51 protein-coding genes and 1 riboswitch (1 of these 52 cut by a window edge) are annotated in these 55,984 nt (G+C 72.0%); of the genes, 24 read left to right on the forward strand and 27 right to left on the reverse strand.

The window, feature by feature from the left end; translation table 11 throughout:
- Positions 1-121: 121 nt before the first annotated feature.
- The 4 genes from ispG (at position 122) to AC0IW9_RS18775 (ending at position 2,137) form a co-directional block, all read left to right on the forward strand.
- Complete coding sequence (ispG, locus tag AC0IW9_RS18760) at positions 122-1,252, forward strand: flavodoxin-dependent (E)-4-hydroxy-3-methylbut-2-enyl-diphosphate synthase (RefSeq protein WP_471649814.1); 1,131 nt, start codon at positions 122-124, stop codon at positions 1,250-1,252.
- Position 1,253: 1 nt separating this feature from the next.
- The gene (locus AC0IW9_RS18765; protein ID WP_471649815.1) at positions 1,254-1,409 is read left to right on the forward strand and encodes a hypothetical protein; all 156 of its coding nucleotides are present in this window, start codon (positions 1,254-1,256) and stop codon (positions 1,407-1,409) included.
- A 61-nt stretch (positions 1,410-1,470) separates the two neighbouring features.
- Positions 1,471-1,728, forward strand: coding sequence for an AbrB/MazE/SpoVT family DNA-binding domain-containing protein (locus AC0IW9_RS18770; RefSeq protein WP_471649816.1), 258 nt, complete (start codon positions 1,471-1,473; stop codon positions 1,726-1,728).
- 10 nt (positions 1,729-1,738) lie between these two features.
- On the forward strand, positions 1,739-2,137 hold the full coding sequence (locus tag AC0IW9_RS18775; RefSeq protein ID WP_471649817.1) for a type II toxin-antitoxin system VapC family toxin: 399 nt from the start codon (positions 1,739-1,741) through the stop codon (positions 2,135-2,137).
- A gap of 108 nt (positions 2,138-2,245) precedes the next feature.
- On the opposite strand, the gene AC0IW9_RS18780 is transcribed toward AC0IW9_RS18775, so the two are convergent.
- A complete protein-coding gene (locus AC0IW9_RS18780) occupies positions 2,246-2,803 on the reverse strand; it encodes a DUF4142 domain-containing protein (protein WP_471649818.1) in 558 nt (185 codons plus the stop codon).
- 131 nt (positions 2,804-2,934) lie between these two features.
- Between AC0IW9_RS18780 and hisS the strand changes: the two genes are divergently transcribed.
- The 5 genes from hisS (at position 2,935) to thiC (ending at position 9,094) form a co-directional block, all read left to right on the forward strand.
- Entirely contained in the window at positions 2,935-4,263 is a 1,329-nt protein-coding gene (gene hisS / locus AC0IW9_RS18785) for a histidine--tRNA ligase (RefSeq protein WP_471649819.1), read from the forward strand.
- Positions 4,260-5,315 carry a peptide chain release factor 1 gene (gene prfA, locus AC0IW9_RS18790; RefSeq protein ID WP_471649820.1) on the forward strand — a complete coding sequence of 352 codons (1,056 nt, stop codon included), beginning with the start codon at positions 4,260-4,262 and terminating at the stop codon, positions 5,313-5,315. The genes hisS and prfA overlap by 4 nt, the downstream gene beginning before the upstream one ends.
- Positions 5,312-6,235 carry a peptide chain release factor N(5)-glutamine methyltransferase gene (prmC, locus tag AC0IW9_RS18795; RefSeq protein ID WP_471649821.1) on the forward strand — a complete coding sequence of 308 codons (924 nt, stop codon included), beginning with the start codon at positions 5,312-5,314 and terminating at the stop codon, positions 6,233-6,235. The genes prfA and prmC overlap by 4 nt, the downstream gene beginning before the upstream one ends.
- Before the next feature lie 316 nt (positions 6,236-6,551).
- Positions 6,552-7,043 carry a DUF4167 domain-containing protein gene (locus AC0IW9_RS18800; RefSeq protein WP_471649822.1) on the forward strand — a complete coding sequence of 164 codons (492 nt, stop codon included), beginning with the start codon at positions 6,552-6,554 and terminating at the stop codon, positions 7,041-7,043.
- 53 nt (positions 7,044-7,096) lie between these two features.
- Positions 7,097-7,205: riboswitch (TPP riboswitch) on the forward strand.
- A gap of 68 nt (positions 7,206-7,273) precedes the next feature.
- Positions 7,274-9,094: a phosphomethylpyrimidine synthase ThiC gene (gene thiC, locus AC0IW9_RS18805; protein ID WP_471649823.1), complete on the forward strand. Its 1,821-nt coding sequence runs from the start codon at positions 7,274-7,276 to the stop codon at positions 9,092-9,094.
- Between the two features lie 85 nt (positions 9,095-9,179).
- On the opposite strand, the gene map is transcribed toward thiC, so the two are convergent.
- The 5 genes from map to hpnA form a co-directional block, all read right to left on the reverse strand.
- Complete coding sequence (gene map, locus AC0IW9_RS18810) at positions 9,180-9,959, reverse strand: type I methionyl aminopeptidase (protein ID WP_471649824.1); 780 nt, start codon at positions 9,957-9,959, stop codon at positions 9,180-9,182.
- Positions 9,956-10,585 (reverse strand): TetR/AcrR family transcriptional regulator, encoded by a 630-nt coding sequence (locus AC0IW9_RS18815; protein ID WP_471649825.1) that lies wholly within the window; start codon positions 10,583-10,585, stop codon positions 9,956-9,958. The genes map and AC0IW9_RS18815 overlap by 4 nt, the downstream gene beginning before the upstream one ends.
- Before the next feature lie 198 nt (positions 10,586-10,783).
- The gene (gene shc, locus AC0IW9_RS18820; protein WP_471649826.1) at positions 10,784-12,808 is read right to left on the reverse strand and encodes a squalene--hopene cyclase; all 2,025 of its coding nucleotides are present in this window, start codon (positions 12,806-12,808) and stop codon (positions 10,784-10,786) included.
- A gap of 170 nt (positions 12,809-12,978) precedes the next feature.
- Positions 12,979-14,145, reverse strand: coding sequence for a glycosyltransferase (locus AC0IW9_RS18825; RefSeq protein ID WP_471649827.1), 1,167 nt, complete (start codon positions 14,143-14,145; stop codon positions 12,979-12,981).
- A complete protein-coding gene (gene hpnA / locus AC0IW9_RS18830) occupies positions 14,142-15,137 on the reverse strand; it encodes a hopanoid-associated sugar epimerase (protein ID WP_471649828.1) in 996 nt (331 codons plus the stop codon). The genes AC0IW9_RS18825 and hpnA overlap by 4 nt, the downstream gene beginning before the upstream one ends.
- Positions 15,138-15,244: 107 nt before the next feature.
- On the opposite strand from hpnA, the gene AC0IW9_RS18835 reads away from it, so the two are divergent.
- Positions 15,245-15,835: an ABC transporter substrate-binding protein gene (locus AC0IW9_RS18835; protein ID WP_471649829.1), complete on the forward strand. Its 591-nt coding sequence runs from the start codon at positions 15,245-15,247 to the stop codon at positions 15,833-15,835.
- 7 nt (positions 15,836-15,842) lie between these two features.
- On the opposite strand, the gene AC0IW9_RS18840 is transcribed toward AC0IW9_RS18835, so the two are convergent.
- The 3 genes from AC0IW9_RS18840 to AC0IW9_RS18850 are packed head-to-tail and all read right to left on the reverse strand — an operon-like array spanning position 15,843 to position 21,431.
- Positions 15,843-17,165, reverse strand: a complete 1,323-nt coding sequence (locus AC0IW9_RS18840; protein WP_471649830.1) for a TolC family protein — start codon at positions 17,163-17,165, stop codon at positions 15,843-15,845.
- Between the two features lie 5 nt (positions 17,166-17,170).
- Complete coding sequence (locus AC0IW9_RS18845; protein ID WP_471649831.1) at positions 17,171-20,350, reverse strand: efflux RND transporter permease subunit; 3,180 nt, start codon at positions 20,348-20,350, stop codon at positions 17,171-17,173.
- Positions 20,351-20,357: 7 nt separating this feature from the next.
- Positions 20,358-21,431 carry an efflux RND transporter periplasmic adaptor subunit gene (locus AC0IW9_RS18850; RefSeq protein WP_471649832.1) on the reverse strand — a complete coding sequence of 358 codons (1,074 nt, stop codon included), beginning with the start codon at positions 21,429-21,431 and terminating at the stop codon, positions 20,358-20,360.
- A gap of 291 nt (positions 21,432-21,722) precedes the next feature.
- Between AC0IW9_RS18850 and AC0IW9_RS18855 the strand changes: the two genes are divergently transcribed.
- Together AC0IW9_RS18855 and AC0IW9_RS18860 are read left to right on the forward strand one after the other, a co-directional pair.
- Positions 21,723-23,102, forward strand: coding sequence for a cytochrome P450 (locus AC0IW9_RS18855; RefSeq protein ID WP_471649833.1), 1,380 nt, complete (start codon positions 21,723-21,725; stop codon positions 23,100-23,102).
- A 228-nt stretch (positions 23,103-23,330) separates the two neighbouring features.
- Complete coding sequence (locus AC0IW9_RS18860; protein WP_471649834.1) at positions 23,331-24,326, forward strand: polysaccharide pyruvyl transferase family protein; 996 nt, start codon at positions 23,331-23,333, stop codon at positions 24,324-24,326.
- Here the strand turns inward: AC0IW9_RS18860 and AC0IW9_RS18865 are convergent.
- The 10 genes from AC0IW9_RS18865 to hrpB form a co-directional block, all read right to left on the reverse strand.
- Positions 24,323-25,351, reverse strand: coding sequence for a D-2-hydroxyacid dehydrogenase (locus AC0IW9_RS18865; RefSeq protein WP_471649835.1), 1,029 nt, complete (start codon positions 25,349-25,351; stop codon positions 24,323-24,325). The genes AC0IW9_RS18860 and AC0IW9_RS18865 overlap by 4 nt on opposite strands.
- A 24-nt stretch (positions 25,352-25,375) precedes the next feature.
- On the reverse strand, positions 25,376-26,161 hold the full coding sequence (locus AC0IW9_RS18870) for a class II aldolase/adducin family protein (protein WP_471649836.1): 786 nt from the start codon (positions 26,159-26,161) through the stop codon (positions 25,376-25,378).
- A gap of 79 nt (positions 26,162-26,240) precedes the next feature.
- Entirely contained in the window at positions 26,241-27,044 is an 804-nt protein-coding gene (locus tag AC0IW9_RS18875) for an enoyl-CoA hydratase/isomerase family protein (protein WP_471649837.1), read from the reverse strand.
- On the reverse strand, positions 27,025-28,131 hold the full coding sequence (locus tag AC0IW9_RS18880) for an acyl-CoA dehydrogenase family protein (protein WP_471649838.1): 1,107 nt from the start codon (positions 28,129-28,131) through the stop codon (positions 27,025-27,027). The genes AC0IW9_RS18875 and AC0IW9_RS18880 overlap by 20 nt, the downstream gene beginning before the upstream one ends.
- The gene (locus AC0IW9_RS18885) at positions 28,128-29,186 is read right to left on the reverse strand and encodes an acyl-CoA dehydrogenase family protein (RefSeq protein ID WP_471649839.1); all 1,059 of its coding nucleotides are present in this window, start codon (positions 29,184-29,186) and stop codon (positions 28,128-28,130) included. Before AC0IW9_RS18885 ends, AC0IW9_RS18880 begins: the two co-directional genes overlap by 4 nt.
- A 77-nt stretch (positions 29,187-29,263) precedes the next feature.
- Positions 29,264-29,524 carry a hypothetical protein gene (locus tag AC0IW9_RS18890; protein WP_471649840.1) on the reverse strand — a complete coding sequence of 87 codons (261 nt, stop codon included), beginning with the start codon at positions 29,522-29,524 and terminating at the stop codon, positions 29,264-29,266.
- 94 nt (positions 29,525-29,618) lie between these two features.
- Entirely contained in the window at positions 29,619-31,049 is a 1,431-nt protein-coding gene (locus AC0IW9_RS18895; protein WP_471649841.1) for a sensor histidine kinase, read from the reverse strand.
- Between the two features lie 26 nt (positions 31,050-31,075).
- Positions 31,076-31,756 carry a winged helix-turn-helix domain-containing protein gene (locus AC0IW9_RS18900; protein WP_471649842.1) on the reverse strand — a complete coding sequence of 227 codons (681 nt, stop codon included), beginning with the start codon at positions 31,754-31,756 and terminating at the stop codon, positions 31,076-31,078.
- Between the two features lie 135 nt (positions 31,757-31,891).
- Entirely contained in the window at positions 31,892-32,965 is a 1,074-nt protein-coding gene (locus AC0IW9_RS18905; protein WP_471649843.1) for a S1C family serine protease, read from the reverse strand.
- A 195-nt stretch (positions 32,966-33,160) separates the two neighbouring features.
- Positions 33,161-35,680: an ATP-dependent helicase HrpB gene (hrpB, locus tag AC0IW9_RS18910; protein WP_471649844.1), complete on the reverse strand. Its 2,520-nt coding sequence runs from the start codon at positions 35,678-35,680 to the stop codon at positions 33,161-33,163.
- Between the two features lie 190 nt (positions 35,681-35,870).
- Here hrpB and AC0IW9_RS18915 point away from each other — a divergent pair, with 190 nt between their 5' ends.
- The 12 genes from AC0IW9_RS18915 (at position 35,871) to AC0IW9_RS18970 (ending at position 48,459) form a co-directional block, all read left to right on the forward strand.
- Positions 35,871-36,098, forward strand: a complete 228-nt coding sequence (locus tag AC0IW9_RS18915; protein ID WP_471649845.1) for a hypothetical protein — start codon at positions 35,871-35,873, stop codon at positions 36,096-36,098.
- A gap of 60 nt (positions 36,099-36,158) precedes the next feature.
- Positions 36,159-36,539 (forward strand): hypothetical protein, encoded by a 381-nt coding sequence (locus AC0IW9_RS18920; RefSeq protein WP_471649846.1) that lies wholly within the window; start codon positions 36,159-36,161, stop codon positions 36,537-36,539.
- Between the two features lie 58 nt (positions 36,540-36,597).
- Positions 36,598-38,646: a protein-disulfide reductase DsbD family protein gene (locus AC0IW9_RS18925; protein WP_471649847.1), complete on the forward strand. Its 2,049-nt coding sequence runs from the start codon at positions 36,598-36,600 to the stop codon at positions 38,644-38,646.
- A 98-nt stretch (positions 38,647-38,744) separates the two neighbouring features.
- Positions 38,745-39,707 carry a lysophospholipid acyltransferase family protein gene (locus AC0IW9_RS18930; protein WP_471649848.1) on the forward strand — a complete coding sequence of 321 codons (963 nt, stop codon included), beginning with the start codon at positions 38,745-38,747 and terminating at the stop codon, positions 39,705-39,707.
- A gap of 174 nt (positions 39,708-39,881) precedes the next feature.
- Positions 39,882-41,336 carry a tRNA (N6-isopentenyl adenosine(37)-C2)-methylthiotransferase MiaB gene (gene miaB / locus AC0IW9_RS18935; RefSeq protein ID WP_471649849.1) on the forward strand — a complete coding sequence of 485 codons (1,455 nt, stop codon included), beginning with the start codon at positions 39,882-39,884 and terminating at the stop codon, positions 41,334-41,336.
- Complete coding sequence (locus AC0IW9_RS18940; RefSeq protein WP_471649850.1) at positions 41,333-42,421, forward strand: PhoH family protein; 1,089 nt, start codon at positions 41,333-41,335, stop codon at positions 42,419-42,421. The genes miaB and AC0IW9_RS18940 overlap by 4 nt, the downstream gene beginning before the upstream one ends.
- 64 nt (positions 42,422-42,485) lie before the next feature.
- A complete protein-coding gene (ybeY, locus tag AC0IW9_RS18945) occupies positions 42,486-42,965 on the forward strand; it encodes an rRNA maturation RNase YbeY (protein WP_471649851.1) in 480 nt (159 codons plus the stop codon).
- Positions 42,962-43,918, forward strand: a complete 957-nt coding sequence (locus AC0IW9_RS18950) for a hemolysin family protein (RefSeq protein ID WP_471649852.1) — start codon at positions 42,962-42,964, stop codon at positions 43,916-43,918. Before ybeY ends, AC0IW9_RS18950 begins: the two co-directional genes overlap by 4 nt.
- A 27-nt stretch (positions 43,919-43,945) precedes the next feature.
- Positions 43,946-44,365 (forward strand): hypothetical protein, encoded by a 420-nt coding sequence (locus AC0IW9_RS18955; RefSeq protein ID WP_471649853.1) that lies wholly within the window; start codon positions 43,946-43,948, stop codon positions 44,363-44,365.
- 217 nt (positions 44,366-44,582) lie between these two features.
- On the forward strand, positions 44,583-46,085 hold the full coding sequence (locus AC0IW9_RS18960) for an ATPase domain-containing protein (protein WP_471649854.1): 1,503 nt from the start codon (positions 44,583-44,585) through the stop codon (positions 46,083-46,085).
- Complete coding sequence (locus tag AC0IW9_RS18965; protein WP_471649855.1) at positions 46,066-47,745, forward strand: ATP-binding protein; 1,680 nt, start codon at positions 46,066-46,068, stop codon at positions 47,743-47,745. Before AC0IW9_RS18960 ends, AC0IW9_RS18965 begins: the two co-directional genes overlap by 20 nt.
- Before the next feature lie 30 nt (positions 47,746-47,775).
- Positions 47,776-48,459 carry an endonuclease III domain-containing protein gene (locus tag AC0IW9_RS18970; RefSeq protein WP_471649856.1) on the forward strand — a complete coding sequence of 228 codons (684 nt, stop codon included), beginning with the start codon at positions 47,776-47,778 and terminating at the stop codon, positions 48,457-48,459.
- Here the strand turns inward: AC0IW9_RS18970 and AC0IW9_RS18975 are convergent.
- The 8 genes from AC0IW9_RS18975 to radA all read right to left on the reverse strand — a co-directional run.
- Complete coding sequence (locus AC0IW9_RS18975; RefSeq protein WP_471649857.1) at positions 48,449-49,363, reverse strand: 5'-nucleotidase; 915 nt, start codon at positions 49,361-49,363, stop codon at positions 48,449-48,451. The two genes, AC0IW9_RS18970 and AC0IW9_RS18975, sit on opposite strands and share 11 nt — an antisense overlap.
- 24 nt (positions 49,364-49,387) lie before the next feature.
- Positions 49,388-50,359 (reverse strand): NAD(P)H-dependent glycerol-3-phosphate dehydrogenase, encoded by a 972-nt coding sequence (locus tag AC0IW9_RS18980; protein ID WP_471649858.1) that lies wholly within the window; start codon positions 50,357-50,359, stop codon positions 49,388-49,390.
- A gap of 2 nt (positions 50,360-50,361) precedes the next feature.
- On the reverse strand, positions 50,362-51,189 hold the full coding sequence (locus AC0IW9_RS18985; RefSeq protein ID WP_471649859.1) for a 23S rRNA (adenine(2030)-N(6))-methyltransferase RlmJ: 828 nt from the start codon (positions 51,187-51,189) through the stop codon (positions 50,362-50,364).
- Positions 51,186-51,911, reverse strand: coding sequence for an SDR family NAD(P)-dependent oxidoreductase (locus tag AC0IW9_RS18990; protein ID WP_471649860.1), 726 nt, complete (start codon positions 51,909-51,911; stop codon positions 51,186-51,188). Before AC0IW9_RS18990 ends, AC0IW9_RS18985 begins: the two co-directional genes overlap by 4 nt.
- A complete protein-coding gene (purF, locus tag AC0IW9_RS18995) occupies positions 51,911-53,401 on the reverse strand; it encodes an amidophosphoribosyltransferase (RefSeq protein WP_471649861.1) in 1,491 nt (496 codons plus the stop codon). Before purF ends, AC0IW9_RS18990 begins: the two co-directional genes overlap by 1 nt.
- A gap of 11 nt (positions 53,402-53,412) precedes the next feature.
- The gene (locus AC0IW9_RS19000; protein ID WP_471649862.1) at positions 53,413-53,973 is read right to left on the reverse strand and encodes a CvpA family protein; all 561 of its coding nucleotides are present in this window, start codon (positions 53,971-53,973) and stop codon (positions 53,413-53,415) included.
- A gap of 133 nt (positions 53,974-54,106) precedes the next feature.
- Positions 54,107-55,099 carry a Bug family tripartite tricarboxylate transporter substrate binding protein gene (locus AC0IW9_RS19005; protein ID WP_471649863.1) on the reverse strand — a complete coding sequence of 331 codons (993 nt, stop codon included), beginning with the start codon at positions 55,097-55,099 and terminating at the stop codon, positions 54,107-54,109.
- A 72-nt stretch (positions 55,100-55,171) separates the two neighbouring features.
- Positions 55,172-55,984 carry the 3' portion of a DNA repair protein RadA gene (gene radA, locus AC0IW9_RS19010; protein WP_471649864.1) on the reverse strand. The gene runs 630 nt beyond the window's last position, so only the last 813 of its 1,443 coding nucleotides appear in the window; its start codon lies off the right edge, out of view; it ends in the stop codon at positions 55,172-55,174.

The following is a 55,984-nucleotide window of genomic DNA, read 5'->3' on the forward strand; positions in this document are numbered from 1 at the left end:
GCCCCGCCCGCCACGCCACCCCGGCCGGTCCCGCAATGACCCGGCCCGCCGCCGGGGTGCTTTGGCAAAGCCCGGCGGGATGCCATATCCTCTCGCCACGACCCCTTGGGGAATCCTGCGCATGAGCTATCGCCCCTACCAGATGATCACCCGGCGCAAGTCGCGCCAGATCCGGGTGGGCAAGGTCCTTGTCGGCGGCGACGCGCCGATCACGGTCCAGACCATGACCAATACGCCGACCGAGGATGCGGCGGCGACCATCGCCCAGATCCGCAAGTCGGAGGTCGCCGGCGTCGACATCGTCCGCGTCTCCTGCCCCACGCCGGAATCGACCGCGGCGCTGGCCGAGATCGTGCGGGAGGTGAATGTCCCGATCGTCGCCGACATCCACTTCCACTACCGCCGCGCCATCGAGGCGGCCAAGGCCGGCGCCGCCTGCCTCCGCATCAACCCGGGCAACATCGGCAGCGCGGAACGCGTCAAGGAAGTGGTCAAGGCCGCCCGCGACTACGGCTGCTCCATCCGCATCGGCGTCAATGCCGGGTCGCTGGAGAAGCACCTGCTGGAGAAATACGGCGAGCCGAACCCGGAGGCGCTGGTCGAGAGCGCGCTCTGGCACGCCGCCCACCTGCAGGACAACGACTTCCACGAGTTCAAGATCAGCGTGAAGGCCTCGGACGTCTTCCTCGCCGCCGCCGCCTACCAGCAGCTCGCCGAGGTCTGCGACCACCCGCTGCACATCGGCATCACCGAGGCGGGGGGCAAGCGCACCGGCACGGTGAAGTCGGCGGTGGGCCTCGGCAGCCTGCTCTGGGCCGGCATCGGCGACACCATGCGGGTCTCGCTCTCGGCGGAACCGGAGGAGGAGGTCCATGTCGGCTGGGAGATCCTGAAGTCGCTGGGCATCCGCCATCGCGGCGTGAAGATCATCTCCTGCCCCTCCTGCGCCCGGCAGGGCTTCGACGTCATCCGCACGGTGGCGACGCTCGAAGACCGCCTCGCGCATATCGAGACGCCGGTGACGCTCTCCATCATCGGCTGCGTGGTCAACGGCCCGGGCGAGGCGCTGATGACCGACATCGGCCTCACCGGCGGCGGCGCCGGCCGGCACATGATCTATGCCGCGGGCAAGACCGACCACACCATCGACGAGGCCGCCATGGTCGACCACGTCGTCTCCCTGGTGGAGAAGAAGGTCGGCGAGATCCAGGCCTCCGAAGCCGCGGCCAAGGCGGCGCTGGCGGCCGAGTAGGATGGCCGGGCTCGCCGCCGCGGCCCTGCTGGTCGGGCGGCGGCGCCTGCCCGAGGGCGATGCGCCGCTACGACGGCTGGGCTGGATGCTGCTGGCCCAGGCGGTGCTCTCCAGCGGCCTGACCCTGGCGGTGCGCTTCCCTCACCTGTTCGGGTAAAGCTTGCAACCAGCGTCCTCCCCGCCTAGGTAATACCCGTCCTTCCTCAGGTATTACCGCCATGGGCATGCCCGTCACCGTCAAGGGCCAGGTCACCATCCCGAAGCCGCTGCGCGACCACCTGGGGCTCGCTCCGGGCAGCGAGGTGGATTTCGTCCTGGATGCCGAGGGCCGGGTGCTGCTGCAGCGCGCCGCCGCCGAGACCCCCGCCGCGCCCAGCCGCTTCGCCCGCGCCCGCAGCTTCGCCGCCGCCCGCAACGGCCTGAGCACCGAGGAGATCATGGCCCTCACCCGGGACGACGCGACGCCCCCCGGGTGACCCGACACCGGTGACCCTGGTCGATACCAACATCCTGCTGGACCTCACCGGCCGCGACCCCACCTGGGCCACTTGGTCGGAACGGGCGCTGGAAGCCGCCGCCGCCCGCGGCCCGCTCCTCGTCAACGACGTCGTCTTCGCCGAACTCTCGATCGGCTTCGACCGGCTGGAGGATTGCACCGGCTTCCTCGCCCTGATCCAGGCCGAAAGCCTGCCGATCCCGCCCGAGGCACTGTTCCTCGCCGGCAAGGCCTTCCGCGCCTATCGCCGCCGCGGCGGCACCCGCACCGGCGTGCTGCCGGATTTCTTCATCGGTGCCCATGCCGCGGTGGCCGGGCTGCCGTTGCTGACCCGGGATCCGCAGCGCTACCGCGGCGTCTTTCCGACCGTACGGCTGATCGGCCCTTAAGGCCGGCACCGCCCGTACGGCCGATGCCCACCCAAGCTACCGGTTCTGGAGGGCCTTTGGCCCTTGGCCGGGGGTGCCCGAGGGGGACGACGTCCTCCTCGAAGCCTCTCAACGCCGCGTGCGGCCCGGCATCAGCGCCTGTGCCGCCCGCAGGTGCTGCTCCAGCATCGGCACCGTCCTGGCGGCAAAGGCCCGCACGTCCGGGTCGGTCCCGTCCCGCGCCTCGGCCTGGTATTCGCGGATGTCGTCCTCGTGGTCCTTCACCATCGCCTGGGCATAGGCCCGGTCGAAGGCCCGGCCGCGCAGCTTGGCCAGGTCGTCGTAGACGCCCTGATATTCCGCCCCGATGCCTTCGGGCGGGGTGATCTCCTTCCGCCGGGCCAGCGCCGCGAGTTCCTGGTTGCCGGCGTTATGGTCCGTCATCAGCGTGCGGGCGAAGCTCTTCACCGCCGGGGACCGGCCGTTGCGCAGCGCCAGCTCCGCCAGGCGGGTCTCCGCCATGCCGCCGCGTGTGGCGGCGGTGATGAAGCTGGCATCGGTGGTGGACAGGGTCGGGTTCACCTGCGCCTTCGCCGCCGCGACCGTGGTATCGGCCGCCTGCTGCGTCTGGGCGCAGCCCGCCAGCAGCATCGGCACCAGCGCCGCCGACCAGATCAGCTGTTTCATCGTTTCTCTCCTCTCCGCCGGCCGCACGGCCTCGGAACAGCAGCGTCCGAACCCGCCGCTCGTTCCACCGCGCGGCCTTGCGCTCCGGCTTCGCTTGCCCTGCGCCCGACACAGGATTATCCGCCATCCCCATGTCCCAGCTTCAGCCCGCCCGCGGCACCCATGACCTGATCGGCGCGGACCACCGCCGCCACCACCGTGTCATCGAGGTCGCACGCCGCATCGCCACCCTGTATGGCTTCGAGGAATGGGCGACCCCCATCTTCGAGGACACCCGCGTCTTCAGCCGCGGCCTGGGCGATACCTCGGACGTCGTCTCGAAGGAGATGTACGTCTTCGAGGACCGCGGCGGCGAGAGCGTCACCCTCCGGCCCGAGAACACCGCCGGCGTCTGCCGCGCCCTGGTCAGCAACGGGCTGACCCAGGGCGGCCTGCCCCGCAAGGTCTTCTACGCCGGGCCGATGTTCCGCTACGAACGGCCGCAGAAGGGCCGCTACCGCCAGTTCCACCAGATCGGGATCGAGGTGCTGGGCGCCCCCGAGCCGCTGGCCGATGCCGAGGTCATCGCCTGCGGCTGGCAGATCCAGCAGGAGCTCGGCATCGAGGAGGGCACCATCCTCGAGATCAACACCCTCGGCGACGCGCCGTCGCGGGATGCCTACCGCGCCGCGCTGGTCGGCTACTTCACCGGCCATGCCGAGGCGCTCTCGGCCGACAGCCGGATGCGGCTCGAGAAGAACCCGCTCCGCATCCTCGACAGCAAGGACAAGGGCGACCGCGCCCTGATCGCCGATGCGCCGACCATCTTCGACCACCTGACCCCCGAGGCCGCCACCTTCTTCGAGACGGTGCAGCGCCACCTGACCCGCTTCGGCGTCCCCTTCCGGGTCAACCCGCGCATCGTCCGGGGCCTCGACTACTACAGCCACACCGCCTTCGAATTCGTGACGGAGCGTCTCGGCGCCCAGGGCACCGTCATGGGCGGCGGCCGCTACAACGGGCTCGTGGAGGAGATGGGCGGCCCCGCCACCCCCTCCGTCGGCTGGGCCGCCGGCGTCGAGCGCCTGGCGCTGCTGGTCGAGGCCGCCGGCCTCACCCCGCCGCCCCCCCGCCCGGTCGCCGTCATCCCGCTCGGCGATGCGGCGGAAGGCCCGGCGCTCGACCTGCTGCAGATGCTGCGCCAGTCCGGCGTGATCGCCGAGATCGCCTACCGCGGCAACGCCAAGCGGCGGATGGAGCGGGCCAACAAGATCGGCGCCGGCGCCGCCGTCATCCTCGGCGAGGACGAGCTGGCCGAGGGCTTGGCCATCGTCCGCAACCTCGACGCCGGCACCCAGGAGCGCGTGCCGCTCGACGACGTCGTCCGCGCCCTGGCCGAGACCGGCGTGGTGGACAGCGCCGTCGAGGCGCTGCTCGCCGACATGCTGGAGGCCGAGGAAGACGAGGCGCCGACGCCATGAGCATCGCCGACAAGCTCGACCGCGTCCTGACCCGCGCCGAGGAACTTAAGCACCAGCTCGCCACCGCCGAGGGCGGCCAGTTCGGCGCCATGTCGAAGGAGCTGTCCGAGCTCGAACCCCTGGTCGCCAAGGTCGAGGCCCTCCGCGCCGCCGAACGCGCCCGCGACGAGGCCGAGGCCATGCTGGCCGACCCCGAGCTGCGCGAGCTGGCCGAGGATGAATACCTCGCCCAGAAGGACGCCGTCCCGCGGCTTGAGCGCGAGGTCCGCCTCATGCTGCTGCCCAAGGACAGCGCCGACGAACGCAGCGCCATCCTCGAGATCCGCCCCGCCGCTGGCGGCGACGAGGCCGCGCTGTTCGCCGCCGAGCTGTTCCGCGCCTACCAGCGCTACGCCGAGGGCCGCCGCTGGAAGTTCGAGGTCATGGAATACGACGAGGGCGAGCTGGGCGGGGTGAAGGGCGCGACCGCCGAGATCCAGGGCCGCGGCGTCTTCGCCAAGTTCAAGTACGAATCCGGCGTCCACCGCGTCCAGCGCGTGCCGGCGACGGAGACGCAGGGCCGCATCCATACCTCGACCATCACCGTCGCCGTGCTGCCGGAGGCCGAGGAGGTCGACGTCCAGATCAACGACAGCGACCTGCGGATCGATACCTACCGGGCCAGCGGCGCCGGCGGCCAGCACGTCAACAAGACCGACAGCGCCGTCCGCATCACCCATATCCCGACCAATACGGTGGTGGCGATGCAGGAGGAGCGGAGCCAGCACAAGAACCGCGCCAAGGCCATGAAGGTCCTCCGCGCCCGCATCTACGAGGCCCAGCGCGCCCGCCTCGCCGGCACCCGCGCCGCCGACCGCAAGTCCCAGGTCGGCACCGGCGACCGGTCCGAGCGCATCCGCACCTACAATTTCCCGCAAGGGCGGGTGACCGACCACCGCATCGGCCTGACGCTCCACAAGATCGAGAAGGTGATGCTCGGCGACTTCGACGAGATCATCGACGCGCTGACCCAGGAGGATGAGGCGGCGCGGCTCGCGGCGGACCAGGATTGACCACCTCCACCTGCGCCGAGCCGGCCGGCACCGTCGGCTTCTTCCTCTGCCGCGCCGGCCAGCACCTGCGCGCCGCCGCCATCGAGAGCCCGCGACAGGAAGCCCGCATCCTGCTCGCCCATGCCCTCGCCTGCCGGCAGGAGGACCTGCTGCGCGACCCCCGCGCCGCCGTCCCCGCACCCGCCGCCCAGGCCTTCGCCGACCTCCTGCGCCGCCGGCTGGACCATGCCCCGGTCGCCCACCTGCTGGGCTTCGCCGAATTCTGGTCCCTCCGCTTCGCCGTCTCCCCCGCCACCCTGATCCCCCGCGCCGATTCGGAAGCCCTGGTGGAAGCCGCGCTGGAGGCCTTCCCCGACCGCGCCGCGCCGCTCCGCATCCTCGACCTCGGTACCGGCACCGGCTGCCTGCTGCTCGCCGTGCTCAGCGAATACCCGGCCGCCAGCGGCATCGGGATCGACCGCATCGCTGGCGCCGCCGCCCTGGCACAGCGCAATGCCCGGGCGCTCGGCCTGGCGGCCCGCTTCCTCGTCGCCGACTGGGCGGCGCCGCTCGCCGGCCGCTTCGACCTCGTCCTTTCCAACCCGCCCTATATCGAATCGGGTTCCATCCCCGGCCTGATGCCCGACGTCGCCCGGCACGAGCCCGCCTCGGCGCTCGATGGCGGCAACGATGGCCTGGAGGCCTACCGCGCCCTCGCCACCGCCCTCCCGGCCCTGCTCGCCCCGGACGGCCGCGCCATCCTCGAACTCGGCCAGGGCCAGCGCCCGGCGGTGGAGTCGCTCGCCCGCGCCGCCGACCTCACCCCCCTCGGCTGCCGCGCCGACCTCGGCGGCATCGACCGCGCCCTGGTCCTGTCCGGCGGAACCAACCCACCCCCTCAAAAAACAGTTTGGCAGCAGGGCTCCCAGGGATTAGCTTGAATGCGGACTTCGTGGGCAGGCTGGCTTTGCCTTGTGCCGTGCCGCGCAGACCTTCATCCATGGACCGGCCTGCTGACAATAGCCTCCATGGCGATTTGAAAAACCCCGACCGCCAATACCGATCCTGCCCGAACCGCGGGCCAGGACGGGGCGGCCCACCTGCGAGACGGCAGACGCAATACCGATGAACATGAAACGGATTCGCGGCCGCAGCCACCGTCACGGTGGAGGCGGCCAGGGCGGTGGTGGTCAAGGTGGCGGCCAGGGCGGCGGCGGCGGGGGTGGCGGCCAGTACCGCCCCGCTGCTCACCAGCCGATGAGCCGGAACCACGTCTTCGACTCGAACGGCCCCGACATGCGGCTGCGCGGCACCGCCCAGCAGCTCTTCGAGAAGTATCTCCAGCTCGGCCGCGACGCCACCGGCTCCGGCGACCGCGTCATGGCGGAAAGCTACTTCCAGCACGCGGAGCACTACTTCCGCATTCTGAACGCGATGAGCCAGGTCCAGCAGCAGCAGCAGGGCGGCCCGCCCCAGCAGCAGCAGCGCCGCTACCAGAACGGCCCGGACCAGGGCGAGGGCCAGGCCGAGGGCGGCGAGCAGCAGCCCGAGTTCAACGACCCCCGCAACGGCGCCGAGCAGCGCCCCGACCCGCGCGGCGACCAGCGCCATGATCAGCGCCCCGATCACCGCCCCGATCACCGCAACGACTCCCGGGCCGACCAGCGCCACGACCAGGCCCCGGAAAACGACCAGGACCAGGACGGCCAGCCTCCCCAGCCGCAGCAGCGGGAACGCGAGCAGCTCTGACGACCCCGCGGCCAGGGCCGATTGACAAGCGGCCCGGCCCGGCAGCACCCTGATCCTGTTCCAAGGGGGGCCCCGGCAGGGGCTGAGAGTGGGCTAAGTCGCCCTGACCCTTCGAACCTGATCCGGGTCATGCCGGCGTAGGGAACGGAACGAGCGGGCGTAATCCGAAGACCAATTGCGCCCGGCCCCGCGCGTCACACCACCCGGATCTCCCTTCAGGAGGTCCAAGAATGCCCGATATCTTCCCCACCGAAGCCCTTGACGTCACCACCGGCCCGCTGCCGGCCTCCCGCAAGGTCCATATTGCCGGGATTCACCACCCCGACATCCGGGTGGCCATGCGCGAGATCGACCTCGACCCCTCCGCCAACGAGCCGCCGCTCCGGGTCTACGACCCCTCCGGCCCCTATACCGATGCCGGCTATGTCGCCGACATCCGCCGCGGCCTGCCCGCCCTCCGCCAGAAGTGGATCGAGGCCCGCGGCGACGTCGAGGCCTACGAGGGCCGCGACCCCAAGCCCGAGGACGACGGCCTGAAGCCCGGCGAGGCCCGCCGCGTCCCGGTCTTCGACCGCACCACCCGCCAGCCGCTGCGCGCCAAGCCCGGCAAGGTCCCGACCCAGCTCGCCTATGCCCGCGCCGGCATCATCACGCCGGAGATGGAATACGTCGCCATCCGCGAGAACGTGGGCCGCGCCCAGCTCCGCGAAGCCGCCGAGCGCGACGGCGAGAGCTTCGGCGCCGAGATCCCCGACTACGTCACGGCGGAATTCGTCCGCTCCGAGATCGCCCGCGGCCGCGCCATCATCCCGGTGAACATCAACCACCCGGAATCCGAGCCGATGGCGATCGGCCGCAACTTCCTGGTCAAGATCAACGCCAACATCGGCAACAGCGCCGTCGCCTCCTCGGTCGCGCAGGAAGTCGACAAGCTGGTCTGGGCCATCCGCTGGGGCGGCGACACCGTCATGGACCTCAGCACCGGCCGCAACATCCACACCACCCGGGAATGGATCATCCGCAACAGCCCCGTGCCCATCGGCACCGTGCCGATCTACCAGGCGCTGGAGAAGGTGAACGGCCGCGCCGAGGACCTCACCTGGGAGATCTTCCGCGACACCCTCATCGAGCAGGCCGAGCAGGGGGTGGATTATTTCACCATCCACGCCGGCGTCCGCTTGGCCTACATCCCGCTGACGGCGAAGCGCGTCACCGGCATCGTCTCCCGCGGCGGCTCGATCATGGCCAAGTGGTGCCTGGCGCATCACCAGGAGAATTTCCTCTACACCCACTTCGACGAGATCTGCGAGATCATGGCGGCCTATGACGTCAGCTTCTCGCTCGGCGACGGCCTCCGCCCCGGCTCCATCGCCGATGCCAACGACGCCGCCCAATTCGCCGAGCTCGAGACCCTCGGCGAGCTCACCAAGGTGGCCTGGGCCCGCGACGTGCAGGTGATGATCGAAGGCCCCGGCCACGTGCCGATGCACAAGATCAAGGTGAACATGGAAAAGCAGCTCGAGGTCTGCGGCGAAGCCCCCTTCTACACCCTCGGACCGCTGACCACCGACATCGCCCCCGGCTACGACCACATCACCTCCGGCATCGGTGCGGCGATGATCGGCTGGTTCGGCTGCGCCATGCTCTGCTACGTCACGCCGAAGGAGCATCTCGGCCTGCCGGACCGGGACGACGTGAAGGTCGGCGTCATCACCTACCGGATCGCCGCCCACGCCGCCGACCTCGCCAAGGGCCATCCGGCGGCCAAGCTGCGCGACGATGCGCTGTCCCGCGCCCGCTTCGACTTCCGCTGGCGCGACCAGTTCAACCTCAGCCTCGACCCCGCCACGGCCGAGCAGTTCCACGACCAGACCCTGCCGGCCGAAGGCGCCAAGCTGGCGCATTTCTGCTCCATGTGCGGCCCGAAGTTCTGCTCGATGAAGATCAGCCAGGAAGTCCGGGCGGCGGCGCAGCAGGGGATGGAGGAGATGAGCGACAAGTTCCGCAACACGGGGGGGCAGATCTATCTGCCGCCTGTCGCGCGGGCCTGAAGCAAGGAAGGTCCGGGGGGAGGTATCCCCCCGGGCCCCCTTCTATTTTTGCTTGCTTGCAGGGCGCGGGTCAGATATAGGTCTTTTATCCTAAATCTGAGAGCGTGAAGATCTCGTAGCCGGTCTCGGTCACGCCGACGCTGTGCTCGTACTGGGCCGAGAGGCTGCGGTCGCGGGTCACGGCGGTCCAGCCGTCACCCAAGACCTTCACCTCCGGCCGGCCGGCATTCACCATCGGCTCGACCGTCAGGAACATCCCCGGCCGCAGGGCCGGCCCATCACCCCGCCTGCCGTAATTCAGCACGTCCGGCGCATCGTGATAGACCCGGCCCAGCCCATGGCCGCAGAAGTCGCGGACCACGCTGAACCGCTCCGCCTCGACATGCCGCTGGATGGCAAAGCCGATGTCGCCCACCGTCGCCCCGGGCCGGATCGCCGCGATGCCCCGCATCATCGCCGCATGCGTCACATCCATCAGCCGCCGCGCCCGCGTGCCGGGCTCGCCCACCGCATACATGCGGCTGCTGTCGCCATGCCAGCCGTCCAGGATCGCCGCGAGGTCGATGTTGAGGATATCCCCCTCCGCCAGCCGCCGCTCGCCGGGAATGCCGTGGCAGACGACATGGTTGAGGGAGATGCAGGTCGCATGGGCATAGCCGCGATAGCCCAGGGAGGCCGGAACCGCCCCCTGGTCCAGCACGAACTCATGGCAGATCCGGTCCAGCTCGGCGGTGGTGATCCCCTCCCGGACATGCGCCCCGATCATGTCGAGCGCGGCCGCGACCAGCCGCCCCGCGGCGCGCATCCCGGCGAAATCCTCGGGCTTGTGCAGCTTGATGCTTCGGCGCAGGGCGAACTCGTTCATCGGACGTCCAGGGACAGGGAAAGAGGACGGGCCTCCGCGTGGGAGACCCCCAAGGGCATGCCGGCATGCAGCTCGGCGATCATCCGCGCCGCGAAGGGCGGCAGCGCGCCGCCCTGCACGAGCGCGGGGCGCAGGATGGCGATCGGCGCGTCGAAGATCAGGAACCGGGCCCGCGCCAGATCCTCCTCCCGCGGCACGCCATCGCCGCAGGCGGCGACGCAGGCGCGGAAGGCGGCATCGAACTCGGTCTCCAGCCGCTCCAGCGCCTCCCGCAGCGGCGCCGGCGGCGGGGTATCCTCGAACAACCCGACCGGATCATGCAGCAGCAGAAAGCGGGCGCGGCGCGTGTTCTCCCGCGACCAGGGCAGGATGGCCAGCGCCGCCTCGCGGGGGCGCCCCGCCTGCAGCAGCGGCGCCAGGGCCCGGACGAAGGTGGCATAGGCGGCATTCCAGGCGGTGCCGAGCACGGCCGCGCGGGATTCGAAGCGATGATAGATGGACCCGGTGGGCGCCCCGACGCGCCGGGCGATGGCCTGCATCGTCGCGGCCGCCGGGCCGCCCTCGGCGACCAGCGCCATGGTCGCCTCGATGAAATCGCCCTCGGTGAACCGTGCCGTCCTGACCATGCCAATTAGAATGCACGTTTTAGAATGAGCCGTCCAGTTGGCGATCGAGGCCGGAACCCAGCATCCTCAAGGGCTTGGCCCCGCGGAATTGGGAGGAATTGGTGGGAATTTTACCGAATTGAGGGGAATTGAGCCGAATTGAGGAAATTTGAGCGGAATTGAGCAGTCTTTTAGAAACCGCCCAACCCCTTGAATTCGCTACAATCCGTGGCCCACCAGCCGCGAATTGCCCCGCCGCAGGTTCCGCACCCGGGCCAGCGCCCACAAGGGAAACAGCCGCGCATAGCCGTGGTAGCGCAGGTAGAAGACCCGCGGGAAACCGGTGCCCGTGTAGTCGTCCTCCGGCCAGGACCCATCCTCCGCCTGCCGCGCCAGCAGCCAGAGCGCGCCCCGGTCCACCGCCGGATCCTCCACCGCCCCCGCCGCCATCAGCGCCAGCAGCGCCCAGGCGGTCTGGCTGGCGCTGCTTGGCGCCATCGTCCGGTCCGGGTCAGCCCGGGTGCCGCCGCGCCGCGGATAGGTGAAGCCATCCTCGCCCCAGCCGCCATCGGGGTTCTGTGCCGCCTTCAGCCAGGCGACGGCCTTGCGCATCGCCGGATGCTGCGGCCCCAGCCCGGCCGCATTCAGCGCCGTCACCGCCGACCAGGTGCCGTACACATAGTTCACGCCCCAGCGGCCGTACCAGGCGCCATCCGGCTCCTGCTCCGCCAGCAGGTACTCGACCGCCTGCTTCATCACCGCGCTCTCGGGCGGATGGCCGAGCTGCGCCAGCATCGCCAGGCAGCGGCCGGAGACATCGGCGGTCGGCGGGTCCAGCAGCGCCCCATGGTCGGCGAAGGGAATGGAATTCAGGTGGTGATGGGTATTGTCGGCATCGAAGGCGCCCCAGCCGCCGCCCTTGGACTGCATGCCGACGACCCATTCGGTCGCCCGCTCGATCGCCGCCTCTGACCGTTCGTCGGGTTCCAGTCCCGCCTGCTTCCGCGCCCGGTCGAGCGCCAGCACCACCACCGCCGTGTCGTCGACATCGGGGTAGTGCGGATTGGCATATTGGAAAGCCCAGCCGCCCGGCGGCACACCGGGGCGCGCCTCGGCCCAGTCGCCCGCCACGTCGGTCACCTGCCGGTCGAGCAGCCAGGTGAGGCCGCGGTCCACCGCCGCATCCGCCGCCGGCCCGCCGGCTTCCATCAGGGCATGCGCCACCAGCGCGGTATCCCAGATCGGCGAGAGGCAGGGCTGGACATAGGTCTCCTCCGGCGTGCCCTCGCGCTCCGGCCGGTCGAGCACCAGCTTCTCGACCGCCGCCCAGGCCGTCACCAGCCGCGGGTCATCGGCCGGCACGCCGAGGCAGTGGTACATCAGGATCGCATTGGCCATGGCCGGGTAGATGGCGCCGAGCCCGTCCTCGCCGTTCAGCCGCTCGGTCACGAAGGCCTCGGCCCGCGCCTCGGCCCGGGCCCGCAGGGTCTCGGGGATCAGGCCATGGGCGCGCTGCAGCACCGCATCCATCTGGCGGAACAGGGTGCGCCAGGGCTCCGCCGCATGGGCGCCGCCCGGCCAGTGCTTCACCTGCGCCGGCGGGGTGCGGAACAGCTCGGTCACCGTCACGCCCAGCGGGGCCAGCGGCTGCGGCCGCCGCGCCATCACCACGGTCAGCGGCACCAGCACGGTGCGCGCCCAGTAGCTGATCTTCGACAGGTGGAAGGGGAACCAGCGCGGCAGCAGCATGATCTCGGGCGGCATCACCGGCACCGCCTGCCAGGGCACCTCGCCGAACAGCGCCAGGGTCGCGCGGGTGAAGACGTTGCACTGCTCCGCCCCGCCGGCCGCCAGGATCGCCTGCCGCGCCAGCATCATATGCGGCGCATCCGCCGCATCGCCGATCAGCCGCAGCGCGAAATAGGCCTTCACCGAGCAGGAGACATCCAGCGGCCCGCCATGGAACAGCGGCCAGCCGCCGCCGCAGATCGCCGCCTCCCGCTGCTGGATCCGCCGGATGTAGCGGCCGATCCGCGCTTCCCGCACCGCATCCTTCTGGCCGAAGAAGCGGCGCAGCATGACGTATTCGGAGGGGATGGTGGCATCCGCCTCGAGCTCGAAGACCCAATGACCATCCGGCTGCTGGCGGGCCAGCAGATGCGCCGCGGCGCTGTCGATGGCGGCATCCAGCGGTTCCCGCAGCAGCGATCCCAGAAGGGGCGGTCCCAGAGGGCCGTCCAGCATCAACTCCGACCGGAGCTTGGATGCGGCGAGGTCCTGTATCGTGGACAAGGCGAGCAATCCCCCAGTGGTCCAGCGGCGATCCGGCCACGGGTGCGGCGCGGATCGTGAATCCCACGGAATAAGGCGTCTTCCCGTGGTTGCGAAGGGCAAGCTGCCCGGATGGGCGCGGATTAATCCTGGCCTGTGGCCCGATTGGCGCCCTGGTCAGCCCGGGGCCCGGCCTCCCCTTTCCACATGCCGCCCCGCCCCCGCCACTCGGCCCAGGCCGAGTCCAGGGTGAAAGCCATGTAGACCGCGGCGATCCCCGGCAGCGCCAGGCCTCGCCACGGGCCGAGCCCGAAGCGGCGGAGCGTCGGCGCGAAGGCCAGCGCCATGGCCGCCCAGGCTGCCAACCCCAGCCACCGCGCGGCACCCGCACCGAACAGCGCCAGGGCCGGCGGCACCAGGAAGACCAGCGCCAGCGCCGCCATCATCCCGACAAGCGCCACCGGGAGGTACCCCAATTGCGCATAGGCGGTCCGCGCCACCATCCGGCGGATCTCGCCCATGCCCGCATAGGGCCTGAGGCTCTCGACCCGCCCGGTCAGCCCGGTCCAGATCGGCCCGACGGCCTTCATCCGCCGCGCCAGGGCGCAGTCGTCGATGATGGCGCCGCGGATCGGCGCGAGGCCGCCCGCCCGCTCGAAGGCGGCGCGGTCGAGCAGCACGCAGCCGCCCGCCGCGGCCGCCGTCCGCGCCCCCGGCGCGTTGGACCAGCGGAAGGGATAGAGCATCTGGAAGAAGAAGATGAAGGCCGGGATCATCCAGCGCTCGGCAGCCGAGGCGCAGCGCAGCCGGGCCATGAGCGAGACCAGCACCCGCCCCTCGGCGGTGGCGCGGGCTACCAGCCGGCGCAGGCTATCCGGGCTGTGGCGGATATCCGCATCGGTGAACAGCAGGAAGTCAGGCGTGGTCCGCCGCGCCTCGGCCAGCCCCTGCTCCAGCGCCCAGAGCTTGCCGGTCCAGCCCGCCGGCCGGGCCTGGCCGCGCAGCAGCACCAGCCGGGCATCCCCCGCCGCCGCCGCCCGCGCCGCCGCGCCGGTGCCGTCGGTGCTGCGGTCGTCGACCACCACCAGCCGGAAGTCGCCCGGGTAGTCCTGCGCCAGCAGCCCGGCGACCGTCGCGTCGATCGTCGCCGCCTCGTCCCGCGCCGGCACCACCGCGACCACGCTGGGCCAGGCAGCCGGCTCGGGCAGGGCCGCGGCATCCCGGTCGTCGTCCCGCGCCAGCCAGAAGAAGCCGCGCCCCAGCAGCAGCACCGCCCAGGCGAGGCAGGCCGCCAATCCCAGCCAGATCACTTGCGCAGCATCCCCTGCTCGCGGAACCAGAGGATCGCCTCCCCCACCGCCTCCCGCCAGGGCCGCGCCTGGTGGCCCAGCACCCGCTCGGCCTTGGCGGAGCTGAAATACATCCGCCCCTTGGCCATCCTCAGCCCGTCGAGCGTCAGCATCGGCTCCCGCCCGCTCAGCCGCGCCCAGCCCTCTGAGACCACCGCGGCGGGCCAAAGGGGCAGGCGCGGCAGCCGGATCGGCTTGCGGCGGCCGAAGGTGGCGCCGATCCGCTCCAGCATCTCCCCCAGCGGCACGTCCTGGCCGCCGAGGATATGCCGCTCGCCGATGGCGCCGCGGGTCAGCGCGGCGACGCAGCCCGCGGCCACGTCGTCCACATGCACCAGGTTCAGCCCGGTATCGACATAGGCCGGCATCCGCCCCCGTGCCGCTTCCAGGATGATCCGCCCGGTCGGCGTCGGCCGCCGGTCGCGCGGGCCGATCGGGGTGGAGGGATTGACGATGACCGCCGGCAGCCCGGCCTCGGCCACCAGGCGCTCGACCAGCCGCTCCGCCTCGGTCTTGGAGCGCTTGTAGGGGCCGATCGCCTGCTCGGGCGTCGCCGCATCCGCCTCGGTCGCCGGCCGGCCATCCTTCCGGGGCTTCAACGTCGCTACCGAGGAGACATGCACCACCCGGCGGCAGCCGGCGGCGAGCGCCGCGCGCATCACCGCCTCGGTCCCGGCGACGTTCACCGCCCACATCCGGGCCGGGTCGGGCACGAAGATCCGGTAGTCGGCGGCGCAATGGATCACCGCCCCGCAGCCTTCCATCGCCCGGGCGACGGAGGCCGCATCGGTCAAGTCGCCGGGGATGAATTCCGCCGGCACGCCGGCCAATACGCCGCGCGGCGTCCCCTCCCGCACCAGGGCCCGCACCGGGTGTCCCGCCCGGTGCAGCGCCAGCGCGATGGCCGAGCCGAGAAAGCCCGTGCCGCCCGTCAGCATCACCGTTTCCGTCATGCATCCCCGCCTTGTGCCGCCCCGCCTTGGGCCGCACGGGGTTGTGGCCGGAAGTGGCGCGCTTTTCCAGCCATCGCATTTCTGCCGCCCATGCTATGGCGCCGCGCATGACCCTGATCGCCCGCCGTACCCTTCTCCTCGCCACCGCCGCCCTGCCGCTGGCCGCGAAAGCCCAATCCGCTGCCGCCGCCACGGTGGACCGGCTGCACGCCACCCTGCTCGACCTCATGAAGAACGCCCGGTCGCTCGGCGTCCGCGGCCGGGACCAGCGCCTGCGGCCGGTGATGGAGGCTACCTTCAACCTGCCGGCGATGACCCGCATCGCCGTCGGCCCGCCCTGGACCGGCTTCCCCGCGGCGCAGCAGCAGGCGCTGGTGCGGGCCTTCTCCGACTGGTCCGTCGCCACCTATGCCAGCCGCTTCGACGGCTATGGCGGCGAGAGCTTCGAGACTCTGGGCGAGACGCCGCGGCCCAATGGCGACGTGCTGGTCAATACCCGGCTCAACCGGCCGAACGATGCGCCGGTGCTGCTGAACTACCTGCTGCGGGACGGCCGGATCGTCGACGTCTACCTGACCGGCACCATCAGCGAGCTGGCCAGCCGCCGCGCCGAATTCACCGCCATCCTGCGGGAGGGCGGGCCGGAGCGGCTGGTGGCCGAGCTGCAGCGGCGGACCGCGACCGCCCTGGCCGGGTAGCCGGGCGTCAGGCGCCCGGCACGACCCCGAGCGCCTGGTTGAGCCGCGACCGCGCCCGGCCGGCCTGGACCGCCGCCCGCGCCTCGGCCCCCGCGGCCTCGAGCTGCAGCTGGCGGACCCGGTAGAGGTCGAAGATCCCCGTCTCGCCCTGGCGGAAGGCGCGGCGGGCGACATCAAGCTGCTGGTCGGCCACCGAAAGCCGCTGCCGGGCGAGGCGGGAGGCCTCCTCCGCCGCGCGCAGCGCCGCTTCGCCTGCCAGCACCCCGGCCTGCACGATCCGGCGCTGCTGCATCACCAGCGCGGTGGCGCGGGTGACCTGGGACTGCGCCGCGGCCCGGCGCGGCGCGTTGCGCGCCTCGGTCGCCAGCGGCACCCGCAGCCGGACGCCGAAGGAGACGCCCTGCTCGGTCACGTTGCCGGTCTGGCTCTGGCCGAAGAGGCCGAGCTCCGGGTTGTCCCGCTGGGTGGCGGCGACCAGCCTTGCCTCCGCCTCGGCCGCGGCGAGGCCGGCCTCGGCGGCCGCCAGCACCGGATGCTGCGGGTTGCGCGGCGCCGGCGGCTCCGGCACCAGGTCGGGCATGGCGCCGCCGGTCAGCACGGCATAGCTGGCGCGGGCGGCGGTCAGGTTGGCCTCGGCCTCGCTGAGCTGCAGTTCGGCCGCCAAGGTCTCGTTCTCCGCCAGCAGCCCGTCCGAGGGCGGGATGTCGCCGAGCTGCGCCCGGCGGGAGACGTCGCGGGCGATGTCCCGGGCGGTGCCCAGGCGTTCCCGCGCCAGCCGCGCCTCGCGCGCGGCCAGGGCGGCGGCCCACCAGGCCTCGCGCAACTGCCCGGCCAGCTCCAGCTCGCGCTGCACGAGCTGGCCCTCGACCTCGGCGACCGCGGCGCTGACGGTGCCGCCGAGGGCCCGGCGCTGGCCCGGCAGCCAGATCGGCGCACCGACCTCCATGTCGAATTGCATGGCCTCGCGCGGACCGCGCGTGTCGCTGCGCCAGGCGCCGCTGACGGCGGGGGAGCCGGCGATGGGCGAACGCACGGTGGCGCTGCGGGCGGCGACGGCATCCCGCTGCGCGGCCAGGGCCCGGGCGGTGGCATCCAGCGCCATCGCCCGGTCCAGATGGCGGCCGAGGCTGCCGCCCCGCTGCGGCGCGGTGGTCGGCGGCGGCGGCACCGCCCGGCGGGCGACGGGCGGCACGGCCCGGGGCGCGGTCACCTCCGGATAGGCCTGCAGCGGCGGGGCGGTGCGGGGCGCCGCGGTCTGCGCCTCCGCCCAGGTGGAGACGAGCAGCAGGGTTGCCAGGACGATCGCCTGGATGAGCAGGATCGGGCGCATCGGGATCACTCCGCCGGGACGTGCTTGGGCGCGGGGGCCCCATGCGAGGCCGGATTGGGCTGCGGCAGGACGGGCTGCTCCGGGTTGCGGCTGCCGGCCGCGATCTCCGCCTTGGGCAGGGCGAAGCGGGAATAGAGGATCGGCAGCATCACCAGGGTCAGCACCGTCGCCGTCACCAGCCCTCCGATGACGACGATGGCCAGCGGCCGCTGGATCTCGGCGCCCGGCCCGGTGGCAAACAGGAAGGGCACCAGGCCGAAGGCGGCGATGGTCGCGGTCAGGATCACCGGCGTCATCCGGCGCCGCGCCCCTTCCATCACCGCATCCAGCAGGGACAGGCCTTCCTCCGCGATGAGGCGGTTGATGTAGCTGACGAGCACCACGCCGTTCAGTACCGCGATGCCGACCAGCGCGATGAAGCCGACCGAGGCCGGGACCGAGAGGAACTCGCCCGAGGCCCAGAGCGCGACGACGCCGCCGATGGCTGCGAAGGGCACGTTGCAGAAGACCAGCGCCGCCTGCCGGGCCGAGTTGAAGGTGAAGTACAGCAGCAGGAAGATCAGCGCGAGGGCGATCGGCACCACCACCGCCAGCCGGGCGGAGGCGCGCTGCTGGTTCTCGAACTGGCCGCCCCATTCGAGGCGGTAGCCGGGCGGGATCTCGACCTGGGCCGCCACCGCGGCCTGGGCCTCGGCGACGAAGCCGACCAGGTCGCGGCCGCGGACATTGGCGAGCACGGTCGCATAGCGCTGGGTGCCCTCGCGGATCACCTGGATGGCACCTTCCTCCTCGGCGATGCGGGCGACCTGGGAGAGCGCCACGGTGCGGCCGCCGGGCAAGGCGAGCACCAGCCGCTGCAGGTCGGCGGCGGACCGGCGGAGGCTGCCCTCGCCACGCAGCATCAGCGGGATGCGGCGTTCCTGTTCCAGCACCAGACCCATGTCGCGGCCATCGACCCAGACCCGCAGCGCCTGCTGCACGTCCCGCACGTTGAGGCCGAGCCGGCCGGCGGCGAAGCGGTCGATCTCGACGCGGAGGTACTTCATGCCGTCGTTGCGCAGGCCGAAGACCTCGGAGGAGCCCTGGATGCCCTGCACCGCCTCCTCGACCTTGCGGACCAGGGTGTTCAGCTCCCCGATCGAGTAGCCGAAGATCTTCACCACCACGTCGCCGCGGGCGCCGATGATCATCTCCTGCACGCGCATGTCGATCGGCTGGTTGATGGCGTAGGAGATGCCGGGGAAGGCATCCAGCACCTTGCGGACCTCGTCCATGACGAAGGCGCGGTTCTTCGGCTCGCGCCATTCCTCCTGCGGGGCGATGGTCAGGAAGTGGTCGCTGTCGTTCAGCCCGACCGGGTCGATGCCCAATTCGTCGGCGCCGGCGCGGGCCATGATGCCACGCACCTCCGGCACGCGCCGCATGATCTCCCGCTGCAGCAGCAGGTCGGTCTCGGCGGCTTCGTCGACGCTGATGGTCGGGTGCTTGCGGAGGGTGATGACCGGCGTGCCCTCGTCCATCACCGGCATGAAGGTGGAGCCGATCTGGGTGAAGAGCACGCCGGCCAGGACCAGCCCGGCGACGGCGCTGCCGCCGACCTTCAGCGGATTCTTCATCGCCCAGGCGAGCAGCGGGTCGTAGCCGCGGTGCAGCTGGCGGACCAGCCAGGGGTCCCGGGCATGGCCGCCGGCCTTGAGCAGCGTCGCCGCCAGCGCCGGCACCACCGTGAGGGAGATGAGCAGCGCGGCGCAGAGCGCGAAGATGATGGTCAGCGCCACCGGGCCGAAGAGCCGGCCCTCCAGGCCCTGCAGCGAGAGCAGCGGCAGGAAGACGGTGACGATGATGATGACGCCCGAGACCAGCGGCACCGCCACTTCCCGCACCGCCTCGCCCGTCGCCTGCAGCCGCGCCTTGATATCGGTGCGGCCTTCCATGGTGGCCAGGCGATGCGCCGCGTTCTCGACCACCACCACGGCGCAGTCGACCAGCAGGCCGATGGCGATGGCGAGGCCGCCGAGCGACATGATGTTGGCCGAGAGCCCGTAGAGCGACATGACGCCGAAGGTCGAGAGCACCGCCAGCGGCAGCGAGAGCGAGACCACCAGCGCCGCCCGCCAATTGCCGAGGAAGAGGATCAGCAGCACCACCACCAGGGCGATGGCCTCGAGCAGCACCTTCTGGACGGTCCAGACCGCCTTCTCGATCAGGTCGTTGCGATCATAGAAGATCTCGATCTTCATGCCTTCCGGGAGCTGCTTCTGGATCTCCTCCAGCTTCGCCGTCACGCCGTTCACCACGGTGCGGGCATTGGCGCCGCGCAGGCCGAGGACGATGCCCCAAACCGCCTCGCCGTCGCCGTTGCGGGTGACGACGCCGTTGCGGGCCAGCGCGCCGAAGCGGACATCGGCGATATCGGCGATGCGGACCACGCCGGTCGGATGGGCGACGACGACGATGGAGCGGATATCCTCCAGCGTGCGGATGCGGCCCTCGGCGCGGACCAGCAGCGCCTCCTCGCCGTCGCGGACGCGGCCGGCGCCGTCGTTGCGGTTGTTCTGCTGCAGCACCTCCGCCAGCATCGCGGTGGTGATCCCCCGCGCCGCCATCGCCGCCGGGTCGGGCGCGACCTCATAGGTGCGGACATGGCCGCCGAGGGTATTGATGTCGGCGACGCCCGGCAGGCCGCGGAGCTGCGGCCGGATGGTCCAGTCCATCAGCGTCCGGCGCTGCATCGGCGACAGGCTGCCGCCTTCAAGCGTGAACATGAGCATCTCGCCGAGCGGCGTCACCACCGGGGCGAGGCCGCCGGAGACGCCGTCGGGGAACTGCTCCTCCAGGTCGTCCAGCCGCTGGTCCACCTGGGTGCGGGCCCAGTAGATGTCGGTGCCGGCGGTGAACTCGAAGGTCATCAGCGCCGTGCCGTATCGGGTGATGGAGCGGATGCTGGCGAGGTTGGGGATGCCCTTCATCGCCAGCTCGGTCGGGTTGGTGACCTGGGTCTCCAGCTCCTCCGGCGGCAGGCCGGGCGCCTGCATGGCGACCAGCACCTGGGTCGGCGAGACATCCGGGAAGGCGTCGATCGGCAGCTTGCGATAGGCATTCACCCCCCAGGCGACCAGGCCCAGGGTGGCGAGCACGACGATCAGGCGCTGGCGCAGCGCCAGCCCCACGAGCTTCATCAGCATGGTGCGATCAGCCCCCGTAGACTTCGGTGAGTTCGGCCAGCAGGGACAGGATGCCGCGGGTCGCCACCTGGTCGTCGGGGGCCAGGTTGGCGCGGATCGAGACGATGCTGGCGGTTTCCGAGATCACCACCACCGGCCGGGCGCGGAAGCCCTGCTGGCTGCGGAGGAAGACCCAGGACTGCCCGGCATGGCGCACCACGGCGCCGGAGGGCAGCCGCCACTGCGGGGTGCCGTTGGGCCGGAGCGCGACGCTGGCGGTGACCACCTGGCCGGGGCGGATGGCCTCGGCGCCGTCGGTCACCTCGACGATAGCCGAGAGGGATTGCGTGGCCGGGTCGACGCTGCGGCCGAGCCGCACCACCTCGCCCTGGGCCGGGGTGCCGGGGATGCTGACGCGGGTGCCGGGGGAGATGGCGGCGGCCTGGGCCAGCGGCATCTGCAGGGTGATCCAGAGCGGATCGAGCCGGCCGATGCTGAAGAGCGGCGCGGCGGGGGCGATGCGCTCGCCGGCGGTGGTGCGGATCTCGAGCACCACACCATCCTCCGGCGCGGTGACGACCAGGGCGGGGGCCATCACCCGCTTCTCCCGCAGGGTGCGGATATCGGCCTCGGCCATGCCGAGCAGGGCCAGCATCTGCTCGCGTTCCTGCAGCGTGGTGCGGGCATAGACGTGGTCGGCGCGGGTGGTCAGCAGGCGGCGCTCGGCGATGATGCGCTCGCGGTGCATCTGCTCGTCGCGCCGCAGCCGCTCGGCCGCCAGCTGCTCGGCGGCCAGGGCCTGGAGATAGGTGCGCTGCGCCTCCAGCAGGTCGGTGCTGCGGAGCCGGGCGATGGGCTGGCCGGCGGTCACCGCCTCGTTCGGGCCGACCAGCAGGGCCTCGACCAGGCCGGCGGCGGGGGCGGCGACGACGCGGAGCTGCTGCGGCGGGACGCTGACGGTGCCGGGCAGCACGGTCTGGGTGGTGCCGGCATCGGCCTCGACGCGCGTCACCTCGATGCCGGCGGCGCGGTACTGCCGGTCGTCGAGGCGGATCACCACCTCGTTCGTCGCCGGCTCCTCCGTCTGGGCCCGCAGCGGCACGAGGGGACTCTGGGCAAGCAGCAGAGCGCACGCGAAAAAGGGTGCGCCAAAACGAATTCGCACGGTCAAGCCTCCGATGGGACGGGAGGCGCACGGCTCAGCGCCCGGGTTTGCAGGGCCGCGCACGACCATGCATCGGCTCAACAGGTCCCGCTTGGGGGACAGGCCACCTTTGCGGGTGGTCTACAGCGCCGGCCGACCCCGCGAAAATGGACGATCCGTAAGGTTTTTCAACCCCTGCCGATCAAGCCGGGCTTGCCCTACACATCACGCTCGCGCGAAGGAGCCCGCATGACCCTCTCCAGCGGGGCTCGCCTGGGCCATTTCACCCCGCCCTACCCGGACCGCCCGACCGCGAAGCTGCCTCTGCCGGAGTTGCTGGCGCGGGCGCGGCGCAGCTTCCTCGAGGTCTGGCAGGATGGGCATTTCGCCCAGGATGTCATCCCGACGCGGGTGCTGGCGCAACGGATGCTGATCTGCAACAGCCCGGCAAGCGTGCAGCAGGCCTTCATCGACAATCCGGCGGCGCTGGAGCGGAAAAGCCCGCAGATGCGCCATGCGCTGGAGCCGCTGCTGGGCGACGGGCTGTTCATCTCCGACGGGCTGGTCTGGAAGGAACGGCGGCGGACCGTCGCCGCCGTCACCCACCCGTCCCGGCTGGAGGCGCTGGTGCCGGTGATGACCGGGCTGGCCGAGGAACGCCGGGCGGCCTGGCGGGCGCGTCCCGCCGGCGCGCCGCTGGATCTGCTGGCGGAGATGGGCCACCTGACGGCGGAGGTGATCTGCGCGACCCTTTTCGGCCGGCGGCTGGGCGGAGCCGGGGCGGCGACGGTGGTGGAGGCCTTCCGCCGCTACCAGGGGCGGGTCGGCAACATCGACCTCGCCTCGCTGGCGGGGCTGCCGGACTGGTTCCCCCGCTTCCGCGCCGGGCTGACGCCGGAGGTGCGGCGCATCCATGCGGTGGTCGATGGGCTGGTGGCCGGCGCGCTCCGCGGCGGCGAGCCTTCGCTGATCAAGGCCATGGCCGGGGCGGCGCTGCCGGGCAGCGGCCGGCCGATGGATGCGGTGGCCTGCCGCAACGAGGCGGCGACGCTCTTCATGGCCGGGCACGAGACCACGGCCAATATGCTGGCCTGGTCCTTCTACCTGCTGTCCCAGGCACCGGAGGCGGAGGCGCGGCTGGCGGCGGAGGCGCGGGCGGTGCTCGGCGGCCGGGCGGCGGGCTGGGACGACCTGCCGCGGCTGCCCTATGCGCGGGCGGTGCTGGACGAGGCGCTGCGGCTCTATCCGCCGGTGCCGCTGCTGGCGCGGCAGGCGCAGGCACCGGTGGAGATCGCCGGCCATGCGGTGGCCCGGGGCACGCTGGTGGTCGTGGTGCCCTGGCTGCTGCACCGGCACCGCGGCTTGTGGGAGGCGCCGGATGCCTTCGCGCCGGAGCGGTTCCTGCCGGATGCGCCGGAGCGGGTGCGGCACAGCTACGTGCCCTTCAGCCTGGGGCCGCGGGTCTGCACCGGCATGGGCTTCGGCCTGGCGGAAGGCGTCATCATGCTGGCGACACTCTGCCAGGAATTCCGGCTGCGGCTGGCGCCGGGGGCGAAGGTCTTCCCGGTCTGCCGGCTGACCCTGCGGCCGGGGGACAGCCTGCCGATGCTGCTGGAGCGGCGGGGCTGACGGCGAGGCGCTCGCCTTCACTCCGGAATTCGTATCCTTTTGAAAGCAACAATTCCTGGCGGCGCTGCCCAATCGTGACGGTCGGCCGGCTTACGAATGGCGACATCGTGAAGTAGAACGCATGAACCGACGCCGCATTCATGTGCGATTTCGGAATGAAATGGCGCCGCGATGCCTCGGTGGACTGCCTCCGAGGCTTGCGGCGCAAGCCGGAGTCGCGGCGGTTCGATGCATAGCCATTATCCCGACCTGGATCATGCCATCCGGCGCCTGGGCGGCCGGGTGCCGCTGGCCTGGGCTCGCAGCACGCCAGGCTGCGCCGCGAAATTCGGCGATACCGCCAGCGCCATCGTGGTCGCCGCCCTCAGCGGGCTGGTGCCGCTGCCGCAGGCCTTCGACGACCCGACCATCCGGCTGGCGGCGGTCGGCACCATCGGCCAGGCGATGCGCTTCGGGACGGCGCATCTCTGGGGCAGCGGGGTCGATCCCCGGCGGCGGGCCTTCGGCCGGCTGGAGGCCGATTTCGCCGCCGCGCCGGATACCACCTATGTCGTCCATGCGACGCGCGGGCCGCATAGCCGGCGGACCCTGCTGGATGCCGGGCTGCATGCGCCGCCGATCTATGGCGACGGCGCCTGGTTCCTGCCGCGCATCCTGCCGGGGCCGGTGGAGAAGCGCCACGAGCTCGGCGTCATCCCGCATCTGTCGGAGCTGGAGGGGCTGCAGCCCAGCGCCACCTCCCGCCACCCGCGCCATGCCGGGGGCGAGGCGGATGGGGTGCGGGTGATCTCGACCCTGCATGCCCCGGATTTCGCCGCCTTCCGGGCCAAGTTCGAGGAGATCCAGGCCTGCCGGCGCATCGTCAGCTCCAGCTTCCATGGGCTGATGCTGGCCGAGGCCTGCGGCATCCCCTGCCTGTATTTCCCCTATGGCACGCCCGGGGCGCGGATGGAGCCGATCGCCGGCGCGCCGACGCATGTCGACAACCGGCTGAGCGACTTCTACTGCGGCGCCGGGCGCGACAGCATCGCCACCTATGCCCAGCCGGCGACGCTGGCGACGCCCTGGGACGCGGTGATCGCGGCGGTGGACCGGCTCTGGACGCCGCTCGAGCATCGGGGGGTGGAGACCTTCCTGGAGGCCTTCCCGCTGACCCGGCGTTTCGGCCTCGACGATGCGCAATGGCCGCTGGCGGAGGCCTCGACGCAGGGCGTGGCCTTCTAGGGCAAGGGCTGCGCCTGGTTGCGCAGCGGCGCGCCCCGCGCCCAGCGCTGCAGGTTCTCGCAGAACTGGGCGGCCACCCGCTCCGGCAGCCCGTCGCTCGCCGCCGCGCTATGCGGGGAGACGATGACATTGGGCAGGTCCCAGAAGGGGCTCGCGGCGGGCAGCGGCTCCATCGCGAAGACATCGAGGAAGGCGCCGGCGAGGTGGCCGGAGCGCAGCGCGGCCAGCAGGTCGTCCTCCACCGCCACGCCGCCGCGGGCGACGTTGACCAAGTGCCGGCCGGGCGGCAGCAGCGCCAGGGCGCGGGCGTCGATCAGGCCGCGGGTGGTGGGGGTCAACGGGCAGGCGAGGATCAGCCAGTCGGTGCGCGGCAGCCAGTCCGGCAGGGCGGCGAAGGGGGCGGTGGCGGCGAAACCCGGCGGCGGCGGGGCTGCCGCGTCGCGGCGGATGCCGATGGGGCGCAGGCCGAAGGCGCCGCAGAGCCGGGCGATCTCCTGGCCGATCGGGCCGGTGCCGAGGATGAGGGCGGTCTGGCCATCGACGTCGCGCGGCTCGGCCCCGGCGTACAGCGGCTCCCAGGCATGGCGGCGCTGCGCCTCGGCGATGCGGGGCAGGCCGCGGGCGAGTGCCAGCAGGCCGGTGACGGCGGTGGTCGCCACGGCGCTGGCGCTGGCGCCGGCGGAGTTGGTCAGGATCAGGCCACGGGCGAGCATCGCCTGGTAGGGCGCCATGTCGGTGCCGGCGGAGAAGGTCTGCACCCAGCGGAGGTCGGGGCTGGCGGCCAGCAGGTCGAGGAAGCGCTGGAAGCGGGCGGTGAGGTTGAAGCGGGTGCCGCCGACGAAGAGGTCGCGGGTGATGAAGGCGGCCTCGATGCCGGCGGTCTCCGGCAGCGGGCCCTCCGGCGGGACCGGGACGAGCACGACGGACGGCACGGCGGCGCGGATGCGCTCACCGTGCCGCGCCGCGGCAACGTCAGAGAGCAGAAGACGCAGGCGCCTGCCCGGCCGATTCACGGCTTCGGGCATGCGCCCTCCGCCGATCGGACGGGGTCAGTCACGGTAGCTGGGGTCGATCCGGTCCAGCTTGCGCAGCAGCGCCGGCCAGTCGAGCACGCCGAAGGGGCGGCGGGTCTTCGGCTGGTAGTTCTGGTAGGTCTTCTCGACCACCTCCTCCGGCACCTTGATCATCGGGCTGTTGCAGGACATGGCGGCGATCTGCGTCTTGCAGGACAGCTCCAGCCGGTGCAGCGCGTTGAAGGCCTCGGCGATGGTGTTGCCGACGGTCAGCAGGCCGTGGTTGCGCAGGATCATCGCGTTGTTGTCGCCGAGGTCGGCGACCAGCTTGTCCTGCATCTCGAGGTCGAGCACGACGCCGCCGAAGTCGTGGTAGCTGATATGGGCGAAGCGCATGCTGGTCTGCGTGTTGGGCAGCAGGCCGCATTCGAGCGTCGAGACCGCCATGCCGGCCCAGGTATGGGTATGGGCGACGCAGGCGATCTCGTGCTTGGCCTTGTGGATGGCTGAGTGGATGACGAAGCCGGCGCGGTTCACACCGTAGTCCTGGCCGGGGAATTCCGGCTTCAGCAGGATGTTGCCGTCGTAGTCGATCTTGATGAGCGAGGAGGCGGTGATCTCCTCATACAGCATGCCATAGGCATTGATGAGGAAGGCGTCCTCGCCGGGGACGCGGACCGAGACGTGGTTGGCGATGAGGTCGTTCATCTCGTAGTGCGCGACCAGCCGGTAGCAGGCGGCGAGGTCGACGCGCGCCTGCCACTCGGCCGGGCTGACCTTGTGGCGCATCGAGGGGATTCGGTATTCGGTGCTGTCGAGCATTGTTCGGGGATCCTTACCTTGGGGGGGGTACCGGCGTGGCGCTATCCGGCACCCAAGACGGTCGATTGTCCAGATGCGATCAGCGACCCTTGAACTGCGGCTTGCGCTTGGCGGCGAAGGCGGCGGTCGCCTCGCGGTGGTCGTCCGTCGCGCCGACCACGGCGGCGCAGCTCGCGGCCATCGAGAGCGCGTCGCGGAAATTGCTGGTCTCACCCTGCTGGACCAGGCGCTTCATCAGCCGGATGCCGACGGTCGGGCCATTCGCCAGCCGCTCCGCCACCGAATAGGTATGGGCCATGAGCTGGTCGTCGGGCACGCATTTGTTCACCAGGCCGATCCGCTCGGCCTCCGGCGCGCCGACGAAATCGCCGAGCCAGAGCATCTCAAGCGCCTTCGGCCGGCCGACCAGCCGCGGCAGCATCCAGGCGCCGCCGTCGCCAGCGACGAAGCCGACCTTGATGTAGGTCTCGGCGAAGCGGGCGGATTCGGCGGCGAAGCGCAGGTCGCCCATCAGCGCCATGTCCATGCCCGCACCGGTCGCGGCGCCGTTGACGGCGACGATATAGGGCTTGTCCAGCTCCATCAGCGTCAGCGGGATGCGGTGGACGTGGTCGGTCAGGTACTTCGCGCGGTCCCAGGGCTGCTGGCCGCCGGCGGTATTGGCCGCCATGCGCTTGACGTCGCCGCCGGAGCAGAAGATCCGGCCGGCGCCGGTCAGCACCACGGCGCGGATCGCGTCGTCCAGGATGCATTCGCGCAGCGCCCGCTCCCACATCCCGAGCATCTCGGTGGTGAAGGCATTGCCGCTGTCGGGGCGGTTCAGGGTGATGGTGGCGATGCCGCCGGTGGTCTCGAACAGCAGCTCACTCGTGGTCTCGGTCATGGGCAATTCCTCCGGGGGTGCTTTCTCTGGCCGGCATCCTGCCCCCATCCGCGAGCAACGGCCACAGGCCCCCCTCCCCCGCCGCATGCGCCACGGCGGCGATGCGGCGGGCCCAGAGCTCCTCGGTGCCGTACTCGCCGGCCCAGGCCCGCAGCCGGGCGGCGAGCGGGCCGAGCGGATGGTCCGCCGCCAGGGCGGCGGGGCCGAGCAGGCGGGTGGCGAGCGACGCGCCGCGCATTGCGGCCAGCGAGACGCGGAGCTTGGCGCAGCCGATCTCGAAGCCCGCCGCGCCACGCCCGGCGGCCGTGGTGGCGCCTTCCAGCACCGCGCGGGCGATGGCGGCCTCGGCCGCCAGCTCGGCCAGGACCGGGGCGACCTGCGGTTCGGTCAGCGGCCGGCGGCCATCGGCCCGGCGCAGCTTCAGCACCGCCTGCACCAGGGCCAGCAGCCGGTCCAGCACACCGACCATGGCCGCGGCGCGGAACAGGGCGCCGAGCTCGAACAGCCCCTCGGCCGACAGCCCCTGCCCCGGGGCGCCGGCCGCCAGCACCGGGGTTTCCGCCAGCAGCACCTGGTCCCGCGGCTCACCGGCCCGGTTCAGCCCGCCCTCGCCGATGGCCGGGCGGCCGGTGAGGATGGTGCGCGGCCCCTCCGGCGTCGCCAGCACCAGCACGGCCGCGGTCGCGTGGCGGGCCCAGGGCAGCGCGGGCAGCAGGCCGGACAGCAGGCCCCCGGCGAAGCCGCAGGATGGCGGTTCGGCGGTGGCGGGGCCGAGGCTCAGCGGGCCGAGCGGCGGGGCCATGCCGGCCAGGGCCAGGGCATATTGGCCGAGCAAGGTTTCCGCCACCGGCAGCGGCGCGGCATGGCCGGCGCAGATCCGGGTCAGCGCCAGCAGCGGCGCCAGGCCGAGCGACAGCCCCCCCGCCTCGGCCGGCAGGCCGGCGCGCAGCACCCCGGCGCCTTCCAGGCTGGCCCAGAGCGGGCCGGGGAAGCCGCCCTCGGCCATGGCGGCCAGCAGGTCCGGCGTGACGGCGGCAGCGAGCAGGCGGTCGGTACGGCGGACCAGGGCGGCCTCGGCGGCGTTCAACGGAAGCTCCGGCGGCGGTCCAGCTGCAGCGGGTCCTGCGGATTCCAGGCGGCCGCGGCCTCGGCGGCGCGCAGGGCCTGGAGCATGGCGGCATCGGGCGGCAGCCGCTGGGCGGCGTCCAGCACCGCCTCCGCCTGGGCCGCGCCGAGCCGGGCGAGCCAGGCGGCCTCGGCCGCCGGCACGTCCCGTGCGGCCTGGTCCTGGGCCAGGCAATGCAGCGCGAAGGCTTCCGCCACCAGCCGGCCGGTGGCCTCGGTGGGAGTGGCGGCAAGGCAGGCGAGCAGCAGCCAGTCGCGCATCCAGCCCTCCGGCCCGCCGCGAAGCGCGGCGGCGACGGCCAGCAGGGCGGGCAGGCCGGAATCGGCCGCGCCGATCAGCCGGTCGCCGGCGAGGAAGACGGCATCGAGCGCCACCTCGGCCGGCAGCGAAAGGCCGGAGTCCTCCGCCGCCAGGGGCCGCACCGTGACCCCGGGCAGGGCGAGATCCAGCAGGAACAGGCCGAAGCCGCGCTGCCGGTCGGCGGGGTCCGGCTGGTCCTGGGTGCGGGCCAGCAGCAGCAGGCGCTGGGCCTCCCTGGCATCGGCCACGGGGAATTTCCGGCCGGTGATGCGCCAGCCGCCGGCGACCGGCATGGCCCGGCAATGCATCGCCAGCGGGTCGGGCGAGACCGCCGCTTCCTCCACGCCGAGGCAGAGGCCGAGCCGGCCGGCGGCGATGCGCGGCAGCAATTCGCGCTGCTGCGCCGGGGTGCCGAACTGCAGCAGCAGGGGCCCGAGCAGCCGTTCCGCCGCCCAATGCGCCCGGAGCGGCGCGCCCTGGGCCAGCAGCTCCTCCGCGATCACCAGGCGGTCCAGCCGGGTGCCGCCGAGGCCGCCGAACGCGGGGGGCCAGTCCACGCCGATATAGCCGCGGGCGCCGAGGCGGGCGGAGAAGCCTGGATCGGCATGGGCGAAGCTGCCAGCGAAGCGGTCCCAGCCGCCGCGTGCGGCCTCCCCGCGCAGGAAGCGGCGGAGGTCGCGGCGCAAGGCGCCGTCGGTCCCATCGAAGCCCTCCATGCGCCTGCCCCCACCCTGTGGCGGCAGATTACACGCGCATGGCGAAATGTTGAGCCTGGACCGTCAACCCCGGCGCATTAGGGCGTCGCCTGGGCGGCACGCACGGCGCGGCGCAGCTTGGCGATGCCGGTGCGGACATGGCCATTGCCGCAGAGCCGCACGCCTTCCGCCGCGAGGGAGCGGGAGGGCTCATGCGAAGCCGCCGGCATGGCGGCCAGCCGGGCGGCCAGGCTGCCGCAGTATTCCGCGGTATCGGTGGTGACGCGCGGCCCCGGTTCCGCCGTGGCGGAGACCGCCAGGATCAGCAGCAGCGCCGGGGGCGTGAGGAGGCTTTGCATGGAGCGCCATGATGGCGCGAGGCGGCTGATGCCGCGGTGGGCGGCGGATGACGCTTCGGTCATGGGCTTGCAGCCGTGCATCCCCGGGTGCCGATCAAGGTTCGGGCAACAGCAGGACGACGCGCAATCCGGGGGGCTGACGGCCGGGCACCGCATCCTCCAGCCGGACCTCGCCGGCATGCAGATGCGCCACCGCCTGCACCAGCGAGAGGCCGAGGCCGGAGCCCGGGGTGGCGCGGGCCTTGTCGGCGCGGAAGAAGCGTTCGCCGGCATGGCTGCGGTCATCCGGGGAAAGCCCCGGCCCGTCGTCGGCGACCGCCACCTCCACCCCCTTGGCGACGCGGGCGGCGCAGAGCTGCACCGTGCCGCCGGCGGGGGTGAATTTGATGGCGTTGTCCAGCAGGTTGGCGACGGCCTGGAGCAGCAGGTCGCGGTCGCCCACCAGGTCGAGCCGCTCCGGCAGGCTGGTCACCAGCCGCTGGCCGCGGGCCTCGGCCGCGACCTCGTAGATCTCGGCCGCATCGGCCAGGACCAGGCTGAGGTCGAGCGGGGCGAAGGCGGCGCGGCGGGCGCCGGCCTCGGCCTCGGCGATGCGGAGCAGGGCCTGGAAGATGCGGCTGATGGCATCGAGGTCGGCGATGCCCTGCTCGACCGTGGCCCGCAGGGCGGGCTCGTCCGGGGCATCGGAGAGCGCGTCCTCCAGCTTGGCTCGGGCCCGGGCGATGGGGGTGCGGAGGTCGTGGGCGATGGCGTCGGAGACGCCGCGCACGCCCTCCATCAAGGTGCCGATGCGTTCCAGCATGGTGTTCAGGGTCTGCGCCAGCCGGTCGAATTCGTCGCCCCGGCCGGAAAGGGCGACGCGGGAGCCGAGATTGCCGCCGGCGATGGCGGCGGTGGTGGCGAAGACCGGCCGCATCCGCGCCTGCAGGGCATGCCGCAGCAGCCAGGCGCCGAGCAGGGCGAAGAGCACCACCGCGCCGGAGGCCCAGAAGACGCCCTCGGTCAGCAGCCGCCGGAGCTGCTCGCGCTCGGATTCGTCGCGCCCGACCAGCAGCTGCAGGCCCGGCAGGTCGAGCCGGTGCATGCGGGCCTCGGCGGCGAGGCCGTCATGCAGCACCCGGGTGCGGAACCAGGCGCCTTCCGCGGGCAGGCCGGCCGGCCAGCGGTCCAGGTTGCCGGCCAGGCGGCGGCCGCCCTCGGCCTCCATCAGCAGGTAGATGGCCTCGTTCTCGACATCGACGGCGAGGCGCTCCTCGATCGCCTCGGCCAGGCCGGTGGCGCCGGCCTCGCGCCAGCGTTCGGCCAGGGCGATGGCATCGGCGCGCACCGCGGCATCGGTCTGCCGGTCCAGCGCCCCCGCCGTGGCCCACCAGAGCACCGCCACCAGGGCGATGGCGGCGGAGGCGAACATGGCGGCGAAGAGCAGGGCGAAGCGGAAGCCGGCGCTTTTCAGCAGCCGCGGCGGGCCGAGCGCCAGGTTGGGCGATCGGCCCGCCGCGGCGGCGGAACGGGGGACGGTCCCCATCGAGGCCCGCCGCCGCATCGTAAGGCTCAGGGCTCCGCCCGGATCATGTAGCCGGCATTGCGGACGGTATGGATCAGCGGCTTGTCGAAGCCCTTGTCCAGCTTCTGCCGCAGGCGGGAGACATGGACGTCGATGACGTTGGTCTGGGGGTCGAAGTGGTAGTCCCAGACCTTCTCCAGCAGCATGGTGCGGGTCACCACCTGGCCGGCATGACGCATCAGATGCTCCAGCAGGCGGAATTCGCGGGGCTGCACATCGATGCGCTTGGCCGCCCGGGTGACGGTGCGCGACAGCAGGTCGAGCTCGAGATCGGCGACGCGGAGCTTGGTGGCGGGGGCATCGACCGAGGGACGGCGGCCGAGGGCCTCGACCCGGGCCAGCAGCTCGGCGAAGGCGAAGGGCTTGGACAGGTAGTCGTCGCCGCCGGCCTTCAGGCCCTTCACCCGCTCATCCACCGCCGACAGCGCCGAAAGGAAGAGCACCGGGGTGCGGTTGCCCTGGCTGCGCAGCGTCTCCACCAGCCGGACGCCGTCGACGCCGCCGGGCAGCATGCGGTCCAGCACCAGCATGTCGAATTGCTCGGAGGCGGCGAGGAACAGGCCGTCGCGGCCGTTGGTGGCGTGTTCCACCGTATGGCCGGCCTCCTGCAACCCCTTCTTGACGAAGCGGGCGACCTCGGCGTCGTCCTCGACCAGCAGAATCCGCATGATGTCCTGATCCTTGTCCGGACGTTTCTTTAAAGCTTTTCCCGGCGGGGCGGAAACGCCCGAAAGCCGGCGGTTGATTGCAAAGCCACCATGCAGCGAAACTCGGTCACTCTGGCTCGGTCAGCTCTGGCCTGGTCAGCTTTGGCCGGGGCGGCGGCCGACCTGCACCGGCATCTCCCGCTCCCGCCCCTCCCGCAGCACGGTCAGCCGCAGGGTCTGGCCGGGCGGGATCGCCGCCACGGTGCGGACCAGGGCGCGGGAGGTCTCGATCCGGTCGCCGTTGATGGCGACGACCACGTCGCCCTGGCGCAGCCCGGCCCGGCCGGCGGGGCTGGTGCGCTCCACCGCCGCGACCAGCACGCCGCGGCGGGTGGTGCGGCCATCCTCCGGCACCAGGTCCTGCACCGAGACGCCGAGCCAGCCGCGCTCGACCCGGCCATCCCGCCTGAGCTGCTCGACCACCGGGCGGGCGAGGTCGGAGGGAGTGGCGAAGCCGATGCCGGCGGAGGCACCGGAGGGCGAGTAGATCGCGGTATTGATGCCGATGACCTCGCCGGCCGCATTGAACAGCGGCCCGCCGGAATTGCCCGGGTTGATGGCGGCATCGGTCTGGATGAAGTCGTCGAAGGGCCCGGCACCGATCTCCCGCCCGCGGGCGGAGACGATGCCGGAGGTGACGGTGCCGCCGAGGCCGAAGGGATTGCCCGCCGCCAGCACCCAGGAGCCGACCCGCGCGGCGGAGGAGACGCCGAAGGCGACCGAGACCAGGGCCCCGCGGGGATCCACCTTCAGCAGCGCCAGGTCGGTCAGCTCATCCGTGCCGACCACCCGGGCGGTCAGCTCCGTGCCGTCCTGCAGGGCGACCACCACGCGGGTGGCGCTGCCGACGACGTGGTTGTTGGTAACGATGAAGCCGGCCGGGTCGATGACGAAGCCGGAGCCGGCGCCGGTGACCTCCTGGCGGCGGTTGCGCAGCCGGTCGCGGAAGTAGCGCTCCAGCGGGGTGCCGCGCACCTCGGGCGGCAGTTGCGCCGCGGCCTCGCTGGTGACGGCGATGTTCACCACGGCGGGCAGCACCCGCTCCGCCAGGTCGGCGAAATCCGGCAGCAGGCCGCGCTGGGCAGCGGCGCGGGTGGTGGGGCCGGCGCAGCCGGCGAGCAAGGCGGTGCCGAGCAGGCCCAGGTGGCGGCGCGAGAGCTGGGCGGACATGGCGGGGACGATCCTTGGCATCGGGGGGCGCTGCTGGTGGTGGCGCGGAGCATGGGCCGGTTCAGTCCTAGGGCCCAAGCCGGCGGTGGGCCTCATCAAAGTCTGGGCAGATGGATGCGATCCTTCAACCTCCCCTAGCCATCTCCCCCCGGCCATCTTCCCCCGGCCATCTCCCCCGGCCCATTGGGCCGCGGATCAGCCCCCACGCGGCGGGCGGGGCGGATCGGGCGGCGCGGTGGCCGGGTCCTCCGGCCAATTGTGCCGGGGGTAGCGGCCGCGCATCTCCTTCCGCACCTCCACCCAGCCGCCCTGCCAGAAGCCGGCGAGGTCGCCGGTGACGGCGATCGGCCGCCCGGCCGGGGAGAGCAGCGCGACCTGCAATGGCACCCGGCCCTCGGCCAGCGGCGGCAGGCGGGTGAGGCCGAAGAGGTATTGCGGCCGCGACTCGAGGGTCGGCGTATCGCCGGTATAGTCGATGGCGGCGCTGCGGCCGGCGGGCAGCTCCAGCCGGGCGGGCAGCGCCGCGTCCAGCCGCTGCCGCCGCGCCCAGGGCAGGCCGGCGAGCAGCAGGTCCGGCAGGTTCAGCCCGGCGAGCTCGGTGAGGCGGGAGCGGCCGTGCAGATGCGGGGCGAGCCAGTCCTGCACCGTGGCGGCCAGCGCGGTGTCGCTCGCATCGGGCCAGTCCTCGCCTTCGACGCGGCGCATCCAGCCCAGCCGGGCCTGGAGCTGCCGGGCCGCCGGGGTCCAGGGCAGGTCGCGCAACCCGCGGTCCGCGACGGCCGCGGCCAGCGCCGCGGCGACCACGCCGGGGTCGGGGTTGGGCAGCGGCTGCTCCTCCAGCACCAGCGGGCCGAAGCGGAGGCGGCGGCGGGCGAGGACCGCCCCGGTGCGGGCATCGAAGGCAGCGCCCTCGTCGCGGATGAAGCGGGCGGGGAAGCGGGCCTCCAGCACGGCGCGGTCGAGCGGCGCGGCCATGCGGATGCGCGCCTCGGTGCCCTGGAGCTCGAGGTCGGCGACGGCGAGCAGCGGTGCCTTGGCCAGGGGGTCGGTGCTGGCCAGCCGCGCGCCCTGCCCCGACGCGAGCCGGAAGGCGCCGGCCATGACGCCGCGCATGGCGGCGATGCGGTCGGGGAAGCCGGCGGCGAGCAGCGCGCCGGGGTCGCCGTCGGGCATGGTCGCGCCATGCACGCCGAGGCGGCGGCGGTGCAGCGCAACGGCACGGCGGATGCGCTGGATGGCCGGGCGGTCGGCATTCGGATGGTCGCCGCCGTGCAGCAGGTCGAGGCGGAGGGTGATGTCGCTCGGTGCCTCCTTCCCGCGGATCGGGTCGCGTTCCTCCAGCAGGGCGGCGAGGTCGGCGGCCAGCGCCTTCTCCCCCTCGGTCTCGGCGGCGGCCAGCATCCGGGCCAGCCGGGGATGGGTGCCGAGCCGGGCCATGCGGCGGCCGGTCGGGGTGACGGCGCCGGCGGCATCCAGCGCGTCGAGGTCGGTCAGCAGGGCGCGGGCGGCGGCGAGCGCCCCGGCCGGCGGCGGGTCGAGCCAGGCGAGGTCGCCGGGCGCGGTGCCCCAGGCGGCGAGGTCGAGCGCGAGCCCCGAAAGCTCCTCCTCCAGGATGGCCGGGCGGTCCTGCGGGGCGAGGCCGCGGTGCAGCGCCTCCGACCAGAGCCGGATGGCGACGCCGGGGGCGGTGCGGCCGGCGCGGCCGGCGCGCTGCTCGGCGGCGGCCTTGCTGATGCGGACGGTGACGAGGCGGGCGAGGCCGGTGGCGGGGTCGAGGCGCGGGGTGCGGCGGAAGCCGCCGTCCACCACGATGCGGACGCCAGGGACGGTCAGCGAGGTCTCGGCGATGGAGGTGGCGAGGACCACCTTGCGGCGGGGGTTCGGGCCAAGGTTGGGGTTCAGCGCGCGGTCCTGCTCGGCGGGCGGCATCTCGCCATGCAGCGGCAGGATGTCGGCGTCGAGGCCGGTGAGGCGTTCGGCGGTGCGGCGGATCTCGCCCCAGCCGGGGAGGAAGGCGAGCACGTCGCCCTGGTGCGCCTTCAGCGCAACGCGGATGGCGCCGGCCATGGCCTCGGGCAGGTCGCGGGCATCGGCCAGGTCGCGCGGGCGGTATTCCTGGGCGACGGGCCAGGCGCGGCCGAGGCTGCTGACCACCGGCGTCTCCGGCCCCAGCAGCCCGGCGAAGGCGCCGCCGTCCAGCGTGGCGGACATGGCCAGCAGCCGCAGCTCCGGCCGCAGCGCCTGGAGATCGAGGCAGAGGGCCAGGGCGAGGTCGGTGTCGAGGTTGCGCTCATGCGCCTCGTCGAAGAGGACGGCGCAGACGCCCTCGAGGCCGGGGTCGGATTGCAGGCGGCGGACCAGCAGGCCTTCGGTCACCACCTCGACCCGCGTCGCGGCGGAGATGGCGCGGTCGAGCCGCGTGGCGAGGCCGATGGTCTGGCCGGGGGCGCTCTCGCCCAGGATATCGGCCATGCGGCGGGCGGCGGCGCGGGCGGCGACGCGGCGGGGCTCCAGCACCAGGAGCTTCTGCCCGGCGGCCCAGGGCTCGGCCATCAGCACCAGCGGCACCAGGGTGGTCTTGCCGGCGCCGGGCGGGGCGATGAGCACGGCATTGGGGCCGGCGCGGAGCGCGGCGGTGAGGGCCGGCAGCGCCTCGGCGACGGGGAGGTCCGCGAGCGGGCCGAGGGTGGCGGCGAAGCCTGGGACGGGGGGCATGGGGCGGCATAGTCCGGCCCGGCGCGGGGCGCAAAGCCGCGGGCCGGACAAGGGTTTGCCGGTGGGATCGCGGCCCTCGGCGAGGCTTCCAGAGATTCAGCGTCCGGTTGCAGGAATCATGCAGGTTTCCCTTGATCGCAGCAATGTGAACGTATACTTTATCCTCATAGCGCAAACGTGAGGACCGGCCATGCAGCCCAAACTCCGCCGCCTTCCCACCGCCACCGCCGATGCCGCCGAGCTGCGGCGCCGGTCGCTTGGGGCGATGCTTGCCCATAAGCGCCGCTGCCGCGACGCCGGGCCGCCGGATGCGGCCGACCTGGATCGCATGCTGCGGGCCTTCCACGAGAATGGCGGCGCCATCACCCGCTGCCCGACGGCCTATGTGCTGCCGGTGCAGAACGGTGCCGGCGGCTAACGCCCACCACCGAACGGCCTAATCCCCCCGGCTGGCCCTCTGTCCGTAACGGAATCCCTCATGTCCTGCGTCATCCCCTTCCCGATCCGCCGCCCCGCTGCCGAACAGGCACCGCCGGGCCGTGCCCATGGTCCGGGCCAGACGGCCAAGCGCGCCGATGTGGCGAGCCTGGCTGCCCGGCTGCAGCGGCTGGAGCGCAGCGCCAGCGTCGACGAGGCGAAGATGGAGGAGTTGGTGGATGCCGAGCTGGCGGTGCTGGACGCCCTGGGGACGACCCAGTCCAGCCATCTCGGCGAGGTGGCGCTGAAGCTCGCGGCCCTGCTGCGCCGGGCCGAGGCGGATGACGAGGGGCTGCTGCCGGAGGGCGAGATGACGCTGCTGCGCGGGGCGCTGCGCGACCTGCGCCGGCTCGGCCGCCAGCAGGTCGCGGTCCAGGCCTGACGGCCAGGCCGCGATAGGGCCTTGCGGAAGGGGCGCCGCGTCCCGTTCTATCCGCCGCATGCGCGCCCTTCTGTTGCTTCTTGCCCTGCTCGGCGTCCCGGTCGCCGAGGCGGCGGAGAGTCCCGCCATCCGTTCGCCCCGGGCGACCGCCACCCTGGTGGCGGATCGGCTGGTGGTGGCGCCGGGGGAGGAATTCCGGCTCGGCCTGCGGCTGCGGCTGGCGCCGGGCTGGCATACCTATTGGCGCAATCCGGGCGATGCGGGGGCACCGCCCGAACTGTCGCTGACCTTGCCGGCGGGCGGTTCCGCCGGTGCCATCGAATGGCCGGCGCCGCAGCGCATCGCGACCGGCCCGCTGGTCAGCTTCGGCTACGAGGGCGAGGTGCTGCTGCCGGTCCGCGTCACCGCGCCGGCCACGGGCGGCAGCCTGGCGATCGAGGCCGAGGCGAGCTGGCTGGTCTGCGCCGAGCTCTGCATCCCGGAGGAGGGGCGCTTCCGGCTCGAGCTGCCGATGGCGCCGGCCAGCCGGCTCGACCCGGCGCTGGCGCCGCTGTTTACCACGGCGGAGGCGGCGATCCCCCGCCCCTCCCCCTGGGCCGCGCGGGCGGCGCTGGCGGGGGGCCGCGGCAGCCTGACGCTGACCGGCGAGGGCCTGTCCCCGGCCAGCCTGCGGGAGGCGAGCTTCTTCCCGGATGAGGGCGGCCTGCTCGACAATGCCGCGGCACAGCCGTTGCGGCTGAGCGAGGGCGCGATGACGCTGGGGCTGGCGCGGCCGGAAGGCGCGGCGCTGCCGGCGACGCTCGGCGGCGTCGTCACCCTGGTGGATGCCGCCGGGGTGCGGAGCGCCTATGCCGTGGCCGCCCCGGTCGGCGGGATGCCGGAGACGGCGACGGTCGAAGGCCTGCCGCTGTGGCAGGCGCTGGCTTCGGCCTTCCTCGGCGGGCTGCTGCTGAACCTGATGCCCTGCGTCTTCCCGATCCTGGCGATGAAGGCCATGGCGCTGGCAAAGCTGTCCGGTGCGGCGCATGCGACGGTGCGGGCGCATGCCGCGAGCTATACCGGCGGCGTGCTGCTGAGCTTCCTGGCGCTGGCCGGGGTGCTGATCGGGCTGCGGCAGGCCGGGGTGGCGGCGGGCTGGGGCTTCCAATTCACCGCGCCCGCCTTCGTCGCGGCGCTGGCCTGGCTGATGCTGGCGGTCGGGCTCAACCTCTCCGGCGTCTATGCGCTCGGCGGCCGGCTGGCCGGGGCGGGTGGGAGCCTCGTCGCGCGCGGCGGCCATGCCGGCAGCTTCTTCACCGGGGCGCTGGCGGTGCTGGTGGCGACGCCCTGCACCGCGCCCTTCATGGCGGCGGCGGTGGGCACCGCCCTCGCTTTGCCGCCGCCGGCGACCCTGGCGATCTTCCTGGCGCTCGGCCTGGGGCTGGCGGCGCCCTATGGGCTGCTGGCCTTGGTCCCGGGGCTGGCGGGGCGGCTGCCGCGGCCGGGGGCCTGGATGGAGGCGCTGCGCCAGGGCCTCGCCTTCCCGATGTATGCCGCCGCCGCTTGGCTGGCCTGGGTGCTGACCCAGCAGGCCGGGCCGGATGGGCTGCTGCTGGTGCTGGGCGGCGCCGTGCTGATCGGCTTCGCCGGCTGGGCCTGGGGCCTCGCGCAGCGCAGCGCCGGCGGCGGCCGCTGGGCCGGGCGGGCGCTGGCCGGGGTCGCGGGCCTCGCCGCCCTGGCGCTGCTGCCGGCGCTGGGCCCGGCGCCTGCCAGCCCCGCCAGCGGCGATGCCGAGGCCTGGTCGTCCGGCCGCGTCACCGCGCTGCAGGCCGAGGGTCGGCCGGTCTTCGTCAACCTGACCGCCGCCTGGTGCATCACCTGCAAGGTGAACGAGCAGCTGGTGCTGCGGACCGCGCCGGTGCAGGCCGCCTTCGCCGCGCGGAACCTGGCCTATCTCAAGGGCGACTGGACCCGGGGCGATGCGACCATCGGCGCCCTGCTGCGCGAGCATGGGCGGGAGGGCGTGCCGCTGTACCTGGTCTATCCGGCCGGGGGCGGCGCGCCGGCGGTGCTGCCGCAGGTGCTGACGGAAGGGATCGTGCTGCGGGCGCTGGACCAGCCCGGCTAGGGGCTTCCCCAAATGCGGTGGGCGGCGGGCAACAATCACGCTCCCGTCCCGAAGCCGACATTGCGGCGTCACGGAACGCGGGCTATCCGCTGATCCCCATGGAAGCAGTCGCACGCGCCCCGATCGACGCCCTCCGCCCCCGCCGGCTGCGGCGACGCAAGCCGCTGCGCTTCAAGCATGGGTTGCCGGGCGGGCGGCTGTTCGATGTCTTCGAGGAGCGGCCGCTGGGGGGGCGGTTCCGGGCGGTGCGGCGGATCACGATGCTGCTGCTCTGGACGCTGGTCGCCATCCCGGTCCAGGCGGCGCTGCTGCTGCTGCCGGGGCGGCCGAAGGTGGTCTTCGCCCGGGTCTATCACAGCGTGCTCTGCCGGCTGCTCGGCCTGCGGGTGCATGTGGTCGGCACCCCGGCGACCGAGCGGCCGACGCTGTTCCTCTCGAACCATTCCTCCTGGCTCGACGTGCTGGTGCTGGGCGGGGTGCTCGAGGCCTGCTTCGTCTCCAAGGCGGAGGTCGGCACCTGGCCGCTGATCCGCACCGTGGCGCGGCTGGGCCGGACGGTCTTCGTCAGCCGCAGCCGGGGCCGCACCGGCTCCGAGGCGGATGGCATGAAGGCGCGGCTGGCGGCGGGGGACAGCCTTATCCTCTTTCCTGAGGGCACCAGCAACGACGGCGCCCGCACCCTGCCCTTCCGCAGCTCCTTCCTGGCGACGGCCGGGGCGGCGCGGCAGGTGCAGCCGGTATCCATCGTGTACGACCGGCTGGGCGGGCTGCCGGCCTGCCGCCGCGACCGGCCGCTGTTCGCCTGGTACGGCGACATGGAGATCGGCAGCCATGTCTGGCGGCTGGCGCGGCGCAGCGGGGCCCGCGCAACGGTCCTGCTGCACGATCCCTTCGACCCGGCGGCGATGCCGGACCGCAAGGCGATGGCCCTGGCCACCTGGGCGACGGTCTCGGCCGGGGCGGACCGGCTGCGGCAGAATCGCCCGGCGGAGCCGCTGGCGACCCTGCCACGCCGGCCTGTCCAAACGATATCCATGGCCGGTGACGAAACCGTCGCTTGACCCGGCCGGTCCGGCTGGCCGAGCCTGATGGCATCATGCGAATCCTTCTCCCGCCCCGGGTGATCCCGGGCCCCTTCGCCGCTTGACCCGGAGGCATCGCCTGCGCATCTGCGCAAGCGGGGCCGACGCCGCGGCGTCGGAGGTGCGGCCAGGGAAGTGGAGCGGGTTGCGGGCATGATGGAGTCTTCGGAGGGCGCCGGTTCTGCGGGTGGCCCGGGGCGCAAGCGCCTGTTCATCCGCACCTGGGGCTGCCAGATGAATGTCTACGACAGCACCCGCATGGCGGATGTGCTGGCCCCCCTCGGCTATGCCCCGGCCGAGAGCGCCGAGACGGCCGACATGGTCATCCTCAATACCTGCCACATCCGGGAGAAGGCGGCGGACAAGCTGTTCTCCGAGCTCGGCCGGCTGCGGCTGGTCAAGCGCGACCGCGAGGCGGCGGGCCAGGGCCTGGTGCTGGCGGTCGCCGGCTGCGTCGCCCAGGCCGAGGGCGCCGAGATCGCCGCGCGTGCCCCCTGGGTGGATATCGTGCTCGGGCCGCAGACCTATCACCGGCTGCCGGAGATGGTGGCGCGGGCCAGCCGGGCGGCGGGGGCGGTGATCGAGACCGAATTCCCCGTCGAGCAGAAATTCGACCACCTGCCGGTGCCGGCCGCGAGCCAGGGCGTGACCGCCTTCCTGACGGTGCAGGAGGGCTGCGACAAGTTCTGCTCCTTCTGCGTGGTCCCCTATACCCGCGGTGCCGAGTATTCGCGCCCGGTGGCGGCGGTGCTGGCCGAGGCGAAGCGGTTGGTGGCCGCCGGGGCGCGGGAGATCACGCTGCTTGGGCAGAACGTGAATGCCTATCACGGCGAAGGCCCGGGTGGCGCGACCTGGGGGCTGGCGCGGCTGCTGCGCGAATTGGCGGAGACGCCCGGCCTGCTGCGGCTGCGCTATACCACCAGCCATCCGCGCGACATGGACGACGATCTCATCTCCGCGCATGGCGAGCTGGCGGCGCTGATGCCCTACCTGCACCTGCCGGTGCAGTCGGGCTCCGACCGGGTGCTGGCGGCGATGAACCGCGGCCATACCGCCGCCGAGTTCCGCCGGGTGGTGGACCGGCTGCGGCGGGCGCAGCCTGATCTTGCGCTGTCGTCCGATTTCATCGTCGGGCATCCCGGCGAGACCGAGGCCGATTTCGCCGCGACCATGGCGCTGATCGAGCAGACCGGTTTCGCCATGGCCTATAGCTTCAAGTACTCGTCCCGCCCGGGCACCCCGGCCGCGGCGGCGCCGCTGCCGGTGGCGGAAGCCGAGAAGGATGGCCGGCTGCAGGCTTTGCAGGCCCTGCTGCGCGACCAGCAGGATGCCTTCAATGCGTCCCGCGTCGGGCTGACCTTCCCGGTGCTGTTCACCGGGCCGGGGCGGCATCCGGGCCAGATGATGGGCCGGTCGCCCTGGCTGCAGCCGGTGCATCTGCTGGGCGATTCGTCGCTTATCGGCCATGTGGCGCCGGTGCGCATCCTGGCGGCGCATACCAATTCCCTCTCCGGCACGCTGGTGACCCAGGCCGGGGTCGCCGGGGCGGGGCATGACCCGAGCCAGCCAAAAACAAGCCTTCGAGCAGAGGAGCCCGCGCCCGCTTGAACAACGCCCCCATCGTCTTCCGCGCCGGGGAAGGCCGCGCCGCACGGCCGGCTTCCCCTCCCCCAACCTCGCCGGACCAGCGCACCGTGACGCTGCAATTCGACGACAACGCCTTGCTTCCCCTGCTGTACGGGGAACACGACCGTCATCTGGCGCGGATCGAGCAGCGATTGGGGATAAGGCTCGGGTCGCGCGGCAACCGATTGACCATCGGCGGCACGTCCGAGCAGACCGAAGTGGCGGAAGCGGCGTTGCGGTCCTTGTGGCGGCGGCTGGAAAAGGGCCAGCCGGTGGGCACGGCCGAAGTGGAGGCAGCATTGCGCATGGCCGAAGGCGGCGCCGAGAACGATCCGCGCCTGCCGCTGCAGGACCGGCCGGAGATCCGTACCCGCAAGGCGGCGATCGCCCCGCGGACGCCGGCACAGGCCGCCTATATCGATCTGCTGTCGCGGCAGGAAATGGTCTTCGGCATCGGCCCGGCCGGCACCGGCAAGACCTATCTGGCGGTCGCTCAGGGCGTCGCCCTGCTGCAGGCCGGTCGGGTGGACCGCATTGTGCTGTCCCGCCCGGCGGTTGAGGCCGGGGAGCGCCTGGGCTTCCTGCCCGGCGACCTGAAGGAGAAGGTGGACCCCTATCTTCGCCCCCTGTATGACGCGCTGCACGACATGCTGCCGGCGGAACAGGTCGCGCGGCGGATCACCTCGGGGGAGATCGAGATCGCCCCGCTGGCCTTCATGCGGGGCCGGACCCTCGCCCATTGCTATGCGATATTGGACGAGGCGCAGAACACGACGCCGGCACAGATTAAGATGTTCTTGACCCGCATGGGGGAAGGGACACGGATGGTGATCACCGGCGACCCGACCCAGGTCGATTTGCCGGCGGGGCAGAAAAGCGGGCTGAGCGAGGCGCTCCGCATCCTGGATGGGGTGCCGGGCATCGGCGTGGCCGGCTTCGACGAACGCGACGTGGTGCGGCACCCCTTGGTGGCGCGGATCGTTGCGGCTTACGGGCGGGCGGATGGACAGGCTGCGGAGCAGGCTGGCCGGGGGCCCAAGAAGGAACGCGATGGAACCGGAAAGTAGTCGTCCCGAAGGCCTGGATGCGGAGGACCCCCTCCATCCGGCTTTCGGGATGTGGGACGAGGACATGACCGCCGCTTCGGTGGCGGTCGATGTGGTGATCGCCGACCCCGCCTGGCGGCGCCTGTTGCCGCGGGCCGAGGTTTTGGCCCGGCGGGCCGCCGCGGCGGTGCTGCGGGAGGCTGGTGCCGAGGGCGCCATCACCGTGCTGCTGACCGATGACCGCGCGCTGCGCCGGCTGAATGCCGAGCATCGCGGCAAGGACAAGCCGACCAATGTGCTGAGCTTTCCCGCCGGCATGCCCGGCCAGCTCGGCGATATCGCCCTGGCGCTGGGCGTGGTGCGGCGGGAAGCGCTGGCCGCGGGCAAGCGGCCGGCGGCGCATTTCGCCCATCTGGTGGCGCATGGCACGCTGCACCTGATCGGGCACGACCATATCCAGGTCGGCGAGGCCCGGCGGATGGAGCAGGCCGAGGCCCGGGCCATGCACCGGATGCGGCTGCCGAACCCCTGGCGCAGTGCCGGCGGCCGGAGTGCCGCGGCATGAGCGCCGCCAATGGCAATGGCCGCGACGGGCTGATGTGGCGGCTGCAGAGCCTGCTCCGCAAGCGGGAGGCCGAGAGCGTCCGCGACCGGATGGAGGAGCTGATCGAGGAGCCGCACCTGCCGCAGGGCGTGGCGGAACCCGGCCAGCGCGGCACCGACCTCGATGCGCAGGAACGGGCGCTGCTCGGCAACGTGCTGAAGCTGCGCGACAAGACCGCGGGCGACGTCATGCTGCCGCGGGCCGATATCATGGCGATGCCGGAGGACTATACGCTGGAGCAGGCGATCCGGCTGATCCAGCGGGATGGCCACAGCCGCTACCCGGTCTTCCGCAAGCAGCTCGACGAGATCGTCGGCATGGTCCACATCAAGGACGTCTTCGCCAGTGTCGGCAACGATGCGTCCTTCGACATGAAGGCCATTTTGCGGAAGCCGCTGTTCGTGGTGCCCAGCGTGCCGGTGCTCGACCTGCTGCTGCAGATGCGGCAGGCGCGGATCCACATGGCGCTGGTGGTCGACGAATACGGCGGGATCGACGGGCTGGTGACGATCGAGGACCTGGTCGAGACCATCACCGGCGACATCTCCGACGAGCACGACGAGCCGGGGCCGCCGCATATGGTGGAGAAGCCGGATGGCAGCATCGAGCTGGACGCCCGCACCCCGGTCGAGGCCTTCGAGGCCATGCTGGGCCCGGTGCTGACCGAGGAGGAGCGCGCCTCCGACATCGATACCATGGGCGGGCTGGTCTTCACCCTGGCCGGGCGCGTGCCTGCCAAGGGGGAGCTGGTCTCCCATTCCTCGGGGCTTGAATTCCGGGTGCTGGAGGCCGATCCCAGACGGGTGCGGCGGTTGCGGGTGCGGCGGCCGGGTACCCTGCCGGCGCCGGTGACGGGGCTCGGGGCGCCCCCCCCCGCGGCACCGGGGGCGAACCAGCAGCAGGCGGCGGAATAGGGGCGGCGGGGCTCCAGGGAAGGCGGGATGGCATTCAAGGGCAAGCCTCCGGGCACCGGCTCGGGCGAGATGTCGCGCATCACCCAGGCCTTGCGGCCCAGTATCGCCCTGACCGAACAGGAATCCCGCAAGGCCCGCACCCTGCGCCGGCAGGGCCATGCGCCGGTGGCCATCGCCGCCAAGCTCGGCGTGCCGCCGGAGGAGGTCGAGAAGGTCCTGCTCCAGATGCGCAACCCGCGGCCAGAGACGACCCGGGGCACGCTCAACGTGACGCTCGCGGCGCATCGCTTCGTCCTGGCGGAACGCCTGGGCGATGAGCCGATGTGGCAGACCATGGACCGGCTGCTGGATGAGCTGATCCGCCGCCGCGCCGAGGCGGCGAAGCGGGCCACCGGCCGCCGTGGCGGTGGGCCGGATGCGGAGTGGCTGCCCGGGCTCGACGGCTAGGCCGGAACCCGGGCTGCGGCCAATACGTTCTGCGGCGAGGCCCGGCCCTGCCGATGGCGGAAAGTTGTAGGCCCGCCACACGCTCGCCTCATGGTTGTGCTCAACCTGGGGGGTTACGGCATGATCCGAACTGGGACAGGCTGCCGGGCGCAAGGGAGACGGAATGGCTGACCCGCAGCAGGAGCCCCCGTGGCATGACTCTCCGCGGCATGAACCGATGACGGATGAGGATGACCCGCCGCGCATCTCGACCGGCAGCGAGGGGCTGGACGATATCCTCGGCGGCGGCTTCGACGGGGACCGGCTCTATCTCTGCGAGGGCCGGCCGGGTGCCGGCAAGACCACGCTGGCGCTGCAGTTCCTGCTGGCCGGCGTCCGCCTCGGCGAAGGCGTGCTCTATATCTCCCTCTCCGAGACCGAGCGCGAGTTGCGGCTGGTGGCGGCACGGCATGGCTGGAGCCTCGACGGCGTCGAGGTTTTCGAGCTGGTGCCGCCGGAGTCCAGCCTCGACCCCAACCGGGAGCTGACGGTCTTCCATCCCGCCGAGATGGAGCTGAACGAGACGACGCAGCTGGTCTTCGACCGGGTCGCCGCGCTCAACCCCTCCCGCATCGTCTTCGACAGCCTGTCGGAGCTGCGGCTGCTGGCACAGAATTCGCTGCGCTACCGCCGGCAGATCCTGGCGCTGAAGCACTTCTTCACCGGCCGGCGCTGCACCGTGCTGATGCTGGACGACATGTCCTCGAAGAGCGACGACCTGCAGCTGCATTCCATCGCCCATGGCGTGGTGATGCTGGAACAGGTCGCGGTGGATTACGGCAGCGAGCGGCGGCGGCTGCGGGTGGTGAAGATGCGCGGGATGCCCTTCCGCGGCGGCTTCCACGACTTCAACATCCGGCGCGGCGGGCTGGAGATCTTCCCCCGGCTGATCGCGGCCGAGCATCGCAAGGCCTTCCCCGCCGATATGGTCTCCAGCGGCAGCGCGGAGCTGGACACGATGGTGGGCGGCGGGCTGGAACGCGGCAGCAGCCTGCTGCTGCTGGGTGCCGCCGGCGTCGGCAAGTCCACCATCGCGCTCAGCTTCGTCATGGCGGCAGCGACACGGGGCGAACGCGCCGCGGTCTATGCCTTCGACGAGGGGCGGGCCACCATCCTGTCGCGGACCGCCTCGCTCGGCCTGCCTCTGCACGGGGCGGTGGATTCGGGGCTGGTCAGCATCCAGCAGGTGGACCCGGCGGAGCTGTCGCCCGGCGAATTCGCCCATCGGGTGCGGCGCGCGGTCGAGGTCGAGGATGTCCGGGTCGTCGTCATCGACAGCCTCAACGGCTATCTCAGCGCCATGCCGGACGAGCGCTTCCTGGTGCTGCAGATGCATGAGCTGCTGAGCACCTTGAACCAGCTCGGCGTGCTGACGGTGCTGGTGCTGGCACAGCATGGGCTGGTCGGGCCGATGCAGACGCCGGTCGATCTCAGCTACCTCAGCGATGCCGTGCTGATGCTGCGCTACTTCGAGCACGAGGGCCTGGTCCGCCGCGCCCTCTCGGTCGTGAAGAAGCGCAGCGGCCAGCATGAACGGGCGATCCGCGAGTTCCAGCTCGGCAGCCGCGGCCTCGCCGTCGGCCAGCCGTTGCGGCACTTCAGCGGGGTTCTGAGCGGCACGCCGGTCTATACCGGGACCCGCGGGATGCTGCTGGACGACGATGCCACAGACCCCGGTTGAGCCCGGCGCCCCGCGGGTGCTGGTGCTCGCCCCGACCGGGCGGGACGGTCCGGCCTCGGTCGGGCTGCTGCGCCGGGCCGGGCTGGATGCATTGGTCTGCGAGGATCTCGCGGCGCTGATCGCCGGGCTCGACCAGGGCGCCGAGGCCGCCTTCGTCGCGGAGGAAGCCCTGCACCTGCAGCCGATCGAGACCTTGCTGGCCTGGGTGGACCGGCAGCCGCCCTGGTCGGACATGCCCTTCGTGGTGCTGACCAGCCATCGGCAGCAGCCGACGGTGGTTGCCGCGCGCGGCGCGCTGGTGGCCTCGCTGCGCAATGTCTCCCTGCTCGAGCGGCCGGTGCAGGCCATCACCCTGACCAGCACCATCCAGGCCGCGGTCCGCGCCCGGCGGCGGCAATACGAGGTGCAGGCGCATCTGGCCGAGCGGGAGGATGCCGCCCGCCGGCTGGAGGAGCTGGTGGTGGCCCGGACGCAGGAGCTGGGGGCGGCCAATACCGAGCTGCGCGAGCAGATCGCCGAGCGGGAGCGGGTCGAGGAATCGCTGCGCCATGCCCAACGGATCGAGGCGATCGGCCAGCTCACCGGCGGCGTCGCGCATGATTTCAATAACTTGCTGATGGTGATCTCCGGCGGGCTCGACATGCTCGGCCGGCAGAAGGATCCGGCGCGGCAGCGGCGGCTGATGGAGGGGATGCGCCAGGCGGCCGGGCGCGGCGCGGCGCTGACGCGGCAGCTGCTCGCCTTCTCCCGCCGCCAGGCGCTGCGGGCGGAGGCGGTGGACCTGCGCCGGCAGATCGGCAGCATGCGGGAGCTGCTGGACCGCAGCCTCAGCGGCGACGTGCATGTCGCGCTGCAATTCGAGCCCGGGCTCTGGCCGGTGGAGGTGGACCCCGGCGAGCTGGAGCTGGTGATCCTGAATCTGGCCGTGAATGCGCGGGATGCCATGCCGGATGGCGGCACCATCGAGATCCGCGCCGCCAACCTGCCGGGCTGGCATGCCGATGGGCTGCATGGCGATTTCGTCCGCCTCGCGGTGATCGATACCGGGACCGGGATGCCGCCCGAGGTGGTTTCGCGGGTCTTCGAGCCCTTCTTCACCACCAAGGATATCGGCAAGGGATCCGGGCTGGGGCTGGCGCAGGTCTATGGCTTCGCCCGGCAATCCGGCGGGACGGTGCGGATCGATACCGCGGTCGGCCGCGGCACCACGATCGAGCTGCTGCTGCCGCGCTCGGCCGGGCTGCCCCAGACGGAGGCGCGGCCGACCGGCGAGTTGCGCGGGATGGGGCCGCCGGGGACGCAGGGCCATGTGCTGCTGGTCGAGGATGACGACGAGGTCGCCACCGTGGTCGGCCAGATGCTGGCGGAGCTGGGCTTCCAGGTGACGCGGACGGCGAGTGCCGCGGCGGCGCTGGCAGCGCTGGCCAATGGGCGGTCCATCGACCTGGTCTTCTCGGATGTGCTGATGCCGGGCGGCATGAACGGGGTGGAGCTGGCGCGCGAGCTGCGCGGCCGCCATCCCGGGCTGCCGGTGGTGCTGACCACCGCCTATGCCGGCCCCGCCAAGCGGGAGGCCGAGGCGGCGGGGATCGCCCTGCTGCCCAAGCCCTATCGGCTGGAGGAGCTGGCGGCGGTCACCGCCGATGCGCTGGGGCGGTGATCCGGCGGCGGCGCCGGGCGTTCAGGCCGGATGCCCCAGCCTCCCGAGGATCTCCCCGCCAAGGACCCCTTCGATATCGACGTGGTCTTCGGCCTGCTGCATGACGCCGTCGCGCCGCTGCCCAAGGCGGCGATGTTCGAGCTGCGCGACCGCGGCCACGGCACGCCCTTCGAGCAGCTCGTCGCCGCGCTGATCTCGGCCCGCACCCGCGACGAGACCACCACGCCGGTCTGCCTGCGGCTGTTTGCCGTGGCCCGCACCCCGGCGGCGATGGCGGCGCTGGAGGAGCCGGCCTTGGTCGACCTGCTGCATGGCGCCACCTTTCCCGAGCCCAAGGCGCGCGACATCCTGGCGCTGTCCCGCAGCATCGCCGCGGCCGGCGCGGTGCCCGATACGGCGGAGGGGCTGATGGCGCTGCGCGGCGTCGGGCCGAAGATCGCGGCGCTGACGCTCGGCGTCGGCTTCGGGGTGCCGGCGATCTCGGTCGACATCCACGTGCATCGCATCGTCAACCGCTGGGGCTATGTCGCGGCCAATACGCCGGAGCGGACGATGCGGGCGCTGGTGGCGGTGCTGCCGGAGCGCTACTGGATCGAGATCAACGAAAGGCTGGTGCCCTTCGGCAAGTTCATCTGCACCGGGGAGCGGCCGCGGTGCTCGACCTGCCTGCTGCTGCGGCAATGCCGGCAGGTGGGGGTTTCGTCTAATCGCTGATGGGAAGAGGATTATTTACACCGTAAGGGACATGTCCCGCTGCCATTAGGGACGCTGCCGGGTCGATATGCCTGACGCTATCGTCAAAGAAAATATCCGGACCGAAATCTTCAAGAAAGGGCGCCTTTGTCGCCGACCCAAGAAAGGCGACCTCATCGAGCCGAATTTTCCATGCCATTAATGTGCGTATGGCACGCTCATGCGCTGGAGCCGACCTTGCAGTGAACAAGCCAAGCCTGATGCGGATTGGCGTATGTTTTGACTGCATCTCCTTAAGTTGGTGCATTGCTTCTAGCAGTGGACGTAACGGGCCAGCTGGTAGAGGCTCAAATGCTTTTGCACTTTCATGCGCATAAAATCCCTCAAGCTTACTTGCCTTAAATATAGCTTCAGCTTCATCGCTAAATAATACTCCATCACCGTCGAACGCGATCCGAATTTCATTTGGATTTGAATTATTATCGTGCATCGCTCGCGGTGCCACTTGTGCTGAAGGAATGCCACAAGCCAAAGCATCTCGTACGTCACTTTGGTTTGCAGACAAAAATAGTTTGGCCCCGAACGCTCGAGCATAGCCAAATGGTGATCGCCCGCGCGTAAAAATACCTCTCTCAATATTAAGTCCATGCGCCTTGCATGAATTGAAAATTCTAAGCCCGCTGACAGGATCATTCCTGGACAGCAAAACAACTTCAACACGCCGCTCTGATTGGCCATTAAGTTGAAGCAGCTTTTGTACGAGTCGAAACGCCACGCCAGGCTCAGCCGCTTTATCTAATTTTCCCAGCTGCAGCTCCATATAAGGAGCGTCATCTTTTGCATCGAATACATTATTCTCATCTTCAAGAGAAAATAAAGCTCGTGATGAGACGGCAATGAGGAGAGGCTGCAGGGAATCGATCATATTTAATTCATAACATAAAATTTGTTACTCGTCTCGTCGCGGCCGCGCCAGCAGCCGGCCCATCGCCTCCGGCACCGTCAGCCCGCCGGCCAGCAGGTCGGCGACGGCGGCGCAGATCGGCATCTCCACCCCGGCCGCGGCGGCGCGGGCGACCAGGGCGGGTGCCGTGGCGGCACCCTCGGCCACGCTGACCTTGCCGGTCAGGGCCTCGGCCAGGCTATGACCGCGGCCCAGTTCCATGCCCAGGGCGGTATTGCGGCTGCTGGGGCCGGTCGCGGTCAGCAGCAGGTCGCCGAGGCCGGAAAGGCCGGCCGCCGTCTCCGCCCGGCCGCCGAGCGCGACGGCCAGCCGCGAGAGCTCGGCGAGGCCGCGCGTCACCAGCGCCGCCCGGGCATTCTCGCCGAGGCCGGCGCCGATGACCGCGCCGGCGGCGATGGCGATGACGTTCTTTGCCGCGCCGCCGGCCTGCACGCCGATCGGGTCGTCGCCGCCATAGAGCCGGAAGCCGGTGGTGCCCAGCAGCCGGCCCACGAGGTCCCGCAGCGCGGCGTCGCGGCTGGCGACCACGGCGGCGGCGGGCAGGCCGAGCGCCACCTCCCGCGCGAAATTCGGGCCTGAAAGGATGGCGGTGGGGCCGGGGCGGAGCGATTCCGCGATCTCGAGCGGCAGCAGCAGGCTGCCCTGCTCCACCCCCTTGGCGGCGATGACCAACGGCGGCGGTGCCGATGGCAGTCGGGCGAGGATGGCGCGCAGGTGCTGGGCGGGGATGGCCAGCAGCACGAAGGCGGCGCCATCCACCATGCCGAGGTCGGCGGTCGGGGCGACGGAGGCGGGCAGCGTGACGCCGGGCAGGTGGCGGGCATTCTCCCGCGTCGCGGCCATGGCGGCGGCACGCTCCGCCTCGCGCGCCCAGAGCGAGACCTGCAGCCCGGCGCGCGCCGCCTGCACCGCCAGCGCCGTGCCCCAGGCCCCGGCGCCGAGGACCGCGATGCGCACCGCTATTCCTCGGCGACCCGGGTGACGGACCAGCCCTCGCCCGCCTCGCGGTCGCCGAGCAGGCCCAGCATCTCATGCAGAATGGCGCCGGCCTCCTCGGCGAAGTGCCAGGGCGGGTTGGCGACCAGCAGGCCGCAGCCGTTCAGCCGCTGCGCATCGGTCGGCTCGCGCAGCCAGATCTCGACGGCGATGAGGTCCCGGGTGCCGCCGTCCCGCAAGGCCTGGTGGAAGGCGCGGACCGGGGCGCGGTGCTTGATGGGGTACCAGCAGGCCTGGATGGCGGCGCGGAAGCGGTGCGCCACCAGGGCGATGCCCGCGGCCATGCGCTCGAACTCGCCCTCCTGCTCGAAGGGTGGGTCCACCAGGACCAGGCCGCGGCGCTCCGGAAAGGGGGTCAGGCCGCGCAGCGCCTCCCAGCCGTCCCGCAGGTGGACGGCGACCTGCGGGTCGTGGCGGAAGCGGGTGCGGAGGGCGGCGTGGTCCTCCGGGTGCAGCTCGCAGGCCAGCAGGTGGTCCTCGGCGCGTAGCAGGGAGCGGATGATGGCGGGGGAGCCAGGGTAGGTCCGTGGGGCGCCGGCCGCACGCATCAGCTCGGCATAGTCGGCGAGCGGGCCGGATTCGATATCCAGCAGGCGGAGGATGCCGCGTTCCCATTCGCCGGTGCGGGCGGCCTCCGGCGCGTCCAGGTCGTAGCCGCCGGTGCCGGCATGGGTGTCCAGCACGCGGAAGGGCTTGGGCTTGGCGGCGAGGGACCGCAGCAGCCGCACCAGCAGGGCGTGCTTGAAGCAATCGGCGAAGTTGCCGGCGTGGAAGGCGTGGCGGTAGTTCACGCGAGGAGGCTGACGACCGCCCCGTGCCGCGTCTCGGCGGGCAGGCAGAGCGCGGCGATGCCGGCGGCGACATCGGCCGGCTGGCGCAGGCCGGCGGGATCCTCGCCCGGCATGGCGGTGGCGCGGAGCCGGGTGGCGACCGGGCCGGGGTCGACCAGGTTGACCCGCAGCGGGGTGCTCTCGACCTCGGCCGCCCAGGAGCGGGTGAGGTGGTCCTGCCCGGCCTTGCCGAAGCCATAGAGGCCCCAGTAGGCGCGGGGCTCGGCGACCAGCCCATCCGTCAGCACCACGGCGCGGCCGGCCGGGGCGGCGCGCAGCGGCGGGTCGCAGGTGCGGATCAGCCGCCAGCAGGCGGTGAGGTTGGTGGCGACGGTATGCTGCCAATCCGACGGCATGATATGCGCGACCGGCGTCAGCTTCGCCAGCAGCCCGGCCGCATGCACCAGGATATCCAGCCGGCCGAAGCGGCTGACGATCGAGGGGCCGAGCATGTCGAGCTTCTCGCCATCCTTCACCAGGTCGAGCGGGAACAGCGTGGCGCTGCCGCCGATAGCGCGGATGGCATCATCCATTTCCTCGAGCGCGCCCTGGGTCCGGGCGGTCAGCACGCAATGCGCGCCGAGCCGGGCCAGCTCCAGCGCCACCGCGGCGCCGATGCCGCGCGAGGCGCCGGTGACGAGGGCGACCGAGCCCTCCAGCGGCCGCGCTGCGCCCTGGGACATCAGCCGACCTGCAGCAGCGACAGTTGGCGGTCGGTATTGGCCTGGGTATCGCTCAGCGGGATGGCGTAGTCGCCGGTGAAGCAGGCGTCGCAATAGGCCGGCTTGGCCGCGTCGCGGCCCGGCTTGCCGAGCGCGCGGTAAAGGCCGTCGAGCGAGATATAGGCAAGGCTGTCGACGCCGATGATCTTGGCCATCTGCTCGAGGTCGTGGGTCGCGGCCAGCAGCTTGCCACGCTCCGGCGTATCGATGCCGTAGTAGCAGCTATGGGTCGTCGGCGGGGAGGAGATGCGCATGTGCACCTCCTTGGCGCCGGCGGCACGGACCATCTCGACGATCTTCTTGCTGGTGGTGCCGCGGACGATGCTGTCGTCGACCAGGATGACGCGCTTGCCTTCCAGCATCGGCCGGTTGGCGCTGTGCTTCAGCTTGACGCCGAGGTTGCGGATCTGGTCGGTCGGCTCGATGAAGGTGCGGCCGACGTAGTGGTTGCGGATGATCCCGAGCTCGAAGGGGATGCCGCTTTCCACCGAATAGCCCATCGCCGCCGGCACGCCGCTGTCCGGCACCGGGACCACCACATCGGCCTCGACGCCGCTCTCGCGGGCGAGTTCGGCACCGATGTTCTTGCGGGTCTCGTAGACCGGGGTGCCCTCGACCACGCTGTCGGGGCGGGCGAAATAGATGTACTCGAAGATGCAGAAGCGGTCAGCCTGCTTGCCGAAGGGCTTGATGCTGTGGACGCCCTTGTCGTCGATGATGATGATCTCGCCGGCATCGATGTCGCGGACGAATTCGGCGCCGACGATGTCGAGCGCGCAGGTCTCGCTGCAGAGCACCCAGGAGGTCGGCTGGCCATCGGTGCCGCCGAGCCGGCCGAGCACCAGCGGGCGGACGCCGAGCGGGTCCCGCGCGCCGATCAGCGCGCCGTCGTGCAGCGCGACCAGGCTGTAGGCGCCCTGGACCTGGCGCAGCGCGTCGATCAGCCGGTCCACCACGGTGGAATAGAGGCTGATGGCGATGAGGTGGATGAAGACCTCGCTGTCCGTGGTGGACTGGAACAGGCAGCCGCGGTTCACCAGGCTGCGGCGCAGCGCCAGCGCATTGGTGAGGTTGCCGTTGTGCGCCACGGCGAAGCCGCCGAAGGCGAAGTCGGCATACAAGGGCTGGACGTTGCGCAGCGCGGTCTCGCCGGTGGTCGCATAGCGGTTGTGCCCGGCGGCGGCGCGGCCGCGCAGCGAGGCCATGATCTTGGCATCGGAGAAGGTGTCGCCGACTAGGCCGCGGCCGCGATGGGCGTGGAAGATGCCGCCCTCATCGAGGCTGACGATCCCCGCCGCCTCCTGCCCGCGGTGCTGCAGGGCATGCAGCCCGAGCGCGGTGAGCGCCGCGGCGTCGTTGGTGTTCCAGATGCCGAAGACGCCGCATTCCTCGTGGAATTTGTCGTCGTCGTGCTGGTCGTCGGCAGCAGGCCGCGGGGACTCTTGGGTCATGGGGTGTGTCCTCAGGTCCGGTTGCGGGCAGGCGGCCGCTCGAAATCTTCCTGTGTCGGTCCCGGGCGCAGCGGAGGGGCGGCCACGCGCGGGCGATACTCGGCAGGCAAATGGGCAACCAGCCAATTGGCGCCGTCGATGACCAAGGGCAAGGACCGCGCCTCACGCACGGGGTCGGGCCATCGGTCGGTCGCCGGCAAAACCATGCCACCCAATATATAAGCGAGGATGACCAGGAAGGCACCCCGGGCGACGCCGAAAACCAGGCCCAGTGCCCGGTCGGTGCCGCCGAGGACGGAATTCTGCACCATCCGCGCGACCGAGCCGATGATCAGCTTGAGGATGATGAGGACGACGAGGAAGACCGCGCCGGCGGCCAGGGCATCCGCCAGCCAGGGGGGATCGACCGAGCCCTGGAACCAGGGCACGACCTTCGGCCGCAGGACGAGTGCGAGGAAGGCAGCGCCGATCCAGGCGCCCACCCCCAGCACTTCCTGAACCAGCCCCCGCAGGAAGGCGAGTACCGCCGATACGGCGAGCACCGCCAAAACCACACCATCGACCCAGGTCATCGTGCGCGGGGGTATAGCCGCCGGCACCAGGGGTGTCCACGCGCCGTGGCGGCGGCCCAGTCCCGCCCTGGCGGCATAGGGCCTACCCGCCCTGGCGGCATAGGGACTTAACCGCCCTGGCGGCATGGAAGCCTCAGCCTGGGCGGAGGCCGGCGCGGTCGGCGGCGTCGCGGGTCCAGGCGTTCTCGGTCACCAGGAAGGCGGCGAAGCCCTCCGGCGTCGCCTCCGCCGGGCTGGCCATCTCGCTGCCCATGTCCTCCAGGCGCTGGCGGGTGATGGGGTCGGCGACGGCCGCGGCCAGGGCGGCGGCCAGGAGGGTGGTGACCTCGGCCGGGGCGCCCGCCGGCAGCATGATGCCGATGAAGGCGGCGGCACGGTAGCCGTGGACGCCGGCCTCCTCGATCGTCGGCACCTCGGGTGCCACCGGCAGCCGGCCGGCCGAGGCGATGCCGAGGATGCGGATCGCGCCCTCGCGGTGGAAGGGCAGCGCGGTCGAGATCTCGGTGACGCAGGCATTGATGTTGCCGGCGACCAGGTCGGGCGCCATGGCGCCGCCGCTGCCATAGGGGACGTGCTGCATCGCGGCGCCGGTCGCGGCATTGAACATCTCGATCGCCAGGTGGGAGATGCTGGCGGTGCCGGAGGAGCCGACGGTGATGCGGCCCGGGTTCGCCCGACCATAGGCGATGAACTCGGCCAGGGTCCGGGCGGGGAAGGCCTTGTGCACCGCCACCACCTGCGGCGTGCGGCAGGCGAGGCCGATCGGGGCGAAGTCCTTCAGCGGGTCATAGCCGAGATTGGCCTGGACCTGCGGATTGACGGTGATGGGGCCATTCGAGCCGAGCACCAGCGTATAGCCATCCGGCCTGGCCTGCGCCGCGGCGCGGGCGCCGACGCTGCCCCCTGCCCCGGCCCGGTTCTCCACCACCATGGGCTGGCCCAGCTTCTCCGCCATGCGGGGGGCGATGAGGCGGGCGACGGTGTCCGAATTGCCGCCGGGGGCATAGGGGACGACGAGGCGCAGCGGGCGTTCGGGAAAGCCGGCCGCACGGGCCGGCAGGGCGAGCAGGGCCGGGGTCAGCGCCAGCAGGGCGCGCCGGGCGACTGGCAAATGGGCGATGGGCATGGGCGGGTTCCTCCGCGCCGGCTGTGGCCGCCGGCCTCGTTGCGGGAAGGATGCGGCGGTGCCGGCCCCGGCTCAACCCGCTTTCGCGGGCTCCCGTTTCGCGGATTCCCGGGGCGCGGCATCCTTCTTCACCGTCTTGCCGGCGAAGGGGGCGACGAGGTCGGCGAGGTGCCCGATCTCGGTCAGCCGCAGCCCATCGAGCGCGGCCGGGGCACGGCCGCCGCGGGCGACGCGGCGGGGCAGCACGGCGGCGGCGAAGCCGAGCTTCTGCGCCTCCCGCAGCCGTCCCTCGGAATGTGCCACCTGGCGGACCTCGCCGGAGAGGCCGACCTCGCCGAAGTAGACCGTCTCGGGATCGGTCGGCCGGTCGGTCGCGGCGGAGACCAGGGCGGCGGCCACCGCCAAGTCGGCGGCGGGTTCGTTGATCCGCAGCCCGCCGGCGATGTTGAGGTAGACGTCGTTCATCCCGAGCGTCAGGCCGCAGCGGGATTCGAGCACCGCCATCAGCATCGAGAGCCGGCCGCTGTCCCAGCCCACCACCTGCCGCCGCGGGCTGCCGCCGGTGGAAGGCGCCAGCAGCGCCTGGACCTCGACCAGCACCGGCCGCGTCCCCTCGATCCCGGCGAAGACCGCCGAGCCGGAGACGTTGCCGCGGCGTTCGGCGAGGAAGAGGGCGGAGGGGTTGGGGACCTCGACCAGGCCGCGCTCGGTCATCTCGAAGACGCCGATCTCGTCGGTCGCGCCGTAGCGGTTCTTCACCGCGCGCAGGATGCGGAACTGATGGCCGCGGTCGCCTTCGAAGTAGAGCGTCGCATCGACCATGTGCTCCAGCACCCGGGGGCCGGCGAGCGTCCCCTCCTTGGTCACATGGCCGACCAGCACCAT

The organism is Belnapia sp. AC561 (genome assembly GCF_979252845.1).

Excerpts from the sequence above, each read along its gene's own strand:
- ispG (WP_471649814.1), top strand. The coding sequence starts at position 122 with ATGAGCTATCGCCCCTACCAGATGATCACCCGGCGCAAGTCGCGCCAG.
- AC0IW9_RS18765 (WP_471649815.1), top strand. The coding sequence starts at position 1,254 with ATGGCCGGGCTCGCCGCCGCGGCCCTGCTGGTCGGGCGGCGGCGCCTG.
- AC0IW9_RS18770 (WP_471649816.1), top strand. The coding sequence starts at position 1,471 with ATGGGCATGCCCGTCACCGTCAAGGGCCAGGTCACCATCCCGAAGCCG.
- AC0IW9_RS18780 (WP_471649818.1), bottom strand. The coding sequence starts at position 2,803 with ATGAAACAGCTGATCTGGTCGGCGGCGCTGGTGCCGATGCTGCTGGCG.
- hisS (WP_471649819.1), top strand. The coding sequence starts at position 2,935 with ATGTCCCAGCTTCAGCCCGCCCGCGGCACCCATGACCTGATCGGCGCG.
- prfA (WP_471649820.1), top strand. The coding sequence starts at position 4,260 with ATGAGCATCGCCGACAAGCTCGACCGCGTCCTGACCCGCGCCGAGGAA.
- AC0IW9_RS18800 (WP_471649822.1), top strand. The coding sequence starts at position 6,552 with ATGAGCCGGAACCACGTCTTCGACTCGAACGGCCCCGACATGCGGCTG.
- thiC (WP_471649823.1), top strand. The coding sequence starts at position 7,274 with ATGCCCGATATCTTCCCCACCGAAGCCCTTGACGTCACCACCGGCCCG.
- map (WP_471649824.1), bottom strand. The coding sequence starts at position 9,959 with ATGAACGAGTTCGCCCTGCGCCGAAGCATCAAGCTGCACAAGCCCGAG.
- AC0IW9_RS18815 (WP_471649825.1), bottom strand. The coding sequence starts at position 10,585 with ATGGTCAGGACGGCACGGTTCACCGAGGGCGATTTCATCGAGGCGACC.
- shc (WP_471649826.1), bottom strand. The coding sequence starts at position 12,808 with ATGCTGGACGGCCCTCTGGGACCGCCCCTTCTGGGATCGCTGCTGCGG.
- hpnA (WP_471649828.1), bottom strand. The coding sequence starts at position 15,137 with ATGACGGAAACGGTGATGCTGACGGGCGGCACGGGCTTTCTCGGCTCG.
- AC0IW9_RS18835 (WP_471649829.1), top strand. The coding sequence starts at position 15,245 with ATGACCCTGATCGCCCGCCGTACCCTTCTCCTCGCCACCGCCGCCCTG.
- AC0IW9_RS18840 (WP_471649830.1), bottom strand. The coding sequence starts at position 17,165 with ATGCGCCCGATCCTGCTCATCCAGGCGATCGTCCTGGCAACCCTGCTG.
- AC0IW9_RS18845 (WP_471649831.1), bottom strand. The coding sequence starts at position 20,350 with ATGCTGATGAAGCTCGTGGGGCTGGCGCTGCGCCAGCGCCTGATCGTC.
- AC0IW9_RS18855 (WP_471649833.1), top strand. The coding sequence starts at position 21,723 with ATGACCCTCTCCAGCGGGGCTCGCCTGGGCCATTTCACCCCGCCCTAC.
- AC0IW9_RS18860 (WP_471649834.1), top strand. The coding sequence starts at position 23,331 with ATGCATAGCCATTATCCCGACCTGGATCATGCCATCCGGCGCCTGGGC.
- AC0IW9_RS18865 (WP_471649835.1), bottom strand. The coding sequence starts at position 25,351 with ATGCCCGAAGCCGTGAATCGGCCGGGCAGGCGCCTGCGTCTTCTGCTC.
- AC0IW9_RS18870 (WP_471649836.1), bottom strand. The coding sequence starts at position 26,161 with ATGCTCGACAGCACCGAATACCGAATCCCCTCGATGCGCCACAAGGTC.
- AC0IW9_RS18875 (WP_471649837.1), bottom strand. The coding sequence starts at position 27,044 with ATGACCGAGACCACGAGTGAGCTGCTGTTCGAGACCACCGGCGGCATC.
- AC0IW9_RS18885 (WP_471649839.1), bottom strand. The coding sequence starts at position 29,186 with ATGGAGGGCTTCGATGGGACCGACGGCGCCTTGCGCCGCGACCTCCGC.
- AC0IW9_RS18890 (WP_471649840.1), bottom strand. The coding sequence starts at position 29,524 with ATGCAAAGCCTCCTCACGCCCCCGGCGCTGCTGCTGATCCTGGCGGTC.
- AC0IW9_RS18895 (WP_471649841.1), bottom strand. The coding sequence starts at position 31,049 with ATGGGGACCGTCCCCCGTTCCGCCGCCGCGGCGGGCCGATCGCCCAAC.
- AC0IW9_RS18900 (WP_471649842.1), bottom strand. The coding sequence starts at position 31,756 with ATGCGGATTCTGCTGGTCGAGGACGACGCCGAGGTCGCCCGCTTCGTC.
- AC0IW9_RS18905 (WP_471649843.1), bottom strand. The coding sequence starts at position 32,965 with ATGTCCGCCCAGCTCTCGCGCCGCCACCTGGGCCTGCTCGGCACCGCC.
- hrpB (WP_471649844.1), bottom strand. The coding sequence starts at position 35,680 with ATGCCCCCCGTCCCAGGCTTCGCCGCCACCCTCGGCCCGCTCGCGGAC.
- AC0IW9_RS18915 (WP_471649845.1), top strand. The coding sequence starts at position 35,871 with ATGCAGCCCAAACTCCGCCGCCTTCCCACCGCCACCGCCGATGCCGCC.
- AC0IW9_RS18920 (WP_471649846.1), top strand. The coding sequence starts at position 36,159 with ATGTCCTGCGTCATCCCCTTCCCGATCCGCCGCCCCGCTGCCGAACAG.
- AC0IW9_RS18925 (WP_471649847.1), top strand. The coding sequence starts at position 36,598 with ATGCGCGCCCTTCTGTTGCTTCTTGCCCTGCTCGGCGTCCCGGTCGCC.
- AC0IW9_RS18930 (WP_471649848.1), top strand. The coding sequence starts at position 38,745 with ATGGAAGCAGTCGCACGCGCCCCGATCGACGCCCTCCGCCCCCGCCGG.
- miaB (WP_471649849.1), top strand. The coding sequence starts at position 39,882 with ATGATGGAGTCTTCGGAGGGCGCCGGTTCTGCGGGTGGCCCGGGGCGC.
- ybeY (WP_471649851.1), top strand. The coding sequence starts at position 42,486 with ATGACCGCCGCTTCGGTGGCGGTCGATGTGGTGATCGCCGACCCCGCC.
- AC0IW9_RS18950 (WP_471649852.1), top strand. The coding sequence starts at position 42,962 with ATGAGCGCCGCCAATGGCAATGGCCGCGACGGGCTGATGTGGCGGCTG.
- AC0IW9_RS18955 (WP_471649853.1), top strand. The coding sequence starts at position 43,946 with ATGGCATTCAAGGGCAAGCCTCCGGGCACCGGCTCGGGCGAGATGTCG.
- AC0IW9_RS18960 (WP_471649854.1), top strand. The coding sequence starts at position 44,583 with ATGACGGATGAGGATGACCCGCCGCGCATCTCGACCGGCAGCGAGGGG.
- AC0IW9_RS18965 (WP_471649855.1), top strand. The coding sequence starts at position 46,066 with ATGCCACAGACCCCGGTTGAGCCCGGCGCCCCGCGGGTGCTGGTGCTC.
- AC0IW9_RS18970 (WP_471649856.1), top strand. The coding sequence starts at position 47,776 with ATGCCCCAGCCTCCCGAGGATCTCCCCGCCAAGGACCCCTTCGATATC.
- AC0IW9_RS18975 (WP_471649857.1), bottom strand. The coding sequence starts at position 49,363 with ATGATCGATTCCCTGCAGCCTCTCCTCATTGCCGTCTCATCACGAGCT.
- AC0IW9_RS18990 (WP_471649860.1), bottom strand. The coding sequence starts at position 51,911 with ATGTCCCAGGGCGCAGCGCGGCCGCTGGAGGGCTCGGTCGCCCTCGTC.
- purF (WP_471649861.1), bottom strand. The coding sequence starts at position 53,401 with ATGACCCAAGAGTCCCCGCGGCCTGCTGCCGACGACCAGCACGACGAC.
- AC0IW9_RS19000 (WP_471649862.1), bottom strand. The coding sequence starts at position 53,973 with ATGACCTGGGTCGATGGTGTGGTTTTGGCGGTGCTCGCCGTATCGGCG.
- AC0IW9_RS19005 (WP_471649863.1), bottom strand. The coding sequence starts at position 55,099 with ATGCCCATCGCCCATTTGCCAGTCGCCCGGCGCGCCCTGCTGGCGCTG.